This window comes from Anaerosalibacter massiliensis, from assembly GCF_024623155.1.
Lineage (GTDB): Bacteria > Bacillota > Clostridia > Tissierellales > Sporanaerobacteraceae > Anaerosalibacter > Anaerosalibacter massiliensis.
Window position 1 is genome coordinate 115,343 of the sequence record NZ_JANJZL010000006.1, and the last position, 44,781, is coordinate 160,123.

38 protein-coding genes and 4 pseudogenes (1 of these 42 running past the window's edge) are annotated in these 44,781 nt (G+C 29.9%); 8 read left to right on the forward strand and 34 right to left on the reverse strand.

Annotation, left to right across the window (positions count from 1 at the left end; all coding sequences use genetic code 11):
• From NSA23_RS10295 to NSA23_RS10335, 9 genes are all read right to left on the reverse strand, one after another.
• Positions 1-160, reverse strand: partial view of a PTS lactose/cellobiose transporter subunit IIA gene (locus NSA23_RS10295; RefSeq protein WP_042683368.1) — the beginning only. Its footprint begins 176 nt before the window's first position; the window shows 160 of its 336 coding nt (coding positions 1-160); the start codon lies at positions 158-160; its stop codon lies off the left edge, out of view.
• A 23-nt stretch (positions 161-183) separates the two neighbouring features.
• Positions 184-1,089, reverse strand: coding sequence for an N-acetylmuramic acid 6-phosphate etherase (gene murQ / locus NSA23_RS10300; protein ID WP_042683367.1), 906 nt, complete (start codon positions 1,087-1,089; stop codon positions 184-186).
• 9 nt (positions 1,090-1,098) lie between these two features.
• Positions 1,099-1,956, reverse strand: coding sequence for a MurR/RpiR family transcriptional regulator (locus tag NSA23_RS10305; RefSeq protein WP_042683366.1), 858 nt, complete (start codon positions 1,954-1,956; stop codon positions 1,099-1,101).
• Positions 1,949-2,911 (reverse strand): N-acetylglucosamine kinase, encoded by a 963-nt coding sequence (locus tag NSA23_RS10310; protein ID WP_042683365.1) that lies wholly within the window; start codon positions 2,909-2,911, stop codon positions 1,949-1,951. The genes NSA23_RS10305 and NSA23_RS10310 overlap by 8 nt, the downstream gene beginning before the upstream one ends.
• 88 nt (positions 2,912-2,999) lie before the next feature.
• Positions 3,000-3,152: a hypothetical protein gene (locus NSA23_RS10315; protein WP_187116714.1), complete on the reverse strand. Its 153-nt coding sequence runs from the start codon at positions 3,150-3,152 to the stop codon at positions 3,000-3,002.
• Between the two features lie 261 nt (positions 3,153-3,413).
• A complete protein-coding gene (gene pcp, locus NSA23_RS10320; protein ID WP_042683364.1) occupies positions 3,414-4,055 on the reverse strand; it encodes a pyroglutamyl-peptidase I in 642 nt (213 codons plus the stop codon).
• A 190-nt stretch (positions 4,056-4,245) separates the two neighbouring features.
• Complete coding sequence (locus NSA23_RS10325) at positions 4,246-5,382, reverse strand: metallophosphoesterase (RefSeq protein WP_050069907.1); 1,137 nt, start codon at positions 5,380-5,382, stop codon at positions 4,246-4,248.
• A 358-nt stretch (positions 5,383-5,740) separates the two neighbouring features.
• Positions 5,741-7,684, reverse strand: a complete 1,944-nt coding sequence (locus NSA23_RS10330; RefSeq protein WP_050069906.1) for a bifunctional metallophosphatase/5'-nucleotidase — start codon at positions 7,682-7,684, stop codon at positions 5,741-5,743.
• Between the two features lie 169 nt (positions 7,685-7,853).
• Complete coding sequence (locus NSA23_RS10335) at positions 7,854-8,261, reverse strand: SLAP domain-containing protein (RefSeq protein ID WP_042683363.1); 408 nt, start codon at positions 8,259-8,261, stop codon at positions 7,854-7,856.
• Positions 8,262-8,828: 567 nt separating this feature from the next.
• Here NSA23_RS10335 and NSA23_RS10340 point away from each other — a divergent pair.
• A pseudogene (locus NSA23_RS10340) lies at positions 8,829-9,203 on the forward strand (IS256 family transposase); the annotation flags it as partial.
• Between the two features lie 4 nt (positions 9,204-9,207).
• Here NSA23_RS10340 and NSA23_RS16770 read toward each other — a convergent pair.
• The 3 genes and pseudogenes from NSA23_RS16770 to NSA23_RS10355 form a co-directional block, all read right to left on the reverse strand.
• On the reverse strand, positions 9,208-9,372 hold the full coding sequence (locus tag NSA23_RS16770) for a sugar transferase (protein ID WP_081915290.1): 165 nt from the start codon (positions 9,370-9,372) through the stop codon (positions 9,208-9,210).
• Between the two features lie 13 nt (positions 9,373-9,385).
• Positions 9,386-10,966: a murein biosynthesis integral membrane protein MurJ gene (gene murJ, locus NSA23_RS10350; RefSeq protein WP_042683362.1), complete on the reverse strand. Its 1,581-nt coding sequence runs from the start codon at positions 10,964-10,966 to the stop codon at positions 9,386-9,388.
• Between the two features lie 125 nt (positions 10,967-11,091).
• A pseudogene (locus tag NSA23_RS10355) lies at positions 11,092-11,247 on the reverse strand (IS982 family transposase); the annotation flags it as partial.
• 288 nt (positions 11,248-11,535) lie between these two features.
• Between NSA23_RS10355 and NSA23_RS10360 the strand changes: the two are divergent.
• Together NSA23_RS10360 and NSA23_RS10365 are read left to right on the forward strand one after the other, a co-directional pair.
• Positions 11,536-12,564 (forward strand): annotated as a pseudogene (locus NSA23_RS10360) (aminotransferase class I/II-fold pyridoxal phosphate-dependent enzyme).
• Between the two features lie 50 nt (positions 12,565-12,614).
• Positions 12,615-13,523 (forward strand): PhzF family phenazine biosynthesis protein, encoded by a 909-nt coding sequence (locus NSA23_RS10365; protein ID WP_246119242.1) that lies wholly within the window; start codon positions 12,615-12,617, stop codon positions 13,521-13,523.
• A gap of 331 nt (positions 13,524-13,854) precedes the next feature.
• Here NSA23_RS10365 and NSA23_RS10370 read toward each other — a convergent pair.
• From NSA23_RS10370 to NSA23_RS10390, 5 genes and pseudogenes are all read right to left on the reverse strand, one after another.
• Positions 13,855-15,071: pseudogene (locus tag NSA23_RS10370) on the reverse strand (IS256 family transposase).
• Positions 15,072-15,158: 87 nt separating this feature from the next.
• Positions 15,159-15,359 (reverse strand): nucleoside phosphorylase-I family protein, encoded by a 201-nt coding sequence (locus tag NSA23_RS10375; protein WP_050069905.1) that lies wholly within the window; start codon positions 15,357-15,359, stop codon positions 15,159-15,161.
• Positions 15,359-15,487: a nucleoside phosphorylase gene (locus NSA23_RS10380; protein ID WP_147525009.1), complete on the reverse strand. Its 129-nt coding sequence runs from the start codon at positions 15,485-15,487 to the stop codon at positions 15,359-15,361. The genes NSA23_RS10375 and NSA23_RS10380 overlap by 1 nt, the downstream gene beginning before the upstream one ends.
• 241 nt (positions 15,488-15,728) lie before the next feature.
• Positions 15,729-16,661, reverse strand: coding sequence for a nucleoside hydrolase (locus NSA23_RS10385; protein WP_050069904.1), 933 nt, complete (start codon positions 16,659-16,661; stop codon positions 15,729-15,731).
• A 146-nt stretch (positions 16,662-16,807) separates the two neighbouring features.
• Complete coding sequence (locus NSA23_RS10390; RefSeq protein WP_042683360.1) at positions 16,808-17,029, reverse strand: hypothetical protein; 222 nt, start codon at positions 17,027-17,029, stop codon at positions 16,808-16,810.
• Between the two features lie 414 nt (positions 17,030-17,443).
• On the opposite strand from NSA23_RS10390, the gene NSA23_RS10395 reads away from it, so the two are divergent.
• The 3 genes from NSA23_RS10395 (at position 17,444) to NSA23_RS10405 (ending at position 19,665) form a co-directional block, all read left to right on the forward strand.
• Positions 17,444-18,139 (forward strand): hypothetical protein, encoded by a 696-nt coding sequence (locus NSA23_RS10395; protein ID WP_042683359.1) that lies wholly within the window; start codon positions 17,444-17,446, stop codon positions 18,137-18,139.
• Between the two features lie 338 nt (positions 18,140-18,477).
• Positions 18,478-18,681 carry a helix-turn-helix domain-containing protein gene (locus NSA23_RS10400; protein ID WP_246119237.1) on the forward strand — a complete coding sequence of 68 codons (204 nt, stop codon included), beginning with the start codon at positions 18,478-18,480 and terminating at the stop codon, positions 18,679-18,681.
• Between the two features lie 21 nt (positions 18,682-18,702).
• Complete coding sequence (locus NSA23_RS10405; RefSeq protein ID WP_257490514.1) at positions 18,703-19,665, forward strand: RNA-guided endonuclease InsQ/TnpB family protein; 963 nt, start codon at positions 18,703-18,705, stop codon at positions 19,663-19,665.
• Between the two features lie 1,016 nt (positions 19,666-20,681).
• On the opposite strand, the gene NSA23_RS10410 is transcribed toward NSA23_RS10405, so the two are convergent.
• The 5 genes from NSA23_RS10410 to NSA23_RS10430 all read right to left on the reverse strand — a co-directional run bounded on the left by NSA23_RS10410 (position 20,682) and on the right by NSA23_RS10430 (position 28,900).
• On the reverse strand, positions 20,682-21,473 hold the full coding sequence (locus tag NSA23_RS10410; protein WP_050069903.1) for a Cof-type HAD-IIB family hydrolase: 792 nt from the start codon (positions 21,471-21,473) through the stop codon (positions 20,682-20,684).
• Between the two features lie 137 nt (positions 21,474-21,610).
• On the reverse strand, positions 21,611-21,925 hold the full coding sequence (locus NSA23_RS10415) for a hypothetical protein (protein ID WP_042683357.1): 315 nt from the start codon (positions 21,923-21,925) through the stop codon (positions 21,611-21,613).
• Positions 21,926-22,035: 110 nt separating this feature from the next.
• Positions 22,036-22,374: a PqqD family protein gene (locus NSA23_RS10420; RefSeq protein WP_042683356.1), complete on the reverse strand. Its 339-nt coding sequence runs from the start codon at positions 22,372-22,374 to the stop codon at positions 22,036-22,038.
• Between the two features lie 23 nt (positions 22,375-22,397).
• Positions 22,398-24,326, reverse strand: coding sequence for an OPT family oligopeptide transporter (locus tag NSA23_RS10425; RefSeq protein ID WP_042683355.1), 1,929 nt, complete (start codon positions 24,324-24,326; stop codon positions 22,398-22,400).
• Positions 24,327-24,529: 203 nt separating this feature from the next.
• A complete protein-coding gene (locus NSA23_RS10430; protein ID WP_042683354.1) occupies positions 24,530-28,900 on the reverse strand; it encodes a S8 family serine peptidase in 4,371 nt (1,456 codons plus the stop codon).
• Between the two features lie 360 nt (positions 28,901-29,260).
• Here NSA23_RS10430 and NSA23_RS10435 point away from each other — a divergent pair, with 360 nt between their 5' ends.
• Together NSA23_RS10435 and NSA23_RS10440 are read left to right on the forward strand one after the other, a co-directional pair.
• Positions 29,261-30,553, forward strand: coding sequence for a methyl-accepting chemotaxis protein (locus NSA23_RS10435; RefSeq protein WP_042683353.1), 1,293 nt, complete (start codon positions 29,261-29,263; stop codon positions 30,551-30,553).
• Positions 30,554-30,596: 43 nt separating this feature from the next.
• Positions 30,597-31,121 (forward strand): ECF transporter S component, encoded by a 525-nt coding sequence (locus NSA23_RS10440; protein WP_042683352.1) that lies wholly within the window; start codon positions 30,597-30,599, stop codon positions 31,119-31,121.
• A 50-nt stretch (positions 31,122-31,171) separates the two neighbouring features.
• Here NSA23_RS10440 and NSA23_RS10445 read toward each other — a convergent pair whose 3' ends face one another.
• The 12 genes from NSA23_RS10445 to kamA form a co-directional block, all read right to left on the reverse strand.
• Positions 31,172-31,441 carry a hypothetical protein gene (locus tag NSA23_RS10445; protein WP_042683351.1) on the reverse strand — a complete coding sequence of 90 codons (270 nt, stop codon included), beginning with the start codon at positions 31,439-31,441 and terminating at the stop codon, positions 31,172-31,174.
• 88 nt (positions 31,442-31,529) lie between these two features.
• The gene (sufU, locus tag NSA23_RS10450) at positions 31,530-31,973 is read right to left on the reverse strand and encodes a Fe-S cluster assembly sulfur transfer protein SufU (protein WP_042683350.1); all 444 of its coding nucleotides are present in this window, start codon (positions 31,971-31,973) and stop codon (positions 31,530-31,532) included.
• Complete coding sequence (locus NSA23_RS10455) at positions 31,963-33,186, reverse strand: cysteine desulfurase (RefSeq protein ID WP_042683349.1); 1,224 nt, start codon at positions 33,184-33,186, stop codon at positions 31,963-31,965. The genes sufU and NSA23_RS10455 overlap by 11 nt, the downstream gene beginning before the upstream one ends.
• A gap of 1 nt (position 33,187) precedes the next feature.
• The gene (locus tag NSA23_RS10460) at positions 33,188-34,291 is read right to left on the reverse strand and encodes a SufD family Fe-S cluster assembly protein (protein WP_050069901.1); all 1,104 of its coding nucleotides are present in this window, start codon (positions 34,289-34,291) and stop codon (positions 33,188-33,190) included.
• 11 nt (positions 34,292-34,302) lie between these two features.
• Complete coding sequence (sufB, locus tag NSA23_RS10465; protein ID WP_257490509.1) at positions 34,303-35,712, reverse strand: Fe-S cluster assembly protein SufB; 1,410 nt, start codon at positions 35,710-35,712, stop codon at positions 34,303-34,305.
• A 21-nt stretch (positions 35,713-35,733) separates the two neighbouring features.
• The gene (gene sufC / locus NSA23_RS10470; protein WP_042683347.1) at positions 35,734-36,477 is read right to left on the reverse strand and encodes a Fe-S cluster assembly ATPase SufC; all 744 of its coding nucleotides are present in this window, start codon (positions 36,475-36,477) and stop codon (positions 35,734-35,736) included.
• A gap of 218 nt (positions 36,478-36,695) precedes the next feature.
• Complete coding sequence (locus NSA23_RS10475) at positions 36,696-37,871, reverse strand: M20 family metallopeptidase (protein WP_257490510.1); 1,176 nt, start codon at positions 37,869-37,871, stop codon at positions 36,696-36,698.
• Between the two features lie 391 nt (positions 37,872-38,262).
• Positions 38,263-39,024 (reverse strand): lysine 5,6-aminomutase subunit beta, encoded by a 762-nt coding sequence (gene kamE, locus NSA23_RS10480; protein ID WP_257490511.1) that lies wholly within the window; start codon positions 39,022-39,024, stop codon positions 38,263-38,265.
• Positions 39,024-40,580 carry a lysine 5,6-aminomutase subunit alpha gene (kamD, locus tag NSA23_RS10485; RefSeq protein ID WP_042683344.1) on the reverse strand — a complete coding sequence of 519 codons (1,557 nt, stop codon included), beginning with the start codon at positions 40,578-40,580 and terminating at the stop codon, positions 39,024-39,026. Before kamD ends, kamE begins: the two co-directional genes overlap by 1 nt.
• A gap of 13 nt (positions 40,581-40,593) precedes the next feature.
• Positions 40,594-42,225, reverse strand: a complete 1,632-nt coding sequence (kamC, locus tag NSA23_RS10490; RefSeq protein WP_257490512.1) for a lysine 5,6-aminomutase reactivase ATPase KamC — start codon at positions 42,223-42,225, stop codon at positions 40,594-40,596.
• Positions 42,209-43,261, reverse strand: a complete 1,053-nt coding sequence (kamB, locus tag NSA23_RS10495; protein WP_246119236.1) for a lysine 5,6-aminomutase reactivase subunit KamB — start codon at positions 43,259-43,261, stop codon at positions 42,209-42,211. The genes kamC and kamB overlap by 17 nt, the downstream gene beginning before the upstream one ends.
• Positions 43,262-43,295: 34 nt before the next feature.
• Complete coding sequence (gene kamA / locus NSA23_RS10500) at positions 43,296-44,552, reverse strand: lysine 2,3-aminomutase (protein WP_042683342.1); 1,257 nt, start codon at positions 44,550-44,552, stop codon at positions 43,296-43,298.
• Positions 44,553-44,781 lie beyond the last annotated feature (229 nt).

The following is a 44,781-nucleotide window of genomic DNA, read 5'->3' on the forward strand; positions in this document are numbered from 1 at the left end:
TATGGGCCAATTTAATTTCTTCATCTGATTCGTCTAAAGCTTTTTTTGCTTTTTCAAAATCTCCACTCTGTGCGAATTTAAGAGCTTCATATGCCTTTCCTCTAGCATTTCCACCATGAATTATTATTGAAAATATTGTTTCTTCTATGGTTTTTCCCATTACTTCTCCTCCTTAAGTCTAATTTATGAATACATTTCTATAGCCTTATATATTGAACCATCATATTTATTAAGAAATCTCACTGCTTCATCATAACTGCATCCAGTTTCTATCATTACAATTGCTACTTTTGGTTTATAATTTGAAAGACTTAAATACTTCTTGGCTTCTGCCTCACTTACACCCGTAGCTTCTATTATTATTCTTTTAGATCTTTCTATAAGTTTCTTGTTAGAAGGATTTAAATCAACCATTAAGTTATTATAAACCTTACCAATTCCTATCATAGAAGCAGTTGTTAGCATATTTAAAACCATCTTTTGTGCTGTTCCCGCCTTTAATCTAGTAGAGCCTGTAACAACTTCTGGCCCAACAACAGGGGTAATAGGTATTTCTACTGCTTTACTAAGCATACTATTTTCATTGCAACTTAGTCCAACAGTACTTGCTCCTATACTCTTTGCATAATCTATAGCTCCTAATACATAGGGAGTATTGCCACTAGCAGCTATTCCTACAACTGTGTCTAGTTTTGTTAATTTTACATTCTTTAAATCTTCTTCCCCAGATTTAGCACTATCCTCTGCACCTTCTATTGCATTTGTTAATGCTTCTTTTCCTCCAGCAATAATTCCAATTACTTGGTCTTTGTCTGTACTAAAAGTAGGTGGACATTCAGAAGCATCTAATACACCCAATCTACCACTAGTACCTGCTCCTATATATATTAATCTGCCTCCACTTTTAAATGACTCTATTATTTTGTCTACTGCATTTGCAATTTTTGATAATTCCTTTTCTACTGCATAAGCAACTATTTTGTCTTCCTCATTTATAATTTTTAAAACTTCTATAGTAGATTTTTTATCTATATCCTTTGATTTATAATTAGATTTTTCTGTTGTTAAATTATTTAATGTAAATTCCATTGAAACCTCCTATTTATACTTTTTACCTTCTAAAGCTTCCCTTGTTGTTTCAAGATGTTCAATAACCTCATCATAACGCTTACAAGCAACCCCTATAAATAAACTGTCAATAACATGAAGTTGTGCAATTCTAGATGCCATAGCTCCAGATCTAAAATTATTTTCTACACTTGCAGTATATAAAACTATATCGGAAACTTCCTGTATAGGTGAGTTGCCATATTGGGTTATTGATATAGTTGTAGTCCCTTTGTCCTTTGCTACTCTTAAGGCATCAACTACTTCTTTAGTTTCTCCTGAATGAGAAATTCCTATAGCAACATCTTTATCAATCAAATGCACTGCTGATGTCAATTGCATATGATGATCAAAAAACATAGAAACAGGTATGTCTATTCGAGAAAATTTATATTGAGCATCTAAAGCTACTATTGACGATGCTCCTGCACCAAATAAATGTATTTTTTCACATGTGTTTATCGCATTTATTGCATCAGTTAAACTAGAAACATTTAAAACATTGCAAGTATCTTTAATGGCTTGAATACTGCCTGCTGATAGTTTATCTAATATAACCCTTGGAGAATCATTAGCATTTATTATTTCATGAAGTACCTTTTCTTTTTTAGATTCTTGCATTGAACTCATAGATATTCCAATCCTTAATTCTTGATAACCTTTTAATCCAAGAGTTTTACAAAATCTAATAACACTTGCTTCACTGGTATTACTTTTTCTAGCCATCTCTACAACAGAAAGAGTTGCAGCTTCCTTAGGGTTATTTAATATATAATTTGCTATTTTTTGTTCTGACGGCCTAAAACTATCTATTCCTTGCCTCAATTTAGTTAATATTCCATTAGTCATGAATATCAACTTCCTTAATTTGGTTTAATAATTTAAGCTCATTATATTTTACTCCTTCATTTTCCCAACCTATTATTAATGCACCAATTACACTACTATATTTTCTATCAACTACATTTAATTGGAACTTTTCCTCCAATATTATATTGACTTTATCTTTTATAAGATTAGAGTTGTCAAATATACCTCCTGTTAATGCAATATTTTCAGGTTCGCCCATTTTATCAACAACTGTTATTATCATACTGACTAATTCATGTACTCCTTTATTAATTATCTTCCTCGCCACTTCATCATTTTCTTCTGCTGCTTCTATAACCAATCTAGATAGACCCGATATTTTAGTTTTATTGTTTATATTGCTATATACATATTGAACTATTTCATCTACAGTAGTAAAATTCAAGTAATTTAGAACCTTGTTAGTAATTAAAGTTCCTTTCTCTCTACCATCATAAGATTTCATTACTGCAACTAATCCTTCTTTTCCAAAATAGTATCCACTTCCCTCATCACCAAGGATGTGACCCCATCCACCAGTTCTAAACATTTCTCTTTTTTTATTCAGCCCTAATGTTATAGAACCAGTTCCACTTATAGTTATAACCCCTTGACTTTTGCCATGGGCTCCTACTAATGCAATATAAGCATCATTATTTATTATTTTCTTACAATTAATTCCTAGATCTTTTAAAATAGTTTCTATTACTTCTCTGTCTCTCTTCCTACCAGCACCGGCCAAGCCTAAAGATATTAACCCAATATCGTCCTTAGTAATATTGTCATAAGAGCAAAGAGATTTAATAACATTATCTAAGGACTCCTTTGCTTTTTCAATACCCGCTGACAAATAGTTGGAAGTATCACTTTTAGCTGCAGCTAAGATATTACCATTATAATCTGACAGGTAACCAATAGTTTTGGTTCCTCCTCCATCAATTCCAATTATATACAATGAAAACACCTCAAATTCATTTATTGATTTCATTATAATATATACGTAATATTTTTTCAATACTTAGTGTTATTTTTGAAAAATATTTTCACAAGTAGAAAAGCACCTCAAACTTGAGATGCTTAAATTTATTGTATATTGAATTTAACTCTGTTTCATCTACTTTCTCTTGTGGATTTCCTAAAACATAAAAAGTAATAATTTGTTCTGATTCATTTTCCCATCTGTGATAATAAACCATCACATGACCTGCTAACGTTATTTATGATGAATTTTTAACTAAATATGCAACATTCCCCCACCCTCTATAGGTGAGAGATGGATTGTATCAACAAATAAGTTGCAATAAATCTATGTTCTTTGATAACTGGAGATATAAAGGTTTTCACAAGTAAGGGTTTGTGGAGTAAAATATCCACCTATCAACCTTATGCAGTCAGCCAAAACCAACCCTTGACCTACACAAGTAACGCTATATAAATATGGGAAGTTTTATTTCTATTTAATGGGTTTTCCCTTCCACAGTTTTTATGTCTTTATCATTGTCTATTGCTCCTTCTATGGCTAAAGTTAATGCCTTTGTTATATCTTTTAAATTCATACTTGGAGTATTATTTTTATCTACAACTTGTTGTGGTAGGAAGGGTACATGAATAAATCCACCTCTTATGTCTGGATATTTTTTATCTATTAAATATAAAAGGCCATACATAATATGGTTACATACAAAGGTTCCAGCTGAATTAGAGATACTTGCTGGTATATTGCCTCTTCTTATATTTTTCACCATAGCTTTTATAGGAAGATTAGAAAAATAAGCTGTATCCCCATCATAAAATATATGTTCATCAACAGGTTGCTTTCCCTCATTATCCCTAATTCTAGCATCATCTATATTTATAGCTACTCTTTCCACAGTTATATCATACCTACCCCCAGCTTGGCCTATGCATAGTACAACATCTGGTTTTTCTTTAGCTATTTTTTTGTTGAGTACTTTTATTGATTTTTGAAATACTGTAGGAATTTCTAATTTAACTATTTCTGCTTTCTTTATATTATTATCTAACCTCTTAATTGTCTCATAGGCAGGGTTTATTTTTTCTCCACCAAAAGGATCAAATCCTGTTACCAATATTTTCAATTGTATTCTCCCCTCTAAAATTGATATCTAGTATAATTATAACAAACTTAGTTAAAATCAAAATAATTTTATCTTATAATTTAAAAAATCTTAAAGCTCATCGATTTCACATATACAAAAAACCAAGAAAACCCATACCTTAAGACATGGGCTTTCTTGGCTAAGTTTCTATAATCTTAAATCCTTATATTTATTTTATAGGGATATTTATTATATCTCCTGGGTATATTTTATTTGGATTTTTAATTTTATTAAATTCGGCTAACTCCATCCATCCTATACCATATTTTTTCCCTATTCTAAATAGTACATCTCCCGATTTTACAATATAAGTTTTCTTTTTTGACTTTCCAATGGTTTCTTTTGTTTTGCTTTTATTTTCTTCTATTATTTCATTTATTAAAGCTTTAATTTCCCTATCTTCCTTTAATTTGTCTCCTTCTTTTTTAGTAAATAAAGATGCCTTTTTAGATATTATTTTATTACCCAGAAACTTAATATCTATTATTCCTAAGTTTTCTGTATACTTTCCTGATTGAACTATTAATGTATCTTCTACTTTCATATTCATTTCTTTGTGGCTGTGCCCATCCACTATTATATCTATACCTTCTATATTTTTAGCTATATCTATAGAAGAATACTTTCCTTTTTTACTTGCACCTAAATGAGTCAACCCAATAATTAAATCTACATCTTTTTCTTTTAATTCTTTGACTAGTTCATTAGAGGCTATTAAAGGATTTAAAAAACTTATTCCCTTTATATTTTTTGGACTTGTTGCATATTGGGTGTCTGGAGTTAATACACTAAATATGCCTACTTTTATACCGTCTACTTCTTTTATAATATAAGGCTTAAAATCATTTTTTCCATTTTCATTTAAAATATTTCCTGTCATTAATGGAAAGTTCGCCATATCTCTTATTTCCAATAGCCTTTTATAACCATAATCAAATTCATGATTCCCAACTGCCATTCCATCGTATTTCATAGCATTCATAAGTTTTATAATACTTTCTCCCTTAGAATTTGTAGCTATTTCAGAACCTTGAATTGCATCTCCTACATCTAATAAAATTGTATTGGGATTTTTCTTTCTTATTTCTTTAATTTTCGTATTCATCTTGGAAAATCCCATCCCACTATCTTTTTCTTCAAGTACTCTTCCGTGCATATCATTAGTATGGAGAATAGTTATTTTTTTGATACCTTTTATTTGATTTGCTTGGGCTAAAATTATATCCTCTAAAAAAAATAAAAATATACACACAGTAAATACGGCGCAAAGTATTAGTTTAAGTATTTTTTTATTTTTAAAACTCAACTTTTTGCCTCCTAATATATTATTCTATATATCTTTATTTTTTCTATATAAGCATTTAAAATTCTTTATAATGAAATAAGATATTGCCTATAATTCCTTATGTAACTACATATATAAATATTTTCCACTAAAATATAGCTTACTTTTTCCTTGCTTCTTTTAAATATTTTTTCTGGAATTCTTCCATACTCATTCTAATAATAGATTAAAAAGCATCATAAAATTAAGTAAATATTTAAATATATTCTTGAATTTTTTTAATTTTTTATAAAAATATAGCGAATAAATAGTTGAAATAAACTATCTATTCGCCAATCATTCCACATTATTTAAAAATATACCTTTTATGCCTACTTATCTATTGCCTTCTAAGTTTCCAACCCAATGCAATAAGTATTGCTCCAAATAGGCTAGTTAATGTCCATGATAAGCCATCACCTGTTTTAGGTAACATACCTCTTAAACCACCTTTGTCTTTTTCTTTAGGCTTTTTGTTATCTTTCTTAGGTATTTTTGGTTTTTCTGGTCTTGAAGTTAGTTCTTCTTCTTTTCCTAGTTCGGCTATTTTCTTTTCTGCATCTATAAGTTTGTCAATATTTTTAACCAATTTTTGTTGCTCTTTTGTTAGTGCATCAAAAGCTTTCCTTACTTCTTCTATAGCTTTTTTATTAGCTAATGTTATTTTTTCTGGCAATTTATTAATCATTTCTTCCACTTTTTCTACTTCTTTATCTGATCCTGGTACTGGTTCTGGAACTGGTTCTTCCTCTTCTAGTATCATTCTATTTTCAACTTCTTTATCTATAACTCCTAATTTACCAATATGCTCAGCTACTATTTCATCTAGTCCTGGATACTCCGCTATTAGTTTGCCACCACCAAGCATTTCATATCCATCTCCACCTGCCGCCATAAAATCATTTGTTGCCACTTTATAAATCTTATTTATATCAAGCGGTTTGCCTTGTATTTCTACACTATGAATTCTCTTTCCAACTTCTTTATTAAGATCTAGTCTATAGGTCATACCAGCTACTTGTGGAAAACCTCCTGCTGGTTCTGGATAGGATTTAGTTCCATGCTCTAATGCATTTAATATATCTATTCCCTTTACTTCTTTAACTACTAAGTAATTTCCAAAAGGTAATACTGCAATTACATCACCTTTTGTAATTTTTCCTGGTTCTATAGAAGCCCTAATTCCTCCTCCATTTGTTATAGTTACATCAGCTTCTCCTGCTTCTAACATAATATCTGTTATAATATTTGCAAGATTTGTTTCTCCTGCCCTTACCTTCTCTCTGTCTCCATCAAGCCTTACTTTTGTTTCTCCTACTTCAATCTTTGTTACCTCTTCATTTTTCTTTTCTATTTCAACTATTAAATTCTTAATATTTTCATCTTCCTCTATTGAACTTGCTTCTTCAGTAGTTATTAATCTTGCAATTTTTTCAGTAACCTTCCCATTTTTAACTTTAATATTTACCACTCCTAAGTTGTCAGTGTACTGACCTGTTTGGACAATTAAAGTATCTTTTACACCTCTTCCTTCAGTTAAAGTAGTATGACTATGTCCATCTACTATTATGTCTATACCTTCAACTTGACCTGCTACATCTATGCTCTTTATTTCACTTTCTTCATCCATTCCCAAATGGGACAATGCAATTATTACATCTACACCTTCATCTTTTAGTTTCTTAACCATATTCTTTGAAACTGCTACTGGATCTTCAAACTTTACTCCTTCTGTATTTTTTGGATTAGATTTATATTTCGTTTCTGGTGTTGAAAGTCCAAATATGCCCACTTTTACACCATCAATCTCTTTTATTATATATGGTTCAAAATCCCTTGTTCCATTGTCTTTTACTACATTAGAAGCAACCATTGGGAAATTTGCCATTCCCTTTAGTTCTAACAATCTGTTATAACCATAGTTAAAATCATGATTTCCTGGAACCATAGCATCATATCCTACTTTATTCATCACTTTCACTATAGGTTCACCTTTTGATATTGTGGCTATAGGTAAACCATGTAATGTATCTCCTGCATCTAATAATAATACATTTTTGCCTTCATTTTTCATTTCCCTAGCTTTAGTAGCTATTCTAGCAAATCCTACTCCTTCTTTTATTCTAGAATGTGTGTCATTTGTATGGAGAATAGTTATTTCTGTAGTATCTTCTTCTGCAAAAGCAACGTTTTCCAATGAACTAACAATTGGTGTAGAAATAATACTCATTGCTAATGCTAACGATAGAAAAAAACTTAAAGATTTCTTATCTTTAAAATTCACTTTATACTCCCCCCTGATATTTTATATTGGCTAATAGAATAACTTTCTATACACATACCTTAAAATCCTTTTAATAAACTTGCTAAAAACAGCACAACTATAAATCCATTAAATTGACACAAGTTGCCAATATATTTTTCTCGATTTTTTGTATCTTTATTATATATACTTATCTATTCCCACCCACTCTACTATCTACTACTACTCTATAAGTAAATTTTGGATAGCTTTTCTTGTCTACATCAATACTACAAGGCATAGCTGAATAAGAAGGAATTTCTAATGGTACTTTGAGTTTATATCTTCTCATATCTAGTATATATCCTTCTTTTGCTATAAATTTCACTGGTATTTGTTTCAAAATTATAGTTTCGTTAGTGGCATTTCTTATGAAGAATCCTATTTTAGTATTGACCTGTTCTTCTTGAATGTGAGTAGTATTTATAGATACTTCTCCATCTCTTATAGGCCTTTTAATATTTAAATCTTCCAATTCTTCTTCTAAATATTTAACCCTCTTTATTTCTTCATCTAGATTCAATTTTGTTTTAACATAAACTTCAAGTCTCCTATTCATTGTAAACCACCTTTATAATTTTATAAAAACATTGAAAAACCTTTCCTTTCTATTATACATTATTAGAAAAAAATTATCTTTATTTTAATCTTTATCTTTAAATATAGATAATTAATTGTATATTATATATAATGGTATGAGACTATAACCAAATGGCACGGTACTTTGTCTAAAGAGAAAATAGTTTTAGAGTTAAATAAAAACATATTAAACCTGATAATTTAGCAAAAGCAGTTATAAAACATTTACAAAATAAAGGAAACAAATGTGAAATTAAGGGAAAAGACATGTTAAATAATCCAATAATAATAGATGGAGTTAGATATTCTTTAACTCAAAGAAATACTTTATCAATAATTGTAGGATATCAGCAAGCAACTTTACTTAAAATAGACTAATAATATTTATAATAAAAGAAAAGGGCTGTTTCATAACTAATTAATTAGTTATGAAACGCCTCTTTTTTATACCTTTAGGTAGTGTAAATAAATCTGCGCTTAAGTAAAAATAAAAGCTCTTTTCTGGCAAGAATCAAAATAAGAGCAAAAAACAGAAAGGAGCATTTTTATGTCAACAATACTAAAAGAAGTTTTAAGAGAAATGATCAATGATGGAAATTTAGAAACAGCAGGAGACCTTCATTCATATCTAAAAGAGATTTTTAAGGATGCCTTACAAGAAATGTTGGAGGCAGAACTCGAAGTAGAGTTAGGATATTCTAAAGGTGATAGAAAAAATAAAAGAACTGATAACCGTAGAAATGGATATTCACAAAAAACTGTAAAAACTCAATTTGGAGAAATGGATTTAGATATACCAAGAGATAGAAATGGTGATTTTGAGCCAGTAGTTGTACCTAAAAATAAAAGAAATATATCTGGAATAGAACAAAAAGTAATTTCTCTTTATGCTAGAGGGATGTCTACAAGAGACATACATGATTAAATTAAAGATATTTATGGAATTGAAATGTCTGCTGAACCTGCTTGAAAAATACAAACCCTTTAGAATCAATTTTTATAGCAATACCTATTATTAAAAATACTGGAAATAGTATAATAAGTGCTATTAAGCTTAATATAAAATCCAATACTCTCTTCACAAAATTCATTTTTATATTTCCTTTAATCTCTGTTTAGTCTTTCTTTTGCATTGTCAAGAATCAAATTTATTTCTTTCACTTTAAATAAATAACAGAATCCAAAATATATTATTCCTCCAATTGCCACTGGAATAGCAAGTACTATTATATCTCTTATAAAAGTAAGGGTTGATGTAGCCGGAATAATCCTTTTTTCTATATAGAATGATAATCCTCCATAAGTAAAATAAACAACTACCCCCATAATTATAGACGCTACTGTAGTCTTTATAAGACAAATTGCAGAATCTTTTATTTTTATAGCATTAATCCTCTTCTTCAAACCATAAATAAATACTAAAGAAGTTAATATATCCGAAATACTAGTAGCTAAAGCCAAACCTTTATGTTTCAATGGACCAACAAGTATTAAATTCATTATTATATTTATTATTACGGCTATTATTCCATTTATCATTGGAGTTTTAGTGTCTTGTAAAGAATAATATACTCTACTTAGCATAATTTTTATAGCAATACCAACAATTCCAAAGGAATAGAATACAAGAGCTTGAGAAGTCATGAGAGTTGCTGTACTATCAAAGGCTCCCCTTTCTAAAAATATCCTTATAAGAGGTTCTGATAAAACTATAAGTCCTATGGTTGCTGGTACAGTTATAATAAGTATTACATTTATACTATAGATTATAACCTTAACTAGATATTCCTTATTATTTTTATTAGATTCTCTTGAAAGGATTGGAAATATTACTTTCGCTATAGCTAATACAAATACTCCAAGGACTGTACCTTTTATTCTACTTGCATAGGTAAGAGCCGATATACTTCCCTTCACTAAATCTGATGCTAAAGTTTTATCTACTATTGCATTAATTTCATTTATAGCAGAACCAATTAAAACTGGTATTGTTAAAACCAGTGCTTTTCTTAAATATTTGTCTTTCATATCAAAAACATATTCATATCTATAACCTAATTTTCTAGCTGAAGGAATTTGAATAAGAACTTGAGATAATGCTGCTAAAACACTAGCTACCATTAGCCCTTCAATTCCATATTTCTGTGATAAAAAAACTAGGAATACTATATGTACAAAATTAAAAGGAAAACTTGTTGCTGCAGGTATGCCAAAGTTTTCATTATTTTCTAAATATCCTGTAAATATATATGTTGCAACAGAGAAAAAGGCAATTGGTAATCCTATTCTATGTAATTTAACTGCTAATTGAAGTTTTTCTCCTTCAAATCCTTTTGCAAAGATCCCTATTATCTGTGGTGAAAATATCCAACCAATTAATGAAAATATAATAGATAAGAAGAACACCGCATGGAATACATTATTCAAATAATTTATCTTTTTTTCTTTACTATATTTCGCTTCTATTTCAGATAGAATAGGTATAAGCGTAGTATTTAAAGCCGCTCCTACTAAACCCATAAACACAACAGTTGCATCTAAAGCTATAAAATAAGTATCTGTCATATCTCCCGAACCAAATTTTCTTGCTATTAATATATCTCTTAAAAATCCTAAGAACTTTCCTGTAAGAGTAAAGAACATAATTATTCCAACAGACTTTGCTGTTTTTTTTGCATTTCCCATTTGAAAAATCCTCCTCATAAAGCTAAGCTTAATTTAAATTATTATAGAAAATAGATGAATGCTAGTAAATTTGAGATAAGATAAATTTACCAACTTATTTTCACAAAAAGATATAGCCTTCACAACTATACTTGGATATATGACCCAAACATTAGTTCTTTAATTTTACCAAGATTTATGTCTTTACTTAGTAGAGTATTGATAAAATAACAGAGATTATGAGCTAATATCTTTGTCCTAAGCCTTGTAATAAATCCCCATAAAGATTCGGCTAATACTTTATAGAGGATTTCTTATTAGGTTTCCATTTTATATCCATCATACTACCACACTCCAATACTTATAAATATATAATATAGTTTGGTTGGTTTTATTGCAAGCCAAATGGATGGAGACATTGAGTTTTTATATTGCTATAATATAAATATACTATTAAGGGCCCTTAATTAACAAACTATATGAAAGGCTGGTAAATAGTTATGAAAATAAATGATTTTAGATTAGAAGTATTTTTTAATAAATATGAGTTTACAGCACCTTATTTATTGACTCAATCTGATTGTGAATCCATGACTGTTGAAGAATTATTAAACCTTGAAGAAGGGGCTAAAGAAGAATTTCTAGACAGTTGGTTGGGATATACAGAAGTTGAAGGTAGTCTTGAATTAAGAAAAGAAATTGCAAAACTTTATTCAAATATAGATATAGATGGAATTTTAGTCCATGTAGGAGCTCAAGAAGCAATATTTAATTATATGAATGTTGTCCTTGACACTGGTGATCATATAATATGCCAATTCCCTGTCTACCAATCTCTTTATGAAGTGGCAAACTCTATTGGCTGTGAGGTTTCTAAATGAGAACTAAAACAGGGTGAAAGTGAATGGTTATTAGACATAGATGAATTTAAAAATTTAATAAAACCAAATACCAAACTTATTGTTGTAAATACACCTCATAATCCTACAGGCTATGTTCTCAGTTTAAAAGAAATAGAGGAAATTACTGAAATAGCTAGAAAAAATAATATTCTTGTTTTCTCTGATGAAGTATATAAAGGTCTTGAATATAATGGAGAAAAACTACCTTGGTTTTCAGATGTATATGAAAATGCAGTATCATTGGGAGTCATGTCTAAAGCATATGGTCTTGCTGGATTGCGAATTGGATGGATTGCTACTCAAAATAAGGCAATATATGATAAAATGATTGGCTTTAAACATTATACTTCAATTTGTAGCAGTAGCACTAGGGAATTTTTAGCAACAGTTGCCCTTAAGCATGGTGATAAGATTCTAGGTAGAAATATGAAAATCATAGAAAATAATTTAAAAGTTGCTAACAACTTCTTTGAAAAATATCCAGATTTATTTGTTAACAACCAACCACAAGCTGGTCCTATCGCCTTCCACAAAGTAAATATTGATGAACCTATAGAAGACTTTTGTGAAGATTTAGTAACAAGAAAAGGTGTTCTTCTTTTGCCCGCAAACATTTATGCCTTTAAAGATAATTATATTCGTATGGAATATGGTAGAAAAGATTTTGAAACTAGTTTGAAAAAATTTGGAGAATACCTTATAGAAAAAGGATTTTAAAAATAATTTAGTAATAAATTGATTTTATGGGGGAATGAATTTTGAAAAAAGTGAAAATTTATCAGGTAGATGCCTTTACAAAATATTCTTTTGGAGGAAATCCTGCTGGTGTTGTAACTGATGCTAGCAATCTTACAAAGGAAGAAATGCAAAAAATTGCTAGAGAGATGAATTGTTCTGAAACAGCATTTGTTCTGCCTACTACAAACTCAAAAGCTGATTTTAAAGTACGTTTTTTCACTCCTTCTGAAGAAGTAGATTTATGTGGTCATGCAACAATTGCTACTTTTCATGTTCTATTTCAAGAAGGAAAAATAAAATTAGATTGTAAAGAAAAACTTGTTTTTCAAGAAACTAAAGCTGGAATATTACCTGTATATTTAATAGCTTCAAGTGAAGGCAAACTAGATAGGGTTGTCATGGGGCAAAGACTACCAGAAATAATAGAAACCAGTAACGAGATTTCTAAAATTGCAGAATTATTAGGTCTAAAGACTTCAGATTTAGAACTAAATAATTTGCCATTACAAATTGTTTCTACAGGATTGCCTGATATGATGGTTCCAGTAAAAGATTTGAAAACATTGAAAAAAGCAAATCCTGATTTTATTAAATTGGGAAAATATCAAAAAGAAAAAGGGTTTGTTAGTATTCATGCTTTCACATTTGAAACAGAAAATCCAAATAATGATATTCACACTAGAGATTTTGCCCCATCTGTGGAAATCAATGAAGAATCAGCCACAGGTACAGCCAATGGAGCTCTTGCCTCGTATTTAGTTGAAAATAAAGAAGTTTCACTAAAAGATAATAAAATAATTATGAAAATAGAACAAGGTTATACAATGGATAGACCTAGTGAAATAGTTGCAGAGATTCTTCATGAAAGAGGCACAGTAAAAGAAGTGAAAGTAGGGGGGAGTGCAGTTATCATAATGGAAGGTACAATGGCATGGTAGATATGTTTAATAAAAGGATGACAATGTCATCCTTTTATCTCTATCTTATATAGCTTCCAAAACTAGTTTTATTTCTCTCCTTGAGTCTGTAAAATAGTTTGTGCTTTTAGTTTAAGAGCGATAGCCCTTTTCTAACAAGAAATATTTAATTGGATATAAATGTTAAACTTGTATCTTGGTTTTAGTTTGCCAAAGTTTTAGGATAATATACATAAAATCTTATAACTTTGGCAATAATTCTTATAATGGATGAGTAGGCTTAATAAGTAAGAATCAATGCTACTTTTTTACTTATTAAATAGTTAATTTTCAGTCAAATTATAGTTTTATTTTAGATGTAAGGTTCTATCCTTCCTTCAAAATATATAGTTAATTGATTGAGGATATAATCCCAATTTTTATAGCGTCTACTCCACTTTTTCATTACATTTTGGCTTGCTAGATAAAGCATTTTTTCCAAAGATTGATCTGAGGGAAAGACTGATTTGGTCTTTGTAACCTTCCTAAATTGTCTATGCAAGCTTTCTATAATATTTGTTGTATACATTATGGTTCTAATTTCATTAGGGTACTTGAAGAATGGGGATAATACATCCCAATTCATATCCCAGCTTTTAATTGCAAAGGGATATTTGCTATTCCATTTTTCTTCAAGTTCCCCTAATGCTTCATATGCAGTCTCTTCATTGATAGCTGTGTAAACTGCTTTAAAATCTTTTGCAAACTGTTTTTTATCCTTATAGCTAACATATTTAAAAGAATTCCTAAGCTGATGAATTATGCATCTTTGTATTTCAGCTTTAGGGTAAGCGGTTTGAATAGCTTCTTTAAGTCCTGTCAACCCATCAACACTAAACATTAATACATCTTCTAACCCTCTATTTTTCAGCTCATTAAGTACTCTTAACCAAAACTTCGAAGATTCACTTTCACCTATGCAAATACCTAGTATGCCTTTAGATCCATCTAAATCAACCCCTAATACAACATAAGCTGCTTTATTTTTAATTTGGCCATCCTCTATTACTTTGTAAGGTATTGCATCCATAAAAACAAATGGATATATAAATTTTAAAGGCCTTGTTTGCCATTCTTTTATATCAAGAATCAACCTATCGGTTATTTTGCTAACCATTTCAGCAGACATTTCAATTCCATAAATATCTTTAATTTGATCATGTATATCTCTTGTAGACATTTCTCTAGCATGAAGGGAAATTACTTTTTGTTCTATTCCAAATATGTTTCTTTTATTTTTAAGTCCAACTACTGGCTCAAAAGCACCATTTCTATCTCTTGGTACATCTAAATCCATTTCTCCAAATTGAGTTTTTACAGTTTTTTGTGAATAGCCATTTCTACGATTATCAGTCCTTTTATTTTTCTATCGCCTTTAGAATATCCTAACTCTACTTCAAGTTCTACCTCCAACATTTCTTGTAAGGCATCCTTAAAAACCTCTTTTAAATATGAATGAAGGTCTCCTGCCATTTCTAAATTTCCATCATTGATCATTTCTCTTAAAACTTCTTTTGGTATTGTTGACATAAAAATGCTCCTTTCTGGTTTTTATTCTTATTTTGACTCTTGCCAGAAAAGAGCTTTTATTTTCACTTAAGCACAGATTTATTTACACTACCTTTCTCTCTTTTCTCCCTCTATACAAATTTTTTCTTCTGTATCATAATCTACTATTCCATCTTTTAAATTGCTCTTATATTCTACTGCCGTATTTAATATACTAGCAGCTTTTACTCCCTTTAATTGGGCTAATGAAAGGAGAGTTCCTGTTTCCACATCTGATGCAAGTATTCCCATCTTGTTCCAGTACTCCATTATTTCATCTTATAATGACTCCTTACAATACCATAATAATATGGAAACTCTAATTCTTTACAAGTCTCTATTAAATAATTCATAAGTAATACATCTGCTACTACCAGATATTCTGATTCTACATACATTTTAGATGTTCCATCTTCTCATACAGCACCTGTAGCTATTATTAAATCTCCTAGAGAAATATTTGATTGAATAGCTCCTGCACTTCTTATTCTTATGAAATACTTGGCACTACAGACCATTAGTTCCTCTTAGGAGTTTTTAAAAAAACATTTAAAAATAGGAAGTCTGTCTTTTGTGAATTAAACAGGACAATCTTCTAGAATAATATATATAAGTTCACAGTCCCTATATTTATCTAAATTACTTATTTATAATATCTATAAAATAATTCAAAAATTTTTCATAATCTCCATCTACTGCTACATCTACATTAGGCTTCATTTCTAATATATTGTTAAAATCACATACTGTCATTCCATCACAAAGTTCACTATTAGTTTCTATATCTACATAATATTTTTTCGTTTTTATAATAGATGAATCAATAACTGTAGCTACTGCCAGAGGGTCATGAAGAGAACAATTTTCAATTTCAAATAACTCATTACATTTATTAATACAATAGTCTAAAACATTTATTGCAAAATTAGCCACTTCTTTTTCCTTTGAAAACCTCTCTAAATCTTTTCTATAAACTACTGCATTGTTTGTTACATCTAATCCTACCATTCGTATTGGGACTTTACTTTCAAATACTACCCTTACACTTTCTGGATCTGTATAAAAATTGAACTCTGCAGTCCTAGTTTCGTTTCCAATACCATTTATAGCTCCACCCATGATAACTATTCTTTTTATATATTTTGCAATTTCAGGAGCTTTTTTAAGTGCAAAAGCCATATTAGTTGGTGGACCTAACAGTATAATAGTTATATCTTTTTTATTTTTCATAATTGTATCTATAATAAAATCTACTCCATGGATACCTTCTTCATAATTTACTTCCACATCCTTTAAAGTCCCACCAAGTCCATCTAATCCATGAACTCCATCAGCAAATTTTATATCTCTAAATAATGGATTTGTCATTCCCTCGTATACTGGAATATACTCTTTTTTTAAAAGTTTTAATACCTTTAAAGTATTTAAAGTGGCAGTCCTAGCTGGTACATTCCCTGCCACAGTAGTTATACCTTTTATATCTAGCTTTCCACTTTTTATAGCGAAAATTAAAGCTAACGCATCATCTATTCCAGTATCCACATCTATAATTACTTTTTCCATTTCTGACATAAAATCACCCCTTAAAAATATTTATATCCATTATATAAAATTTCACATGATAATTATACCTATACAATTGAAAAAGACTGTACCAAGATAATCAAATTATTTTGGTACAGTCTTTTATTAATGTCTTTCCCACTTAGTTAAAATATTTAATTTCTCTTTACAATCCCTTTAAACTCTTTAATATAATTTTTATCATCCTTTTCTATATATGCAAAAAGCTTTATCTCTCTATCTTCATCTATTGGCTCTATCCTACCTTTATAATGAATTGTATTTTCATCTTCGTCTTTAACTGCTTCTATAACTACTATATCTTGATTTAGTGTTAAGACAATAAATATTAGTAAGAATTTTCTAACAACTTTCAAAATATCTCCTCCTTATTTTATAAAAAGTCCAAACTATCCTCCTTTCTCATCATTTTTAAATATGAAAAAAGTCGCAACTATCTTAAAGAGGTTATCTTTAAAAGTTGCGACTTTTTATTAACTTGGTTGTCCTAATTTAGAAACATTGAATACTTATAAATAGCTAACCCTACCCCTTTTTTACTATTTACATATTCTTATACTACGTTAAAGTATATACACAAACCTCAATTAAACTTCACTGAACTACAATATATCATTAATACTATAGAAATGATATAGGCTAAATTTATCATTTTTTCCCTACTAAGTTACTAGTATTTATCTTGTGTTTTAGGAGTTTTTTGGCTAAAGTATTTCTAAAACTTGACGATATTAGCAATGGCTACCATAGAAAAGAAAGGAGGGATATTAATGAAAAAGAAAAACTTATTTTTATTAACTTTATTACTTGTAGTATTCACTACAGGTCAGGTTTTTGCTAGTAGTGATGAGTTTGATGAAGCAGAAGAGGTGGAAGTTTTAGAGCTAGAAGAAGAAATAGAGGAAATAATCGAAGAAGTAGAAGAAATATTAGATGAACAAGAAAATATTCTTCAGGAAGAAGAAATAATCCAAGAAGAAATAGAATACACATTAGAAGATGTTGAAAGCTTAACTGAAATTGGAGATAAAATTGAGCATGGAATTAAAAAAGGAAGAGAAATTCTAGATATTGTTGAAAAACAATATAATATGAAAAGGCAATTTGTTCATAATTCTAAAAATGCTTATGATTTAACCCTTCAAGCAAAAAACGATTTAAAAGACATAGGTATAGAAATGAAAGAGATAATTAAAGACAAAGAAAGAACTATAGACAAGGAAACCTATGGAAAAATTAGAGAATTAACTGGAAGTATTGAATCTGCCATAAAAGAAAGTGAATACATTGCTGGTAGTATATTGAAAGAATCCAAAAACTATGTGGGATATTTAAGAAATAAGCAATTCAAAGAAGCTGCAAATAGTTTCCAAAAAATATTATTACTTCAAGATGAACAAGTTAAGTTATTAACAACTGCAAATACTAATATTGAGCAAATTAAAGTATTGCTTGCTAGTATATAATTAAGTAACTTCTTGTTCATCACCTGATTTTGTGGACATACCCTTCTGGCCCATAGGGTCGGAAGGGTATGTCGTTTTTGTAAATAATTAAAGATTTTATCTACAAAACTATCTTTTTACAGAAAAGTATGATATAATATTCACATAGAATGTTATATTTTTAACTATCTTAGTTTTAAAAGAGGGGATTAGCTGTTAAATTTAAATTATAAATTTTTATAAAAATATACTAATTTTCATCAATGTTTCAGTTTAATAATTATAAAACCTTTGGAACACTTGTTTGATAGCTTTAATACCTCATGATATAATGAACTTATAAAGTGAGGTGAAAGAGGATGATTAGAGGTATAAGAGTTCAGCTTAAACCAAATAACAAACAAAAGACAAAATTATTACAATCAGCAGGAGTAGCTAGATTTGCTTACAATTGGACATTAAACAAGCAAATAGAAAACTATAAAAATGGTGGAAAGTTTATACTCAATGGAAAGCTTAGAAAAGAATTTACTAAACTAAAACAAATAGAAGAATATAGTTAGCTAAATAATTATTCTAACAATATCACAAAACAAGCAATAAAAGACGCTTGTGATGCTTATATCAGATTTTTTAAAGGTGAAAGTAATTTTTCAAGGTTTAAAAGTAGAAGAAGGACTAAACCAAGTTTTTATGTAGATACAGATAAGATACAATTCACTGGAACTCATGTAAAATTAGAAAAACTAGCTACCAGCAAAAAGAAAAACAAGCAACAATTTAACTGGATAAGATTGTGTGAGCATAGAAGAATACCTTATGGTGAAGGTGTTAAATATATAAATCCAAGGGTATCTTTTGATGGACTTAGTTGGTGGATTTCAGTCGGCATAGAATATCCGGATAATATAGAAATACCAACAAATAAAGGGATAGGAATAGATTTAGGTATAGAAAAATTAGCAGTAGTATCAGATGGTACTGTATATAAAAACATAAATAAGAATAAAAGAATAAAAAAATTAGAAAAGAAGAAAAAAAGACTTCAAAGAAAAATATCAAGAAAATATGAAATGAATAAAATAAAAACGAAAGGTGGTGAATGCCGTTACGAGAAAACAAAAAATATTATAAAACTAGAAAATCAGCTTAAAAAGTTAAATCAAAGGCTAACAAATATTCGTCATAATTATTTACATCAAATAACTACTGAAATAATAAAGCGAAAACCAAGCTTTATTGTAGTAGAAGATTTAAATGTAACTGGCATGATGAAAAACAAACATCTATCTAAGGCCATAGGGCAGCAAAGATTTCATGAATTCACAAGACAATTACAATATAAATCAGAATGGAATAATATAAAGTTTATAGTAGCAGATAGATTCTTTCCTAGTAGCAAAACTTGTAGCCAATGCGGTTCATACAAAAAAGATTTAAAACTAAGTGATAGAAAATATATTTGTAGTTATTGTTGTGGTTCTATATTGGACAGAGATTATAATGCTAGTTTAAACCTTAAAAACTATGGTCAGGAATTAGTTTAAATCACTTAAAAGATACTATTTCCATGTACCCATACGTTAGTGGGGAATTTAAGCCTTTGGACTATTATACCAACCAAAGTAGTTTTATACGAAATGGAATAGGATGAACAAGGAATGAAACATAGACTTTTATAAGCTATTTATAAAGTTTTATAAGTTTTCAGTAACGGTATTTTAATGTATAAAGAAAATCCAAAATATAAAAAGTTTAGAATAACTATCTTAGTTGTATCTTTTATTATTGTAGCTTTGATAATAAGTTTTTCTCTATTTTAAAATAATATATTTCCTATGTTAAACATAAACCGCAGACTATTATGTCTTTACAATAGATATGCCTGGATATGCCTCATTATTTAATGCTTTAATAGTGAGAGATTCAATAAGACGAATTTCTGCCTAAAAACATAAATTCACAATACTTTTTTATCTTTATATAATTTATCATCTATAACTTTTCATATTTCTAATAATATATAGATCCTAACTTACTATTATTGATAATCTTTTTTCCGTATTGCCTACTTTTTGTAGACACTTTTATTATATATGCTATTTTTCGGCAGATTTTCTGTCTGTATTTGCTAAAATTATTAAAAACTTATATCAATATTTGTGAACCTAACCTTTTACTTTCTTATGTTAGGTTTTAGAATATTGCCAAATTCTTGGGCTATAAAATCATCTATTAGATATCCATAATTGTCATTAATTTTTTTAACTATCTATATCTAGTAATATATTGATAAAAAATTTTATTTAATCTACCCTTAAAACATTCTAAGAAAATTTTTGATTTATAAATTGACCTTTTATAGATAATATTAGATGATTTCTTTAATATATTGATTAAATTCTCTTTAAAATTATTTCTTCAACAAAAAATGAAATAATTTCTCCTTTTATTTCCCGAGAAATATTTTCTTTGTCATATATTATTGAATAGTACAAAACTTGGTGAAATATGGCTTAAATAGAGGTAATAAAAAACCTTTGATTTTACCAAAGGTTTTTTATTAGAAATATTCATTTAATATATGATATACCCCTTCTTCATTATTATCATATTTAGATAAATTGTCCCATTTTTCCAAAAGCATTTTGTCTGCATTTCTCATTGCTATTCCAACTCCAGCATAATCAATCATTCCTAAATCATTTAAACTGTTTCCTATTGCCAATATATTTTTTCTATCAATATTATATTTTTCAGCTAATATTTTTAAAGCATTTCTTTTGTCTACTTTTGGAGCACCAAATTCTAAAGATTTAGGAGTTGACATAGTATAAATTGCATCTTTTATATTCTTATTATCCACTTTTTCACGAATTTTTCCAATTTCATCCTCATCTGCTCTGAGGATAATCATTTGAGCTCCTTTATTAATATTCTCACTTAGTTTGCCAATTACCTCATAGTCAATTTTATGATTTTTAGAAAACTCTCTTGCCTCTTCAATATCTTTTTCCACATAAAGTTTATCATCTGTATAAACCTTTACATACAGATTTTCCTTCTCTCCAAATTTTATTATTTCTTTTGATACATCTAAAGATAGTCTAGAATCATATATAATCTGATCATTAGAAGTATCTTTAATTAATGCTCCATTGTAGCAAATTATGGGGTCTTTTATATTTAGTATATCTGCATATTCTTTTGCTGATTTATAGGTTCTACCAGTAGCTAAAGTTATAATTATTCCTCTATTCCTCAATTCTTTTATTTTTTCTACAGTCCTTTTTGAAACTTCTAAATTATCATCTATAAGAGTTCCATCTATATCTATAGTTACTAACTTGAACAAACAAACTCTCTCCTTTGTTGAGATATTTAATATATTTTAATTGTAAAAAGTATACTAATATCATTTACCCATTATATCATATGCCAAACTTAATAAACATTATTTAACACACAAACCATTTCTTGTACTATTTTTTTCTATCCATATATTCTTATTCCTTTCTTTAATATATTTTCTTCCAAAGCCCTATTCATAGATGCCATTTTATAAAATTCATCTTTATAGTAGATTAAAAGTTGAATAGATAAATTTGTTAAAGGTGTTATATTTTCTTTTAGTTTCTTAAATACTTCATCTTTTCTGCTACCTTCATCATTAATTAATATAGATAAACTAATATTTTTATTTTCTTCTATTTCTTCTATATCAAATAATATGATTTCTTCTAAAGGTACTAATTCTCTTATAATATTAGTTATTTCATTTATTTTGACTCTAGTTCTAATGTCCACTTTCTTCACCTCATTAAGATTTAGACTAAAAAATTTCCCTCATAATCTGTATATCGACTAAAAAATTATATACTTAAATATAAAAAATAGCGGAGAAAATTCTCCGCTATTTATATAAACTTTATGAATTTATTATTTTTCAATATAATCATATACTCTATAAGTCTTTCATATAGTGGCTCTGCATCTTCTCCAAATTCATCTTTTACAATTTTTGATATTTCATATACAGATTTTTTTCCATCAATTGAATCCCAAACTAAACTACCTAGACAGTCTAAATCCACTATATATTTATCTGGAGTAAAGAATAATTTTCTTACAATTTTATCTAGAAGGGAATTCCTATATATTATAATTTGAGTCAAACCTTCATCTGTTTTTCTCCAATCTACTTTTTCAGATTTTGAAGGAATATAATCCAAATAATTTTCTGTTTTTTTAGCCAAGTCTTTCCCTCCTAAGTATCTTTTTATTTTTTATCTGTATTTAACCAGAAAGAACGTTTTATAAGAGTTAAGCATAATAATGCAAAGAATATAATTGAACCCCATTGACCTAGTACATTATTGCCAACAGCAATTGCATCTCCTACAGACTTATCTCCTGCTCCTGTTGGTATTACAGCAAGTATTGCAAGTAATATACCTATTAGGCCTTCTCCTGCTATTAGTCCAGAAGAATATAGCACTCCACTATCAACTTTTTCTCTAACTACCACTTTATCTTCCTTTCTTCTTTCAAGAATACCTCTTAAAACTCCACCTACCATTATAGGTGTACTTAAGTGGATTGGTAAATAAAGTCCTACTGCAAATGGTAGTACTTGAATTCCTAAAAGTTCTACTACAATACCTATACCTACTCCAGCAAAAACTAATGCCCAAGGAAGATTTCCATTCATAACCCCTTCTATTACTAACTTCATAAGAGTAGCTTGTGGTGCTGGAAGTTCTGAAGAACCAAAGCCCCAAGCTTTATTTAACAGTGCCAATACATAACCTATAGCAAGACCAGAAACTACTACTCCTATAAGTTCTCCATATTGTTGCTTTTTAGGTGTAGCCCCTACTAAAAATCCAGTTTTTAAATCTTGGGACATATCCCCTGCCATAGCTGATATAATACATATTACTGTACCTACAGATAATGCTCCAATCATTCCTGCTTCTCCATCAAAACCTATAGCTTTAAATATAGCGCTTGTAATAAGAAGTGTAGCTATAGTCATTCCTGATACTGGATTGTTACTACTTCCTACTAATCCTACTAGTCTAGCTGAAACTGTAGCAAAGAAGAATCCAAATATTGCTATAATTATAGCTCCTGCTAAACCAACTGGAATAATAGATGTTAAAGCTATGAATATGATTAAAACTATAACTCCTATAAGTGCAATTTTTCCTGGCATATCTTGATCAGTTCTAAGATTTGTTACAGTACCTTTTGAATCTTTAAATCCACTTATTGCTTCTTTAAAAGTTCTAAATATTAATGGCAATGATTTAATTAAGCTGAATATTCCTCCAAAAGCAACTGCTCCTGCACCCATATATCTTAAATAATTGGACCAAATATCCCAATATCCTAACTTACTTAAAGGTTCGACTGCTGGATATATTATATCTGGTATAAATTGCCCTAAATGAGTCATTAGTGGAATAATAACTAGCCATCCAAGTACAGCACCAGATAACATATAAGCCGAAATCTGTGGTCCTACTATGAACCCAACTCCTAATAATGCTGGTAATGTATCCATTCCTATAGCTGCACCTTTATAATTTTTTAGACCATATTCTATTTCACTTGGAAAAAGTTTCAATCCATCAGTTATAAATTTAAATAATGAACCAATTCCCAATCCTTGAAATACAGTCTTAGCTTGACTACCACCTTTTTCACCTGCCATCAATACTTCAGCACAAGCTGTTCCTTCAGGATAAGGTAGTACCCCATGTTCATTTACTATTAATGCCTTCCTAAGAGGAAGCATTAAAAACACTCCTAATGCTCCACCTACTAATGCTATAACTATTATATTTAGCATACTAGGTGGGGTCATACCTAATTCTTGTGACCAAATAAATAATGCAGGTAATGTAAATATAGCACCTGCTGCCAATGATTCACCAGCAGAACCTATTGTTTGAACCATATTGTTTTCTAAAATAGAATCTCTCTTTAAAATACCACGTATAATTCCCATGGATATTACAGCTGCTGGTATAGAAGCACTTATAGTCATTCCTACCCTAAGTCCTATATAAGCATTTGCTGCTCCAAATATTACAGCCATTAAAGCTCCAATTATAATTGATGTTATAGTCATTTCTGGCATAACCTTACTTGCTGGTACATAAGGTTTAAACTCTCTTGAGTTTTTTACATCATCACTCATAAACTTCCCTCCTTTTATTAATTTTTATTAATAATTATTTAACATTTTCTTAATAAGTTCTAGATTTGTAGTTTACAAGTCTATAGAACTTATCAGAATATTTAGATGTAGGTTTATTATATGATAATTCAAATTCTTAGTCAACTATAAAAGTAACAAGAAATAAAATAAGCGGAAAATTTTCCGCTTATTTTAAATTTCAACTATCTTAGTCTTATTGGTAGTTTTTTTATAAACCACAGTATTCCAGATCTAGTAGTTATCCTTCCCTCAGCTACTTCTACTACAGAGTTTCCAAAAGTATCTGTGAATTCTATTTCTACCATAGCATCTTTTAATGATGTTCCCTTTGGTACAGTCCAAGTTCCGGTATAGAATCCTGGCTCTTTTTCCACCATTTCTATTGCCCCTTTATTCCCCCCTTCTAAAGTAGTTGGAACTAATATTCTAAATTGAGCTTTTCCTCCTGTTATTTCACTCCTGAAACTTATATCTACTTTGCCTCCTGCTTTCACTCTTATATCTTTATCTGGTTTGATATCTGTTATCACTGGCACATCATTGCTTTGATATACCTTTCTTTCCACTACAGTTTCATTTCCCGCCAAATCTGTAGCTTTAATTTTTATAGTATTTTCACCTGAATTTATTAGTACTTTTTCTTCAAATGTTCCATCTTCTTTTAATTTAATCTCTTTTTCATTGACAAATAATTTATTAAAGTGTTCATCTTCTGCCGAACCCGTTACATGAACCACTTCTTTATTTGTCTTTATACCTTCTTCTGGTGATATTATATTTAATTCTGGAGGAGTTTTATCCTTAATTACTTTTACTGGAGTTGACGGTTCCGTTTCCTTTCCGTTCATTACCGCCGTTGCAGTTATACTGTTTTCATCTGCTGGTAGCTCTATCTTGCCTGAAAATAATTTATTTTCTGATTGTACTTCCAAAGTTTTCTTCCCATTAATATATATATTCACCTGGGCATCTTTTATCACACTACCTTCAATTTTTATTTCATCTTTATTTGTATAATTTATATCTTTAGGACTGGTTATCTCTGGTGCATCTAATGAATATTCCATAACCCCTCTAATCATTACATTTCCATAGTCTTGTGTTAACTTCTGAAAACTTCCATCTGAATGTAGATAGGATCTTCCCTCAAATTTTCCATTTTCATCTATTCCTGTACCTGGAGATTCATCTCCAATTTTATTTTGGAATGTAGCTATATAGAAATCCTTATCTGTACTAAAACCAAAGTCTGATAAATCTATATAGTTCCAGCCACCTCTTTCAATAGTTACATATTTAGGTTTACCTATCATTTTCCCTGGTTCTCCATCTGATTTGCTCTCATAAAGTACTATCCCTATTTCATTTCCACCAGGATTGGGCCAAGACTCATCCCAGAAATAAATATTTGCTCCTTTAACTTTTCCATATTCTGTTGGAGTCATCTTAGTTGCCAATCCACTATTAGCAGATCTCAATACTAATGCATTTTCAGCTGTTCCATCATCATATATTAGTTCCTCTTCATATCCTACAAATCTCTTAAGAGGTATCTCTACATTATTGTCTCTATCTGACTTTACATTTATAGCTATTTCTTCAGGTTCAAAGCCATCAGCTACTACTTTTAAAGTATAGCTACCTTCAAATATAGCTGGTATAGTAAATCTTCCCTCTTCATCAGATACTACTTCTTCAATTCTTGAATCTTCCTTCACTCTAATTCTTGCATTTTTAGCAGGTTCCTTTGAATGTCTATCAAATACTCTACCTACTACTCTTCCCGTAGGTATTGAGTCTAGATTAAAGTTTTTCTTTATAGTTTCTCCATCATTTAAACTTACTTTTATTTCTTTTGGATAATAACCATAAGCCTCTGCCCTAAGAGTCCAGCTTTCTCCATTTTTATTTGCAACATGTTTCAATAAATAGCTTCCATCTCTTGGATCAGTCCTTACACTTCTACCTGTTTCCAAGACTGTTACTGTAGCATCTGCTGGAATTCCAGATAGTTTTATATCCTTAGGTTTTGCCTCATCTAATATTTTTTCATATTTATCTATAGACTTTTTATTACTTTTCTCAATTTTGTATTCTAAATCTTTTGGCTCAACATAACCTTCTTTTAGTTTTTCTATAGTTTTTTCCTCAGGTTTTTCCATTTCTTTATTTCTAATATCTATATCTTCATCAGAATCTACTGCTTCTAAAGATACATTATCTATATACCATCCTAATTTATTTATAGAAATATCTGAAGTAAATCTAAATCCTATAAAAATTGGATTCTTGGACCCTAAATACTCTTTTAAGTCTATAGCTACTTCTTCCCATGTCTTTCCATCCCCTGAATACATAGGACCTATTTCTGTCCAATTTTCTCCATAGTCATTAGTTATTAAAATTTGTCCTTTATCATATCTATTTTCTGTTTCATACCAATGGAAAAATTTAAATGAAACTTCATCTATATTTTCACCTCTTAAATCTATAGGAGGAGTAATAAGCAAACTATCTGAGTTATTTGGATAATTTCCATCTAATTTTGTACCTATGAGTTTTTCTCCACTATAAGGCTTTGGTCCTCCTATATTAGGTGAAGGAGTACCCCATTCCCAGTCTCCTCCTAAGGTCCATCCTAGTGGATAAGTTTCAAAATCTGTTTTATATTCACCTGGCAATATGCCAAATTTTACCTTTATGCTATATTCTTCTGTCTCTACTACATTTCCCCCAAAATCCCTTACTTTAATTTTATATGAAATACCTGGTTCTTTAATTAAATCAGCAGGTATAGTAGCTTTATAAACACCTTCTTTTTCATTTCCCGACTCTAATTCCATAGGTAGAACTATCCAATATTTACTTGAATCTTGTTTTACGAAAAGTTGAGTATCTACAATAGATATATCATCTTTTATTTTAGCTTCTATAGGAATATCTGCCCCTATAAAACATTCTTTCATAGCTTCATGTTCTATTTCTGGATCATCTATATCTTCACCATCTATTATAACTCTACCTTTAATAGTCCCACTACCTGTTGAAATTTCTGAAACTGCATCAAATACATTTAAAAGCCCATAGCCATATCCAAAGTTTGGCGATTCTTTATATTGAGAATCTGTTAATGGAGTTGCCGTACTTTGAATTATATTTTCTATTTCATCTGGTGTAAGAGAATTATTAGATGATAATAACAACGCTGTAGCCCCTACTATATGAGGAGTTGCCATACTTGTACCATTCCAACCTCCTTCATATCCTCCTGGTACTGAAGAGCGTATTCCCACTCCTGGTGCTGATATTTCTGGTTTTATATCATCTCCATAAGGTCCAGGACCTTGTTTAGAAAAACTTGCTCTTTTATCATTTTTATCTGTAGCTGCTACAGCAAAACTTTCTGGATAGTTAGCTGGATTAGGAATAGAACCTGGCTGAGATGGGCCCAATCTTTCATTCCCTGCTGCAAATACTGGCAATATCCCTGCTGCTCTCCAAGCCTTTACCATGTCTCTATACCATTCATCAAAGGTATTTCCTCCACCACTACTCCAAGAGTTATTTATCACATCTGGTGCTAATGAAGGGTCTCCTCCTGGTGCCAACATCCATTCTCCTGCTGAAAGAAGCCAATTATCATATCCTCCGTCTTCAGTGAAAGCTTTTGCTGCTATCCATTTTGCCTTTGGTGCTACACCTATTTTATTTTTCCCTTCTGGTCCTTGACCAAGTATTGTTCCAAGAACATGACTTCCATGAGGTACACTTGGGTCATCATAAGGCATATTCCTACCAGATACAGCATCAAACCAGTTTCCTTCTGAAATTGGTTTGTCTGGGTTATTAGGATCATATCCCCTCCAGCTTGTTTTTAAGGCTTCATGAGTCCAGTCTGCCCCTGTGTCAATTAGACCTACTACTGCGCCTGAGCCTTCTATTCCTAGGTCCCAAGCTAATGGTGCCCCTACTCTCTCTATATTCCATTCCAATTCATTATCATTTTCTAAAATACCTTTCATCCTCTTAGGATCAGGTCTGCCATCATCTATTTTTTTATTTAGATATACTTTTTCTACTTCATCCATATAAGATATATTTTCTACTGTATCTTTATCCCCTTTTACATAGACCATATTTACTATATAGTGAGATTCAAAATCTGATACTTTACCTTTCTTTTTTTCTTGTTCTAGATATTTTATTAAATTTAGTTGGCTAGTTTCTGCCTTATCTATGAGAGCATTTAATACTGCTTTCCTAGATGATAATTTTCTTTCATAAGGAGTTTTTCCTTCTACATTGGATTTTGCTACCTTATTTGGATCTATCCTATCTTTTAAATAAACTAATACCTCTACATCATCACTCTTTTTAATTGCCTTCTGTACATCTGAATGGATTTTTTCTTTTGCTTGTTTTTTTAGATCCTTCTTTAAACTTTTAACTTCATCATTTGCATTCCCTTGAGCAAAAGTTGCAAGTGAACTAAATAAAAGTACAAATACAAGCAAAACTGAAAGTAGCTTTTTAACACTTTTCCTTTCTTCCATTTATCCCTATACCCCCTGTTTTATAATTTTTTGTTCCTTGCTTTACTATTCACCTCCTATGTTTTTCCATTGTTTTCTTGTTTGAGATTATATCACTTGTCCTAAACAACTACAATAAAAACCGTTCTAAATTTTCTGACATTTTCAAATGCTTTTTTAAAAAAATGGAAAACGATTGAATATCTTGTCATTTAGAATTTTTTCACTTTATAAATTGACAAAAATTTTAAAAAAATCTCTAAATCTCATATAAACTGTAAAAATGAGTCTTTTGACTCCTTGTTTTCTGTCTATATCTAAAATAAAATAATAACAGTGGGAAAAAAATAACAATTTACGAATTAATTAAGGGGGATCTCAATGAAAGAAAAAACCTTAAAAACAGTTAGGGTACGAAAATGGAAGTTCGCTATTTTACTAGCTTTAGTAGGTGTTTTAACAGCTGGATTATTCTATACATCCTACCATCAGATCTCAAATTTAATTAAAAATAATGAACTGCCAGTTACAGGTTTAAGTAAATATGTAAATACTTTTACTATAAGTTTAATAGTTGCTATAGTTCTACTCATATTTTTGTTCTCATTTCATAAGGACTTTAGTCACATATCTAGCCATGTTAAAAAAGTTCGAAGTGGGGATTTTACAAATCAGATTGATATTGATAAAATTCCTAAAAATAGCAAGGTCTACGATACAGCTAGAGAGTTTAATTTTATGAGTAATAAATTGAACAATACTATTAAAGATGTTGTCCGCATGACTGGTAATGTAAGGCATTATTCTAAGACCTTAGAGTTAATCTCAAAGGATGAAGAGATAAATAATGGAAAGTTAAAGTATATGGCTGAAGATATAAAACTAAGTTTAGCTGCTCAAAATGATTATTTAGAGGATGCATTTAGTGAATTAAGTGAGGTATATGAAAAGATACATGGAATAGATGATTCACTTACTATTATGAAGCAAGATGTAAATAATAAAGTTAAACTAGTTTTAAAGGGAAAAGATTCACTTAACTATTTAAACCAAGAAATCAACAATCTGACTGTATTATTGGAAGATAATATAGATAGGACAGATAGCCTAAGAACCTACATTAAGAATTTAGAAAAATTAGTAGAGAATATAGAAAATTCCACTGAGAAAATAGGTCTTCTAACACTAATAGCCAATGTAGAGGATGATAGCAATAGACAACCTGAGGCTAATAAAGAAATCAAAATAATAAGTGATGATATTGAAAAAACTATAAAATCTATTTCTGTTACTTTTGAAAATATTGAAGAAAATCTAAATAATTTACAAACTGATATAAATAACACTAAAAATAATCTTCAAACTCAAAATAAGAAATTCGAAAATATTGATAAATATAACTATGCAGTAGATGAATTTTTAAAATATAGCCAATTTAATATAGATGAAAATTTAGAAATATTAAATGAAATTATAAATAGTAAGGATGAATTATTTGCTTCTAGAGAAAATATCTCCTCTGCTAATATGTCTATATCCGAAAAAATAGGAAATATTTCTTCTATATCTAATGAACAAGTAAAAAATACTTGGAAAATAAAAGAACAATCTAGAGATTTATTTACCTTATCCAAAAACTTGAAAAAAGAATTAGAAGAATTTAAAGTAAAATAGTATAATAAGATGGGCTTTAATTATACAAGAGAGGGGATTTTATATGAAGTATAAAACAAAAGATTTAATTATGGCAGCTATATTAATTATAATAGGCATTGTACTACCAATGGCATTTCATTTCTTTGGGATTAATGGAACTATTTTTTCACCTATGCATATTCCAGTATTATTTAGTGGCCTTGTACTAGGACCATCTTTAGGGCTGATAGTAGGAATACTTACCCCGATACTTAGTTATCTTATAACTAATATACCAACTATGCCTTTTCTTTGGGTGATGACAATAGAGCTAGGTCTTTATGGATTTATTAGTGGGGTGTTTTATAAAAAATTAGGAATAAAACTTATGCCATCTTTAATATTTTCTATGATATTAGGACGAGTAGGAGGAGCTTTATCAATAATGCTTTTTACTTTGGCTTTTGAACTTAATTTACCTTCTCCACTCACATTCATTAAAAGAACAACTATTACAGCAATACCAGGAATTATAATTCAATTTTTACTTATTCCAGCTTTAACTAAATTCTATAATAATAAAAATAGAAGTATAATAGGCCAGTGAAATAATCTCACTGGCTTATTATATTCCTATTTATTTTTGAAGAAATAATTTCAAAATCCTTTGAATCTTTCCCATTCCTTTACCTTTTTATCTATATTTTTATTTAAATCCTTTATTTCTCTTTCTAAACTTTTAATAGCATCTATACTTTTTCTATTTCCATTGGAAATCGCTTTAAGGTCATTATCTATCTTGCTCTCTAATCTAAATACATATCCTTTCAAAGTTGTCAAATCATTTTTTATCCCTGAAACATCAGATCTTAAACCTAGCAAATCCTTTCTAAGTGCTGATATCTCTCCCCTTATTTTGTCATCCATGTCTTCACCTTCCCATATATTTTATATGCCTATAGTCCTATATTACCAAATAAGCGTCTATTTTAAAAGGAAGGATTATAACAAAATTTTATTTACTATTATTAAGCTTTTCTAAAGATATCTTAAGGGTATGCCAAGGTAGGACACTACATTTTACCCTTGCTGGCATATTAGATATGTTTTCTAAAAATACAGCATCCCCTAGTATACTCAAATCTTCTTCTTCATCATCTATTTCTTTTCTTATCATTCTTAAAAAAATATTTGCAATTTTTTCAGCTTCATTTACTGTTTTACCTTTCATTATATCTATCATCATGGAAGTAGAAGCCTGTGATATTGCACAACCTACTCCTGAAAAAGAAGCATCTACTATAATATCATTATCTACTTTTAAATGAAGAGTTATTTCATCTCCACAGCTTGGGTTATGTCCTTTTTCTGAAATAGTGGCATCAGATATTTCTTTTTTATTTATAGGGTTTTTATTATGCTCTCTTATAAGCTCTGTATATATTTGATTAATACTCATATCCTAAAACACCCCTTACTTTTTTAAGAGAATCAATTAGTCTGTCTATGTCCTCAAATGTATTATAAAAATAGAAACTAGCCCTACAAGTTGAATTAAGTCCCATATATTTCATAAATGGTTGAGTACAATGATGCCCTGCTCTTATGGCTATATTATCACTATCTAGTATAGTAGCCACATCATGAGGATGGACATCTTTCACATTGAAAGATATCATACTCTTTCTATTAGTTAAATCATCTCCCCCGTAGATTTCTATATATTTATTTTCCTTCATTTTTTCCACTGTATACCTTAGTAACTCACCTTCTATAGATTCTATCCTACCAATTCCTATATTCTCAATATAATCTATAGCTGATGATAAAGAAACAGCCCCTTCTACATTCTGTGTTCCTGCTTCAAATTTATATGGAACTTCATTAAAACTTGTATCATAAAGATCTACATATTCAATCATATCTCCACCAAATAAAAATGGTTCCATTTTCTCTAATCTTTCAATTTTTCCATAAAGGACTCCAATTCCCATAGAAGATAACATTTTATGACCTGAAAACACTAGAAAATCTGGATTTAATTTTTCCATATCTATATTCATATGAGGTACACTTTGAGCTCCATCGACTATAATAGTAGCTGAGTATTTTCTGCCTTTTTCTATAATATATTCAATAGGGTGTACTACTCCAAATACATTGGTTAAATGGGATATACTTATGATTTTTGTATTTTCATTTATTTTCCTATCTATATCTTCTTTCTTTATCTGACCTTTTTCATCACAGTTCAAATATACAATTTTGGCACCAGTTTTTTTAGCTACCATTTGCCAAGGAACTATATTACTATGATGATTAGTGATGGAAAGAAGTATTTCATCTCCTTTTTTCAAACTGTTCATACCATAAGAATAAGCTATAAGATTTAAAGCTTCTGTAGCATTTTTAGTAAATATTATCTCCCTTGAATCTTTTATTCCTATAAATTTAGCTACTTTTTTTCTAGCATTTTCATATAACTCTGTAGCTTTTATACTTAAATAATGGGCTCCTCTATGGGGATTTCCATTATATAGCTTATTATACTTTTCTATTGCTTCTATTACTTGGAAAGACTTTTGAGTAGTAGCTCCATTATCTAAATAGGCTATAGTGCTTCCGTTTACCTTCTCTTTTAGAATTCTAAAATCATTTTTAAAATCTTTCATTTTAATTCCTCCCCAGCCTATCCTTTACAAGTTTCAATATATCAGCCTTCACTTCCTTGTCAGATAAGCTTTCTAATATAGGAGCAAAAGATGATTCTACTACAAGAATTTTAGCCCTTTCTTCATCTAATCCTCTGCTCATTAGATAGAACATCTTATTTTCATCTAATTGCCCTGCACTAGCAGCATGATCTCCAATTATATCATCTTCTGTAGCAAATAACGCTGGAATAGCATGACTTTTTATATTCTTGTTAAGCAAGGTTACATATTCTTTGGCACTACCTTCTGCCTTCTTGCAACCTTTAATAAAATTTTCTGTACTTCTGAAAACTTTCCAAGATTCATCTGTAAGAGCACCTGATGATTCTATATAACCTTCTGATTCTCTACCTAAAAAATCAAAATGATAATTAAAATCCATTTTATTATTATCTGTTCCTAAATATACATTCTTTATATCACAGAAACTTCTATTCCCTTTAAGTTGAACATCATAATTAGTACCTTTTAATTTTGAACCAAGTTGAATATCTACTATATTTATTTCTGCATCTTCATCTACAAATATTGTACTAGAATCAAAATGTTTAATTTTATTAGAATAGTTTTGTATCTTATATATATTCAGTTTTGCTCCATCTTCTACATATATCTTTGTAAATCCATTGTGGAATCCATTAGTTTTTCCATCATCTTCATAATTAATATATATATCTAATTCGCTGTTTTTTCTAACTATAACAAGATTATGATCTACTAAAATGGGATTGTCTGAATCTATATTCATATTTATTTTTGATTTATTTCCTAAACTATTAGCTTCAATATCTATGAAAACACCAGTATTTGAAAAGCCTTCTGCAAATCTTAGAAACTTTTCACCTAATCCATGATTTTTATCTAACTCTAAATATCCTATATACTTAAACCATAGATCTTCATCCATATTTTCTATGAGTTTAAAATTCTTTTCAGATACAATATTTTTATTATAATCTGAAATAGCTTCTGGAAATACAATATTTTCATTTATTCTCTTCCAATATGGATTAGGAAGTCTTTCATATTCTTTAATATTTTGCTTTTTATAATTCTGGAACATATTCCATCCTCCTAACCTATTGTACCTTCTAATTCAATATCTATAAGATTATTTAATTCTACAGCATATTCTAGTGGCAATTCCTTAGTAATAGGCTCTACAAATCCTCTTACTATCATAGCCTTAGCTTCTTCTTCACTCAAGCCTCTACTCATAAGATAAAATATACTTTCATCAGATATTCTTCCAATTTTAGCTTCATGACCTATATCTATATTATCATTTTTGAATTCCATAATAGGGAGAGTATCTGATCTTGATTCATTGTCAAGCATTAGAGATTCGCAGTTTACACTAGCCTTAGCACCCTTTGCTTCTTTAGTTGCTTGAAGAAGACCTCTATACATTGCTACTCCTCCTGATTTAGATATGGATTTTGAATTTATAACACAAGAAGTTTCAGGAGCTGCCAAAAGTGCCTTTGCTCCAGTATCCAATATTTGTCCTTCACCAGCAAAAGTAACTCCTGTAAATTCTGATTTTGCCCTTCTTCCTTTTAAAATACTCATAGGATAGAGCATGGAAATTCTAGAACCAAAGGAACCAGACACCCATTCTATTGTCCCTTCTTCTTCTACTAATGCCCTTTTTGTATTTAAATTGTACATATTCTTTGACCAATTTTCTATAGTAGAATATCTCAGCTTAGCCCTTTTTCTAATAAATAACTCTACTGCTCCTGCATGAACATTTTGAACATTATATACTGGTGCTGAACAGCCCTCTATAAAATGGAGATCTGCCCCTTCATCTACTATTATTAAAGTATGTTCAAATTGACCCGCTCCCTTTGCATTGAGCCTAAAATAGGATTGTATAGGAATATCTACTTTCACACCTTTTGGCACATATACAAAAGAGCCACCAGACCATACTGCTCCATGTAATGCTGCATATTTGTGATATTCTGGAGGTATTAGAGTCATAAAATATTCTTTAACTATATCTTCATACTCTTTAACAGCTGTTTCCATATCTAGATAAACTACACCTTGTTTAGTCAATTCATCTTTAGTATTATGATATACAACTTCTGAATCATATTGGGCTCCTACTCCTGCCAAGGATTCTCTTTCTGCCTGAGGTATTCCAAGTCTTTCAAAGGTGTCTTTTATATCTTCTGGTACTTCTTCCCAACTATGGCTCATATCCATATCTGGTCTAATATAATGGACTATATTATCTAAATCAAGTTCAGAAAGATCCGGCCCCCAAGTAGGTACTGGTTTGCTATTATATATTTTTAAAGATCTCAATCTAAGATCAAGCATCCACTTAGGTTCAGCTTTTTGCTTTGATATTTCTCTTATTATATCTTCATTTAAGCCCTTTATAGTTGCAAAACGAGGTCTTTCTTCGTTTGCTATATCATAAATAGTTCTATCTATATCCTTTACATAAGTCTTCTTTCTAGGTTCCATTTTTATCTCTCCTTCTTCAAATTACATTTTGAAGTTTTCATAACCTAATTCTTCTATTTTATCAGCAAGATCTGCCTTACCTGTCTCTACTATTTTCCCATCTACTAATATATGAACATAATCTGGCTCTAAATAATCCAATATTTTATTATAATGAGTTATAACTAGGAAGGATTTCTTTCCATCTTTAAGAGTATTTATTCCTTCATATATAGTTTTTATAGCATCTACATCTAATCCAGAGTCTGTCTCATCTAATATAGCTAATTTAGGATTTAAAATAGCCATTTGAAGAATTTCATTCTTCTTTTTTTCTCCCCCTGAAAATCCTACATTTAGATATCTATCTTTATATTCTTCAGGAATTTCTAATAAATCCATTTTTTCCTTGAGTTCTTTTTGAAATTTTAGTATTGATATATTTTTTCCTGTAACGGCTGATTTTGAAGTCCTTAGAAAACTTTCTACTGTTACTCCATGAATCTCCTCTGGGTATTGGAAAGAAAGAAATAAACCTTTCTTAGCTCTTTCATTTACTGAAAGCTTATTTATATCTTCTCCTTGAAAATAAATATTTCCACCATCTATTTTATATTCTGGATGTCCCATCAATACATTTCCAAGAGTAGACTTTCCAGCCCCATTTGGCCCCATTATTAAATGAGTTTCTCCGCTATTTATTTCTAAATTAAGTCCTTTTAATATATTTCTATCTCCTACAGAGACCTTTAAATCATCTATTTTTAATAATAAATCTTTATTCATAAATATCTCCTTCCTATGATAATGATTTTCATTATTAATTACATTATATATATACCACTTTTAATGTCAACTTATCATTTTTTTCAAAGATATATATAATAATTTTTATTAAGTATGACAAAATTAAACTTACTAAATTTTACTTGAAAATCATATCTATGAAAGGTGTTAAAAAATAAATCTATCCAATTAATTGGATAGATTTATTTTTTAACGCCTTAAGATACTGCTATAGCTAATTTGTGTTCTTCTTTTATTTTATTTAAGAGTTCCTTATCTGTAATTATATCTACTCCTGTCAGCACTAATGCACTAATAGTCTTAGCCATATTATAATAAGCAATATCTGTTAAAGTAGCCTCAGCAAATTCAATAGTATGAGCAGGAAATGTTTTTCCTTCTTCACATATACCAAAACTAGGATGTATAGCCGGACATACTTGACTTACATTTCCCACATCTGTAGAACCTGATGAAAACAAGGGCTCATTTATATTTTTAATTCCAACCTTATTTAAATTCTTAATAAAAGTTCCTTGTAAATTATTATTTGTAATTAAATTGTCATAGCCTAGTTCATACTTTTCTATTTTTAGTTTAGTTCCTGTTGCGAGACTTGCTCCTTTTGCACATTTTTTTACTTTTTCACTTAATTCATTTAAATAATTCTTTGTTGCTGCTCTTACATAAAATTGAGCTATAGCTAAATCTGGAACTATATTTGCAGCTTCCCCGCCTCTTTTTATAATTCCATGAATCTTAGCAGAAGGTTTTATATGTTCTCTTAAAGCATTTATTGCATTAAATGTTAAAATAACTGCATCTAATGCATTTATTCCTTGTTCAGGAGTTGCTGATGCATGAGCAGATTTCCCTCTAAATGTGAATTGAATAGGTTCTAAAGCCTTAGAAGAACCACTTTTATAATATTGATCTGCTGGATGAGCAATTAAAGCTACATCTACATCATTAAATGCCCCTTTATCTGTCATAATAACTTTTGCACCACTTGTTTCTTCAGCTGGAGTTCCTAATACTACAACCTTACCTCCTACCTTATCTACCAACTTACTTAATATAATTCCCGAACCTGTACTTACAGTCCCTAGTAAATTATGCCCGCAGCCATGGCCTATTTCAGGAAGTGCATCATATTCTGAAAGATAGGCTATAGTTGGTCCTTCTTTTTCTCCTTTATATTCTGCTCTAAAAGCAGTATCTATACCTAAAAAATTCTCTTCTACATGAAATCCATGTTTTTTAAGAATATCTACATGAGCTTTACAGGATTTAAATTCTTTATATCCTAATTCAGGATTATGATATATGAATTCACTTAGTTCTATTAATTCTTCTTTCAACCCTTTAACTAATATTTCCACTTTATTCTTCATTTTAATCACTCCATTCTTTTTTAATAATCCAAAACTTATAGATATTGTTGTGAAAATTAGATATTACCTTTAAAATTTAAATCCCTTATTATCTTCGTTTTATCTAATTTCCCCTTAAAAAATATGTATTATAATTTATAAATTATAATACATATTGAATATATATACAAGTAAAAAAGCTAATTTATTTTAAAATATTTTAATTATCTAAAATAAATTAGCTCAAATTCAATGTTTTTTTCATATATCTTTATATGCTTAACTATAATATTATATTTTAATATGTATAAATATGCCTTATATTTTTTATACTTTCACAGATTTAAATTAATAAAAAACTGTGTGAGTTAAATTTATTTATCTTTAACCACACAGTTTTTTATTAATTATATTATATAAGGCTTCTGTCTACTATCTCTGTAACTACAAAACTAGCTACATCTTCTGCAAAACTTCCAGTTCCAAAACCTGCATCATAGCCGAGTTCTTTTGCAAGTTCGTGTGAAAGTCTTGGTCCTCCACAAACTAATACTATCTTATCTCTTAATCCTTCTGCCTCAAGTAGTTCTACTAATTCTGTTAAGTTTGGTATATGAACATCTTTTTGAGTTACTACCTGAGAAACTAATATAGCATCTGCATTTAATTCTATTGCCTTTGCTACTAATTCTTCATTGGGTACTTGACTTCCCATATTTACCGCTTCTATTCCTTCATATCTTTCTAAACCAAAATGCCCAGCATAGCCTTTCATATTCATAATAGCATCTATTCCTACTGTGTGAGCATCTGTCCCTGTACAAGCTCCTACTATAGTTACATCTCTTTTTATATTTTCTTTTATATATTCTTCTACTTCAGATTTACTCATAGTATCAACTTCAACTTTAGGTACTTCAATCTTTGAATAGTCAACAGTATGTTGGCATTTTCCATATACTACAAAATAAGTGTATCCAATTCCTAAATCTTCATGATAAACAACACTTGGTTCATTTAATCCCATCTTTTTTACTAATTGCTTTGCGGCTTCAACTGCTTCATCTCCATCTGGCACTGGTAGTGTGAATCCTAGTTGAACCATTCCATCATTCATTGTATCTCCATAAGGTTTAACTTTTGTTAAATCTACTTTTTCAGTTGCTACTGCCATTATTTTTCACCTCCAAGCATTAAGTCAATGAATGGATTAAAATATCCTGTATCCTTCTTGGACACTCCATCAAGACCTTTTCCTCCATCTCTAGGTCTTTTTACACCACCAAATTGACCTCTTTCAATAGTAGGGAATAGTCCTTCTTCTTCAATTTGTCTTAGAAGCTCCTCTGCATTCTTTAATACTTCTTGAGCTCTCTTGTCAATTATTCCACCATCTTTAAATCGAATTTCATTTCCTAAATCCTTGGCATTGTTGAAAATATACTCTGCATTTTCAATTGACAAAAATCTATCATGTAAATGAGGAGTGTGTATTGCTTCAGTAAGCATTCCAAGTAATTGAAGACCTTGGTTAGTCATTATAGCTATCATATTAAATAATGCATCTTGTACATGCCCTTTAAATATATTTCCTGTCATAAATTTAGTTGGAGGCATATATTTCAATGGTGCATTAGGGAATATTTCTCTTGCCATTTGAGCTTGTGCAAGTTCATATAAAAATCCATTTTCTAGATCTGGATCCATCTCAAAAGCATGACCTAATCCCATTTGTTCTTCTGGAAGTCCTGCTTTTAATGCAAATTGTTCGTTTATAAATTGACTAGCAAGTACAGTATGAGCTGCTTCTACTGCATCATCTGTAGTTAGGTAATTGTCCTCACCTGTATTTATTATAATTCCTGCATAACCATTTATAACTCTTGAGAAATATTGGTCTACTAAGGTTCTTTGCATATTTATATCTCTAAATAGTATTCCGTATAATGCATCATTTAACATTACATCTAATCTTTCTAATGCACCCATAGCTGCAATTTCTGGCATACAAAGCCCTGAACAGTAGTTACAAAGCCTAATATATCTACCTACTTCTTCTCCTACTTCATCTAAAGCTTTTCTCATTAGTCTGAAGTTTTCTTGAGTAGCATATGTTCCACCAAAACCTTCAGTTGTTGCACCATAAGGAACATAGTCAAGTAAACTTTGTCCTGTAGTTCTAATAACTGCTATAATATCTGCACCTTGTTTTGCTGCTGCTTGAGCTTGTATAATATCTTCATAAATATTTCCTGTAGCAACTATAACATAAATATATGGTTGAGTACCTTCACCTATAGTATTTAGATAATTATCTCTTTTTTCTCTATTCTTTTTAATTTTTGCTACATTTTCTTCCGCTATTGGATAAATGGCTTCTTTAATTTTTTCATCGCTGGCTATTTCTAGCCTAGTTATATCTAGTTCTCCTCTAGATATTTTCTCTGCTATAGTTTGTGGATCATCTCCAGTTTGAACTATGGCATTTCCAATCCAAAATGCCGCTCCTCTTCCTAGTCCACCGCCTTCTTTTATATTATCTATTATAATATTTGGAAGTGGTCTGTCAATTTCGTCTACTCCATCAATTCCAAGAAGCCTAGCAACAGTCCTTTCTGTAGATGTAGTAGTATGTTCATCTATGAACTCTTGGACATCTTCTGCAATATTGCTAGCTGCTGTTCTGGCACTCTCAATTAGTTTTGGATCAAGATTTAATTTGCTTTCCACAGTATGACCTCCTTTATTTTTCTTCCAATATATTTTCTGCTTCAATAATTATAGCTTCATCTAATCCCATCAATCGTGCAATATTTAAAGCATCTTTTGGAACTTCTTTTTTGTTTTTCACTTCTATAAGTCTATAATCCATATACCTATTTATTATGTCCATCTTATCTGATTTCCTATCTTTCAGTTCATCCTCTAATTTTTCAAATTCTATTTCTGATAGTCCTACTACTTGAAGATGAGCTACCTCTTCCATATCTGCAATATTGTCATAATGAGTTGTAACTAATGTTATTGAGTTCTTATTTCTTAAGAAATTTATAAGTGCTTTGGATATGGCGTATCCTTCCTGTGGATTAGTTCCACGAGCTAGTTCATCAATAAGTATTAGTCCTTTTTTATCGGCCCTTTCAATGGCTTCTTGAACTAGTTTTATTTCTCCACCAAAAGTACTAAGTCCTTTATCAGTTGACTGCATATCTCCAATAGATGTACATATGAAATTATTTAATCCAGCTTCCATTTTAGCAGCTGGTACAAAAAGTCCATATTGGGCCATTGCTAAAAGAAGTCCTACTAATTTTAAGCTTACAGTTTTACCTCCCATATTAGCACCTGTAATACAAGTGGCACCTTCTTTTAAATTCACAGATATTGGAGTGAACTCTAATTCTTTTTTATTTAGAAACTCTTCTACCTTTGGATGTCTACCTTCTTCAATAATAAGACAATGTTCTTTCAATATCCTTGGTTTAACTCCATTAATTTCTATAGCAAATTTAGCTTTTCCTAAGATAAAATCTAATTTCCCAATACTAGCCATATTTCTAAAAAATTTCTTTCTGTTATTAGCTATTTGCTTACTTATTTCTCGACGGATCTTATATTCTTCTTCTTCTTCTTGCTCCTTAAGATAGAAAAGCTTTTTTTCTAAATTAATAATTTTGTCTGTAGATTTTAAACTAAATTTTACATTCATATAGGTTTCTGAAACATAGGTTAAATAAGAACTTTTTTCAATCTTTCCTAGAAGATTTTGATTTTCTTTAGAAACAACTACGGAACCATCTGGGCGAAATCGTACATTTAAGTCTTCTCTAGCCTTTGATTTTAATTCTTTTTTCTCTTTTTTGATTTCTTTGTCCACTTCTTTTTTGTTTTCCCTTATATTCCTAAGCTTTTTCGAATAAGAATCATATATATAGAAGGTGGCAATTTTTGTATCTTCTGGATCTAACAATTTTTCAAGTTTTTCCATAGGTTCTATATTTATATCGTCCCATTTATCCATCCCATATTTTTTCAAAAGATTGTCTAAATCTCTTATTAGAAATAGAAAAATCTTTATTTCAAACAATTCTATTTCAGATAAAACACAACCTTCCATAGTTCTTCTCACTGAAGTTCTTAAATCCTTTATATGGACAAATATATCCTCTATTTCCCTTGAAAAATTATTATCTTTTGCATATATTAAAGATTTTTCTACTTTTTCAAGTTCTTTTTCCAACTCATCTTCTTCTCCAGAAAGGTAAGGTTTAATACTTTCTTTGTATCCTTTTCCGTAAGGGGTATAGGTTCTTATCCTATTTAATACATAATCTAACTCCAAACTTTCTCTTGCTAAACTATTCATAAATTCCATACTCATCACCACCAAGTACTACATCCATGACTGGCACTCCCTTTACATAAGCCCTCATCTTTTCTAAAAAATCATTTGGATCAAAATAGTATCCTTCTGGTGCATAAGGATTTGTTGTAATAGCTATAAGATTTATACTATTTAAAACTTCTACTTTCACACCGTAATGTTGGAATCTAATCCAATCTTTTGGCTTAATAAATACTTTAGTACCATCACTAATTATTATCTTTATGTCTTTATACCTTCTTGTTGTCTTTATAATATCTTCTATAGTATTTTTTACTAAGGATCCGGATACTACTACATATTTAGTATCTTCTTTTATATGATCCCCAATAATATTTCCGCAACTTAAAGCTGTCCGTACTTTCAATGGCTTTAGTTCATAATCTTTATTTATGAGGCAGACTTTTCCAGACTTTATAATATTCTCTACCAATGGCTTTGCTTTTTCATCTTCAATCTCAGGTAACTTAAATAAATTTACTACATGTAATGTTTCTTCTATAACTTTATCAACAGTTCTACTTAATGTGGCACCTGTAGATAGGATAGTACCTTCTGAAACAGAGGGGGCTGCCGAAGATATCCTATCCAAGGCTCCATCTATAATAACAAATTCTGCCCCAAGTTCTAACATTTTGTTAGCTACTTCTTTTGTTTCTTTTACAGTTTGGGGACCTCCTATTTGAACATATCCACTATCCTTGACCCGTCCAATAATTATAGAACCAAGGGGTGTTTTATAGTCAGTTACGCTGATAATTTCAACTTTTGCATCACCCATAAAAAGCATATCTGCAGTAGTAGCTACCAGGGTTCCTTCTTCTACAAATATCTTTGGCTTTTCCGTTTCTGTGACTAAATCTAAACTTTCTCCATCTCTACCTATAGATGTAATACCAATCGTTACAGATTCTTCTATAGCTTCTTCTATAAGATGGTTTAATGTCATAGTTTTTCCTGTATTTTTAGCCATTCCTACTATGGATATAGTTTTGTACTTTTCCCTTACCAGCTTTAATAAAGACAATTAGAACACCCCTTCTTTCTATATTAGTACTTAATTATTTATGCAATTTTTCTGATCTATCTCTTCTTTCCATTTTTGTAGGCTCTAAAACTCTTACTTCTTTTCCTTCAAATAATCCTGCAACTCCACCAGAATGTTTTTGTTTTTGACATGCTTCACAATTACATTCTTCTTCTATATATTGAGGTTCTGTATAAGTTGTAATAACACCTTCATAGTTTCTTAATATAACTTTTGATGGTGACATACTAATTAGATATTGAGGCATAACTGGAGTTTTTCCTCCTCCTCCTGGAGCATCAACTACAAATGTTGGTACTGCATATCCTGAAGTATGTCCTCTTAAAGATTCCATAATTTCTAGACCTTTTGAAACTTTAGTTCTGAAATGTTCAATACCCATGGATAAATCACATTGGTAAATATAATAAGGTCTTACTCTTATCTTAACTAAGTTTCTTACTAGTTCTAACATAGTATTTGGGCAATCATTAACTCCTCTTAGAAGTACAGATTGATTTCCTAGTGGAATACCAGCATCTGCTAATTTTCTACAAGCTTCTTCTGCTTCAGGAGTAATTTCTTTTGGATGGTTAAAATGTGTATTTAACCAAACTGGATGATATTTTTTAAACATATTTACTAGATCATCTGTAATTCTCATTGGCATAACTACTGGTGTACGTGATCCTAATCTAACTATTTCTACGTGAGGAATTTCTCTTAATTTTTTAAATATATATTCTAATTTATCATCTTCTACTAATAGACAATCTCCACCTGAAAGCAATACATCTCTTACTTGAGGAGTATTTCTAATATATTCTATACATGCATCAATTCTATCCATTGGTACTCCAGAATCATTTTGTCCTGCAAATCTTCTTCTTGTACAATGTCTACAGTACATAGAACATTGGTCAGTAATTAAGAAAAGTACTCTATCAGGATATCTATGAGTAAGTCCTGGTACTGGTGAATCTGCATCTTCATGTAATGGGTCTTCCATATCTCCAAATCCAGCATGAGTTTCCATTATAGTTGGAACAGCTTGCTTCCTAACAGGACAATTTGGATCATTAGGATCCATAAGTGATGCATAATATGGTGTGATACCCATTCTAAATTTCTCTAATACTACACCAATATCTTTTGCTTCTTGATCAGTAAGATTAATAATTTTTCTTAAAGTGTCTACATCAGTGATTCTATTTTGTACTTGCCAATGCCAGTCATTCCATTGCTCCTCTGTAATATCTTTCCAAAGTTCAATATCTTTATATGATCTCATCTTAAAAAATCCTCCCTTTATAAATAGAATTTTAAATATATTTATTTAAATTAACCTTAAAGTGGGTAAAATCTTATATAAGTTAAAGTGAACTTAAAGTGCTAATTAAGCATATAGTTTTTCAAATATGTCTCTTAGAGCTTTAGACTCTCTCATAATTTGTAGTGAAATTTCTGCATGACCTTTTGTATAGCCATTGCCTATAACCATTTCTATGTCTTTTCCTACT

What these genes read in the sequence shown, in the direction of transcription:
- NSA23_RS10435 (WP_042683353.1), top strand. Translation starts at nt 29,261, where the DNA reads ATGAAAGAAAAAACCTTAAAAACAGTTAGGGTACGAAAATGGAAGTTC.
- NSA23_RS10460 (WP_050069901.1), bottom strand. Translation starts at nt 34,291, where the DNA reads ATGTTCCAGAATTATAAAAAGCAAAATATTAAAGAATATGAAAGACTT.
- NSA23_RS10375 (WP_050069905.1), bottom strand. Translation starts at nt 15,359, where the DNA reads ATGGAGTACTGGAACAAGATGGGAATACTTGCATCAGATGTGGAAACA.
- sufU (WP_042683350.1), bottom strand. Translation starts at nt 31,973, where the DNA reads ATGAGTATTAATCAAATATATACAGAGCTTATAAGAGAGCATAATAAA.
- NSA23_RS10305 (WP_042683366.1), bottom strand. Translation starts at nt 1,956, where the DNA reads ATGACTAATGGAATATTAACTAAATTGAGGCAAGGAATAGATAGTTTT.
- NSA23_RS10335 (WP_042683363.1), bottom strand. Translation starts at nt 8,261, where the DNA reads ATGAATAGGAGACTTGAAGTTTATGTTAAAACAAAATTGAATCTAGAT.
- NSA23_RS10425 (WP_042683355.1), bottom strand. Translation starts at nt 24,326, where the DNA reads ATGAGTGATGATGTAAAAAACTCAAGAGAGTTTAAACCTTATGTACCA.
- sufB (WP_257490509.1), bottom strand. Translation starts at nt 35,712, where the DNA reads ATGGAACCTAGAAAGAAGACTTATGTAAAGGATATAGATAGAACTATT.
- NSA23_RS10400 (WP_246119237.1), top strand. Translation starts at nt 18,478, where the DNA reads ATGATTAGAGGTATAAGAGTTCAGCTTAAACCAAATAACAAACAAAAG.
- sufC (WP_042683347.1), bottom strand. Translation starts at nt 36,477, where the DNA reads ATGAATAAAGATTTATTATTAAAAATAGATGATTTAAAGGTCTCTGTA.
- NSA23_RS10430 (WP_042683354.1), bottom strand. Translation starts at nt 28,900, where the DNA reads ATGGAAGAAAGGAAAAGTGTTAAAAAGCTACTTTCAGTTTTGCTTGTA.
- murQ (WP_042683367.1), bottom strand. Translation starts at nt 1,089, where the DNA reads ATGGAATTTACATTAAATAATTTAACAACAGAAAAATCTAATTATAAA.
- kamE (WP_257490511.1), bottom strand. Translation starts at nt 39,024, where the DNA reads ATGGCAGTAGCAACTGAAAAAGTAGATTTAACAAAAGTTAAACCTTAT.
- NSA23_RS10395 (WP_042683359.1), top strand. Translation starts at nt 17,444, where the DNA reads ATGAAAAAGAAAAACTTATTTTTATTAACTTTATTACTTGTAGTATTC.
- NSA23_RS10440 (WP_042683352.1), top strand. Translation starts at nt 30,597, where the DNA reads ATGAAGTATAAAACAAAAGATTTAATTATGGCAGCTATATTAATTATA.
- NSA23_RS10475 (WP_257490510.1), bottom strand. Translation starts at nt 37,871, where the DNA reads ATGAAGAATAAAGTGGAAATATTAGTTAAAGGGTTGAAAGAAGAATTA.
- NSA23_RS16770 (WP_081915290.1), bottom strand. Translation starts at nt 9,372, where the DNA reads ATGAATTTTGTGAAGAGAGTATTGGATTTTATATTAAGCTTAATAGCA.
- kamA (WP_042683342.1), bottom strand. Translation starts at nt 44,552, where the DNA reads ATGAGATCATATAAAGATATTGAACTTTGGAAAGATATTACAGAGGAG.
- NSA23_RS10385 (WP_050069904.1), bottom strand. Translation starts at nt 16,661, where the DNA reads ATGTCAGAAATGGAAAAAGTAATTATAGATGTGGATACTGGAATAGAT.
- kamC (WP_257490512.1), bottom strand. Translation starts at nt 42,225, where the DNA reads ATGGAATTTATGAATAGTTTAGCAAGAGAAAGTTTGGAGTTAGATTAT.
- NSA23_RS10455 (WP_042683349.1), bottom strand. Translation starts at nt 33,186, where the DNA reads ATGAAAGATTTTAAAAATGATTTTAGAATTCTAAAAGAGAAGGTAAAC.
- NSA23_RS10445 (WP_042683351.1), bottom strand. Translation starts at nt 31,441, where the DNA reads ATGGATGACAAAATAAGGGGAGAGATATCAGCACTTAGAAAGGATTTG.
- murJ (WP_042683362.1), bottom strand. Translation starts at nt 10,966, where the DNA reads ATGGGAAATGCAAAAAAAACAGCAAAGTCTGTTGGAATAATTATGTTC.
- NSA23_RS10380 (WP_147525009.1), bottom strand. Translation starts at nt 15,487, where the DNA reads ATGTATGTAGAATCAGAATATCTGGTAGTAGCAGATGTATTACTTATG.
- NSA23_RS10315 (WP_187116714.1), bottom strand. Translation starts at nt 3,152, where the DNA reads ATGGTTTATTATCACAGATGGGAAAATGAATCAGAACAAATTATTACT.